This window comes from Roseinatronobacter domitianus (assembly GCF_023336755.1).
In the GTDB taxonomy this organism is placed as follows: Bacteria; Pseudomonadota; Alphaproteobacteria; order Rhodobacterales; family Rhodobacteraceae; genus Roseinatronobacter; species Roseinatronobacter domitianus.
Genome location: NZ_JALZWP010000010.1, coordinates 55816 through 110542, shown reverse-complemented (window position 1 = coordinate 110542; position 54727 = coordinate 55816). Strand labels below are relative to the sequence as shown.

Here is a 54727-nt window from a genome sequence, read left to right as displayed (position 1 = left end):
CAGCACGGGCCTGTTCCTTATGCCGTCCGAAGACGCAGTTGCGATGGATGAGCCGATGTTCGGCACACCCTATCAGGACCGATTGGGTGATTTCGACTTTTACGCCGAACGTCCGGTGCAGCTTGTGACGGTTTCGGTCGAAGCCGACCGCTTGCCGCAGCAGATTTTCTTCATCCCGGCCCTGCTATTGTTGGGCCTTGTCATCTTGCTGCAACGCCGCCGCCAAACCCAGCCAGCCTTCTAGTTGGCGGGATTTTACCAGTCTGGGCCGCAGTTTCGTTAGTTTCTATGGTGTTGCGGCCCGGTTTTGGCTATAGACATTGGAACAGCGCTACAAAGCGCGGCTTGCGGGGGTAACTTGGATGATCCGGTCGGAACTGATCCAGAAAATTGCGGAAGAAAACCCACACCTGTTTCAGCGTGATGTCGAACGTATAGTTGCCACCATCTTTGATGAGATCACCGAGGCGCTTGCGCGCGGTGAGCGGGTGGAGCTGCGCGGCTTTGGGGCATTTTCCGTCAAGAAGCGCGATGCCCGTGTCGGGCGCAATCCGCGCACCGGCGAAAGTGTCGAGGTGGCCGAAAAGGCTGTTCCATTTTTCAAGACCGGCAAGCTGCTGCGCGACCGGCTCAACGGTATCGAGGAGTGACCCTATCATGATGGCCTATCTGCGAATCGCTCTGTCGGCGGTGCTGGCGATCCTTCTGGCAACGATTGCGCTGGCGAACCGTGATTTCGTGTCTGTGCAATTATTTCCCGAAACCATCGGCAACCTGATCGGGTTCAATTTTGGCTTTGGGCTGCCGTTGTTCATCTTGCTGGGGCTGGCGATCGGGCTGGGCCTTATGCTGGGTCTGGTCTGGGAATGGCTGCGCGAACACAGTTACCGTGCAGAGGCCGCGCGCCTGCGCCGCCGTGTCGCCGCGCTCGAGAGCGATCTGGAAAAATTTGAAAAAGCCGCTCCCTCTGTCGCCCAGAAGGACGATGTTCTGGCGGTTCTGGAAGCGAAGTAGCCCGGCATGACCGCGCCCCGCGTCAAGTTCTGTGGGCTGACCTCTGCCGAGGATCTGGAGGCGGCCGCACAGGCCGGAGCCAGCTATGCGGGGTTTGTGTTTTTCCCCAAATCCCCGCGTAACCTGTCGCTTGACGCGGCCCGCGCGTTGGCATTGGTCGCGCCCGTGGGGTTGGCCAAGGTTGCGCTTGTTGTTGACCCGGATGACGCCGCGCTGGACGCGATCCTTGCGCAGGTGCCCATCGACATGATCCAGCTTCACGGCGCAGAGCCGCCCGACAGGGTCGCAGCCTTGCGCGCGCGCCACGGTTTGCCGGTGATGAAAGCGGTCGGGATTGCAAGCGCCGCAGACCTGCCCAAACTTGCAACATACGAAGCCGTGGCGGACCAGATTCTGGTTGACGCCAAGCCTGCCGCAGGTGCTGACCTGCCCGGCGGCAATGGATTGGCCTTTGAATGGCGCTTGATCGCCGGGCGCGACTGGGTGCGACCTTGGATGCTGGCAGGCGGCCTGACGCCCGACAATGTGGCAGACGCGATCCGCCTGACCGGCGCGCAACAGGTGGATGTCTCCTCTGGGGTAGAGGCCGCGCCGGGGGTCAAGGATGCGGCCCGAATGAAGGCTTTTGTGCAGGCGGCGCGTGGCTCAGCGGCCGCGTGACCATTCCTTGCCCGAAAAGGGCTGGCCCATGCGCACCAACAGGATAACGATGCCGTAAACCGCAAATCCCCAAGGGTCTGCCTTTGCAAGCGCAAGAATGTCCGGGCGGGCCTTGTCCTCGTTCTGCAACAGGTCCGGGAAGCGTTTGGCGATCTCGCGCGTGCCTTTGTCCTGACGTCGGCGCACGCGCACAAGCCGCCCCAATCCCTCGACCATCGGCCAAGTATAGCAGGCCGCGATCTGACTCCGCTCTGATGGGGCGAATTGCAGGCGCACGAATGTGTCATCGGCGATAATATCGGGAAACTTGGCCCAGCGTGCGCGCCCGGCGGCATTGACCGCGAACAGCCCGAATCCCGGCGCTTGGCTGCGATTGAACGGCACGTTTTGCCAGAATCGCGCATAGATGCGGGTCAGCCGACTTTCGGACCTTTCAATCAAAGGCGTGCCAGTCGCGTAGCGGGGCGCATCGGTGGCCAGCTCGGCCACCAATTGCCCCAGAAGCGGTCGACTGACCCGCACATCGGCATCGAGGTAGATGCGGTAACGGCCGATCGCCGCGACATCGCCCGCGTTCAGCGCCTTGACCTTCGATCCTTCCGCAAGGTCCAGCACTTTCAGCGTCCAGCCGCGTTCAGAGGTCGCCATCTGGTAGCGCCGGGCGACTTTGACCGTGTCATCGGTGCAGCCATTCGCCACCACGACCAGTTCCAGCGCATGACCGGGCACCGGGTCGCTGTCGAGCAATGCCGCCAGACATTGGCCGATATACGCGCCCTCGTTATTGGCGGGGATGATGACGGAAATGACAATACTCATGGCGCAACCTGTCTGGGGTCGAACCCGACCAGCGCATCCCAGCGCGGATTGTGGTCGGTCAGGTGCCGCAACACGCCGAAACTGCCCCAGCGGCCCGGCGCGCGAATATCGGTGAAATGCGCGAACATCCCGCCACCGCCGCGCACCCATCCATCCAGCAACATGGTATACAGATCACCCATCCCCTCGGAATAATTCACGTCGATGAACAGCGCGTTCAGCGCTTCGTCCTGCATATGCGGGCCAACCCCGACCAGATGCGTGCCAGCTTCATAGGCGACAAGCTCCAGCCCCCAGCGATCGGCCACCGCGCGATGATGGGGCAGGTCGGTGTTCAGAAAGGACGTGACCGTGTTGCGCGGGTCGCCGCTGATGCTGCCATCGCGCAATTCTGCGATCAGGCGGGGGCGCAGCATGTCATGCGCGCGGGTCTGGGCAAACGCCGTCAGGTCGTCACCGGACAGCCCTTGCGCGCGGCCTTCTTCCTCGGCCAGCGCAAGCGCGTCACGCAGCCAGCCACGAGTCATCTCGATTTTCTCGTCATTGCCCAGCAGGCCGCTGAAATAGCCGGTAATGGCATAGGCGTCGAACAATCTGGGCGGCGCGGGATTGGCGGGGTTTTCGGCCTGCCAGCTTGGCGCGGTCAACTGCTCTTCCAGCCCATGCCAGCCGGTTTGCGTGGCCAGCACCCGCACCAGCCGGTCGCGCTGCCCCTCAAACACGCGGTCGAAGATTTGAACCATCTGTGCGGCACGCATGGCGTTCCATTCCTGCCAGCGATTGCCGTCCCCCCAGCGCGCTTGCGCTTGCTCGCGGGCATGGGTGGCTTGCGGGAAGGACCAGTTCCATGTCTCGTTCGAGAATTCGATCCAGGCGCGCAAGCCGGGGTCCAGGTCTTCGTGGATCAGGCTTGCCATGCGCGCGATCATGTCGTCGCTGGCCAGATGTGGAATGGTGAACCACGGGTCTGTCGCGGTCTCGTTGGCCAGCCGGATCATCACCTCCAGCGGGACACCCGCGCCTGTGGTATAGGTATAGGCACCGGGCAGGGTGCGTTCGTCCCACTCGGCCCATGTGGTGTAATTGGTGTTCATCCATTCCATGAAGCGAAACAGCGCCATCCCCTCGACCCGTGCCAGCCAGTCGGGATTGAACATGTCGCCCGCCTCATGCGCGGTGACATGGCGCTGATGCACAACAGCGATATCGCGGATCGGATTGTCCGGGTCGATGTCTGAAACCTGCAATTCCACAAGGCCGGGGCCGGGCGAAAAACTGAACCAGATTTCATTCGGGCCAAGCCGCCGTGTGCCGCCCACGCGACCGGTAATCGTAACATCGGCCTGTCCGGACCATGTAACCCGGTAATTGCCCGCCACGCCGCCCGCATCCTCTGCCAGGTCGACCAGCATCAGGCTGGAGAAGGCGGTGGCCCCATTGGGCAGGCGGCGCGGCCAGCCTTGCGCATCCACCGCGCCCAAGCGGCGCAGATCGGCATATTCGAACCCGCCCCACTGGCCCGCGCGATGCGCGATCCAGGGCCGTGCATTATGCGCTACATTGATAAAGGGGCGCTGCGGCTGGTAATCGCGCAGTTCTGTCAGGTTCATGCCCAGCCAGCGTGGCGCGCCGGCGTCGCGCGGCGAAAGATACCCCTCGGCCCAAGCTGCAACCGGCATTAGAAGTGAACCAAGCAGGCCCAGCCAGCGCATCAGCTTTCCCCCGCCATTTGCGGAACCCCGGTTGAAGGCGTGCGGCGCACGACGTCCCAGGCCACTTGCTGCATAAGTGCGGCCACTTCGGGCGCAGGCGCTTCGGCGGCCGTGCCATCAGCGCGCTGCAAATGGTGCGGCAGGCCGCGCGGATCGGCATGGTAAAGCGTGGCGTAATGCACCAGCGCGATCAGGTAGGCCGCCTTGTCGCTGGGGTGAATGTCGTCGCGCGCGCCGGATTCGGTCAGCGTGAAAAGCGCATCGGTATCGGGCATGCCCGGCAATCCGCCGCGCGCCTGTAATTCGCGGGCAAATGCAGCCATGGCACGGCCTGCCGGGATAACATGGATCGTGCCCACGCCGGGATAGGCTTTGGCCTGTGCAAGGATCGTGCCTTCCCACAGGGCTTCGGCGTCATGCTCTATCCGGTCCAGCCAGTTCGCGGCATTCAGATGCTGGTGCCAGGTTTCATATTTGTAAACCCGTATCTCAGGTGCATGTTTTCTGGCAAGTTGCGTCCAGAGCGCAGTATAGCGCCCCGAATCATGCCAGCGGATGGCATCTTGCAGGTCGATCATCTCTGTCAGCACAAGCGCATTATAGCTGCCGCTTTCCAAGGCGTCCTTGGCGGGACGATGCGCGGGGGGATGGTTCATTGCATCGAAGCCCGGAATCGGTTCTTCCGGCTCCCAATGGGTGCGCAGGCTGGCCCCCCAGCCAAGCTGGCTGTTGTAGAACGCCCTCGCATCGCCCGCAGCTTGGGCCAGTTGCGTCACAAAGGCCGGAATATCGGGACCGATCAGGCTGTGGCCAAGGTAATAGATGCCCAGACCCGCTGCCGGTGCGGGCAGGGGTGTGTCGTAATGCGCCAGCCGCGCGCTGCGGTCCAACGGGGCCGGTGCACGCGTCATGTGCCACAGCGCCCCACCGGCAACGCATAGCAGGCCAGCCAGCAGGAACAGGCGTTTCAGGTCGAGTCTCATGCCGCCACTCTATCAGGTTCGACGTCAGATTGCCCAATGAATGCGGCAATTTTGCGGAAAGACCATTTCGCTGCGGTCATCTTACTGTGAACGACCGTGCCGGAACCTGTGGCGGACGGCGTGTCCCACGAAAATCACATTGCCGATGAGATAGCGCCGGAACATGCGGCGCGGTTCCAGTCCCAGCCGCCAGAGCCATTCCAGCCGCGCGCGGCGTAACCAGAGCGGGGCGCGTGTCACCCGGCCCGACAGGAAATCCAGCAGCGCGCCCACCCCCATCAGGAAGCGTGGGTGCAGATGCGCGGCGTTCTGGGCCAGCCAGATATCCTGATGCGGCACGCCGGTTGCCATCCAGACCATATCGGCGCCGCTGGCATTGATTGCATCGATGGTGGCGCGCGCATCGCGCAAGCCGTCATAGCCATCGCAGGTGCCAGCAATCTCCAGTCCGGGCGCAAGGTTCTGCAACCGGGTCGCGGCGCGCTCGGCCACGCCCGGCCTGCCGCCCAGCAAAAACAGCGACAATCCGCGCCAGGCCAATGCGCGTGCAAGGTCCGGCCCAAGGTCGGTGCCATTCAGATTATCCTGAAATTGCGCCCCGTGCATTCTGGCCGCCAGCTCCAGCCCCGCGCCATCGGGCAACAGCATGTCCGCGCTGTGCAGGGCGCGACGATAGGTGGGGTCGGTCATGGCCACGTTGACGCAATGGGCGTTCACAAAGGCCACCCGTGCGCGTGGTTGTGCCAGCAGCGCGTCAATGGCCTGCGTGCGGCTTGTAGACACAAGGTCCAGATCAAACAGGCGGATACTTGGTAAAACGGGCATGGGCAGGTTTGGTCCTGTGGCGGCAACAGCCTATAGCGGTAGCCAGCCAGCCCCTTGGGTTCAAGCAAGAACGCGCGGCGCGGCTTGAAACCGGGCAGGCCTGTGCGTCTTGGCGGCGCTTCAGAGAGCAGCGCAGGCGCCATCACGCGTTCCGCGTTGCCCGTCTGACACTGACCTGCGGCTTACCCGGCTTTGCCCATCCATGCCTGTCGCCGCGCGGTGATTGACCAACGCGATACGACGATCAGGCCGCTTCGGGCGTGACAAGCCTATGCGCACCGGGTTGGCATTGCTGCGGCAAATGCGGCCCCTCAAGTTGCAGCAACTGCTCCAAGCCGCTATTGCAATCGGTCAGGTCGGACAAATACAAGTCATCCAGCGCGCCATAGAACGCATCGACCGCGCGTTTCAGATGCTTGCCCATGCGGCAATGATCTTTCAGCGGACAGGTGTTAGTGTCCGAAAAACACTCGATCAGGGGCAGGTCAGCCTCAAAAGCGCGAAACACCTCGCCCACGCCGATCGAACGGGCCGCGCGGTTCAGGCTGAACCCACCATGCCGCCCGCGCTGCGTGGTGATGAACCCGTCCTGTGCCAGCTTGTTGATGACCTGCGCCAGATGGTTTTCCGACGCATTGATAACGCGCGCCACATCCTGCTTGCGCACCAGCCGATCAGTGTTGACGGCGCAGACCATCAGGGTGCGCAGGGCAAGGTTGGTTCTCGTCGTCAGACGCATGCTTACTCCTCTGGGGCAGGATCGCGCCCCCGGTTCTATTCATATTCCCTGCACATATCTTACCCGCCCCGCGCGCGCCGCGACCTTGATCGAAATCAAAGTTTGCACCTGGCGATTATGGCAATTTGTCGCAGAACCGATTCACCTTTACAGGCTTGATCGTGTAAATATATGAATGTATAGATGTATGGAATGTATCCATATGTATACCGATTCAATGAGGACGAGATGAACAGATTTGAACTGGGACAGTTAAGCCGTCGTGGATTTATCAGCCTTGCAGCAGGTGGCGCTGCGCTTGCGACCACCGGTGCCTCTGTAACGGCGCAAACCGTCAAAACATCGGCGCGGATCGTGATCTTGGGCGCGGGCGCGGGTGGGGCGGCGATTGCCAATCGTCTGGCCGACCGGTTGGATGGCGCGCAGATCACCATCATCGACGGCAGGGCGCAGCATTGGTATCAGCCCGGCTTCACGCTGATCGCAGCGGGCCTGAAGGGCGCGAATTACTCTGTCAGTCAGACAACCGACTGGTTGCCCCGTGGCATCAAATTCATCCCCGATTACGCCGCAGAGATCGACCCGGAGGCAAACCGCATCACAACGCTCGGCGGGGAACGGGTGGAGTATGATTATCTGATCGTCGCCACCGGCTTGACGCTGGATTGGGATGCGGTCGAAGGGTTCGACCTGTCACAGACCGGCCCCGACACCGGCATCACCGCGCATTATGCCGGGCCGGAAGAAGCCGCGAAAACCTGGGCCGCACTGGACAAGTTCACCGACCAAGGCGGCGTTGGCCTGTTTGGCCGCCCTGCGACAGAAATGAAATGCGCCGGCGCGCCCCTGAAGATCACCTTTCTGGCCGAAGATATTGCCAGCCGCAAAGGCAACCGCGACAAGGTCGAGCTGGTCTATAACTCTCAGGCGCAAAACCTGTTCGGCGTGCCCGTGGTGGACCACCGCGTGCGCCAGTTATTCGATGATCGCGACATCACCTATCGCTGGAGCCATGTGCTGAAAGCCGTCGATGCGGGGGCGAAAACCGCGACCTATGCCACCCCGGATGGCGATGTGACCACCGCGTTCGATTTCCTGAACGTCATCCCGCCGCAGCGCGCGCCGCAAGTTGTGCGCGACTCTGGCCTGTCATGGGCCGATAAATGGACGGATCAGGGCTGGATAGAGGTTGACCAGCAAACCCTGCGCCACCAGCGATATGCCAATGTCTTCGGTATTGGCGACATTAACGGTGTGCCAAAGGGCAAGACAGCCGCCAGCGTGAAATGGCACCAGCCGGTGGTCGAAGATCACCTTGTCAGCGAGATCGCGGGCCGCGAAGGCACCAAAACCTTCAACGGTTACACGTCTTGCCCGCTGATTACCCGCATTGGCCGCGCCATGCTGATCGAATTCGACTACAAAAACCACCTTGTCCCGTCCTTCCCCGGCGTCATCGCACCGCTGGAAGAGCTGTGGGTGTCGTGGCTGATGAAAGAAGTCGCGCTGAAAGCCACCTATAACGCCATGCTGCGCGGGCGCGCCTGAGACTGCCGGGGCAGGGGGCTGCCGCCCCCGTGCGGCTGTCGCCGCACTCCTCCGCGAGTATTTGAGGCAAGATGAAGCCTGCTAAAGGAGATTGAGACATGGAAGAAATGACGTTTGGCACCATTCTGGCGGTGTTTGAGGAAATGTTCGGGGCCGGTCTGTTCTGGGCCATGGTCGTGGTCGCTGCGGTGATCACCGTGGGTTACATCTATGTGCTGATCCGCGACCGCGAAATGTCGATGCGCAAGTTCCTGCTGGCGCAACTCTCCATGCCCATCGGGGGCATCGCGGCGGTGTGGTTCGTTTTGTGGATTACCCGCTCGGGGATGCAACACATGGGCGGACCAATTGACGCGCTGCTGCTGCTGGGGATTTTCGGCGCGGGTGCGGTCGGCTTCGCCATTCTTGTTTATGTTGCGCAATCGTTGGTGCGCGGCAAGCAAGTGGACAACTAGGAATATCACGGGCAGCGCGCGCCTCCCCGCAATGCTGCTCCCGTGGTTTTGGCCCGCGCTCCTCCCAGGCGCGGGCCGTTTTCGTCTTGGCAGGGGCGGGGCGCGGCGTTAGGGTCGCGTGCATGACCTGCTTGACCATCACCCTGTGCTGCTGCATTTGCCGCTGACGGCTTTGGCGGGTGGTTACTGGTATCTGATCCCTCCCGCCACGGCGCTGCGCCCGAGAGGATTAGATGACCGAGATTACGCTTCACAACACCCGCACCCGCCGGAAAGAGGCGTTCACGCCTTTGGACCCTGACAATGTGCGGATGTATGTCTGCGGCCCCACGGTCTATGACCGTGCGCATCTGGGCAATGCGCGGCCCGTGGTGGTGTTCGATGTTTTGTATCGGCTGTTACGCCATGTTTACGGCGCGGATCACGTCACCTATGTGCGCAATTTCACCGACGTCGATGACAAGATCAACGCGCGGGCGCGGGATATGCAGGCGAAGGGCGGGGGCGACCTGAACGCCATCATCCGCACGCTGACGGATGAGACGATCGACTGGTATCACGCCGATATGGACGCGTTGGGCGCGCTGCGGCCCAATATGGAGCCGCGCGCGACCGAGTATATCGGGCAGATGGTGGGTATGATCGAAGGGCTGGTGGCCAAGGGCCATGCCTATGCCGCAGAGGGGCATGTGCTGTTCGATGTGCGCTCTTATCCCGACTATGGCCGCCTGTCGGGCCGCTCGGTCGATGACATGATCGCGGGCGCGCGGGTGGAAGTGGCGCCCTACAAGCGCGACCCGTTGGATTTCGTGCTGTGGAAGCCCTCGGCGGCGGATGAGCCGGGGTGGGACGGGCCGGTCTGGGAAGGAAAAAGCATTGGACGGGGGCGTCCGGGGTGGCATATCGAATGCTCGGCCATGGCGGATGAGCTGTTGGGCGCGTCGTTTGATATTCACGGCGGGGGGATCGACCTGCAATTCCCGCACCACGAGAACGAGATCGCGCAATCCTGCTGCGCGCATCCGGACGGAGGCTTTGCGCGCTATTGGCTGCACAATGAAATGGTGCAGGTCGAGGGCAAGAAAATGTCCAAGAGCTTGGGCAATTTCTTTACGGTGCGGGATTTGTTGGAGCAGGGCTGGCCGGGCGAGGTGATCCGGTTTGTGATGCTATCGACGCATTACCGCAAGCCGATGGATTGGACGGAGGAGAAGGCGCGGGAGGCGGAGCGGGTGCTGCGCAAGTGGTATAAGCAAGCTGACCGGGCACTCGACAATGCCGAGCCTTACGTTGCGGTTGTTCAGGCTCTGTCAGATGATCTCAACACCTCTGCCGCGATCTACGAATTACACCAGCTTTCGCAGGCAGATGATGCTCCAACACTGCGCGCGAGTTTGCGTTTTCTTAGACTGATGAACGATAGCACACCAAATTGGGCACATGCTCCTTCTGTCGATCTGTCCAATCTCACTTCGAAACTGGCGACATTGCGCGACGATGCGTTGACAAAAAAGGATTTTTCACAAGTCGATACCATGAAATCCGCGCTGCTCAATGCGGGGGTCGAGGTCCGAATGTCGAAAGCAGGTGTCGAACTTGTTCCAGGCCCGGATTTCGACCCCTCCAAACTGGAGGGCCTCGAATGATCTTCGCAAACAATAGCGTAGCGCCCGGCCCGAGGGTGGGGGCGATTTCGCCCCCGCGTCGCGCCAAAGGCGCGCACCTTCGATGCGACGGGGCGGGTCGGGGGCGAAGCGGGTCGCAGGCGACCCGCAAACATAGATTTCTAGCGGTCGCGCGAGAGGGCGAAACGGGCTTTGGGGCTATATCCAAACCGCTCGACACAAAAGCGACACCCGCCCCGGGCTTGACCCGGGGCCTTGCGGCCAACTGCCAGGCCAACCCAAAGGCCCCGGGTCAAGCCCGGGGCGCGGTGGGCCCATGACCCGCGAGCGCCTATACCTCTACGATACCACCCTGCGCGACGGCCAGCAAACGCAGGGCGTGCAGTTTTCGACCGCTGAAAAGCACCAGATTGCCGCCATGGTCGACCAGCTTGGCATCGACTATATCGAAGGCGGCTGGCCCGGCGCGAACCCGACCGATTCCGAGTTCTTCGCAAGCCCGTCCCAGACCAAAGCCACCCTCACCGCCTTTGGCATGACCAAGCGCGCGGGGCGGTCTGCGGAGAATGACGACGTGCTGGCGGCTGTCCTGAATGCGGGCACGAAAGCGGTCTGCCTTGTCGGCAAGACGCATGACTACCATGTCACCCATGCGCTAGGCATTTCGCTGGAGGAGAACACGGACAATATCCGCGCCTCTGTCGCGCATTGCGTGGCGCAAAGCCGCGAGGCGCATTTCGATGCCGAGCATGTCTTCGACGGCTACAAGGCCAACCCCGATTACGCCTTGCAAGCCATCCACGCCGCCCATGACGCAGGCGCGCGCTGGATTGTGCTGTGCGATACCAATGGCGGCACGCTGCCCAGTGAAATCCGCGCGATTACCGAAGCGGTCATTGCCAGTGGCATCCCCGGCGACCGCTTGGGCATTCATTGCCATGACGATACCGGCCAGGCGGTGGCCTGCTCGCTGGCCGCCGTGGAAGCGGGCGCGCGCCAGATCCAGGGCACTCTGAACGGGCTGGGGGAGCGGTGCGGCAATGCGTCGCTGACCACGCTGATCCCGACCTTGGTGCTGAAACCCGCCTATGCCGACCGGTTCGAGACGGGCGTGACCCCGGACGCTGTGCGCGGTCTGTTGCGCATTTCGCGCAAGCTGGATGATATTCTGAACCGCGTGCCGCAGCGCAGCTTGCCTTATGTCGGCGCCTCCGCCTTCGCGCATAAGGCCGGGCTGCACGCCAGCGCCATCGCCAAGGACCCCAGCACCTATGAGCATATCGACCCGGCACAAGTCGGCAATGCGCGCATTGTGCCCATGTCGAACCAGGCCGGGCAGTCGAACCTGCGCATGGTGCTGGCCGATATGGGGGTGGCCGTGGCGCGCGATGATACGCGCCTTCCAGCCATTCTGGACGATATCAAGACGCGCGAGGATGCGGGCTATGCCTATGACAGCGCGCAGGCGAGTTTCGAGTTGCTGGCGCGCCGTGCTTTGGGGCAGGTGCCGGTGTTTTTCGAGGTCAAGCGCTACCGCGTGACCGTCGAGCGGCGCAAGAACAAGTATGACCAGATGGTGTCCTTGTCTGAAGCCGTGGTGGTCTTGAAGATCGGGGATGAGAAAAAGCTGTCCGTGTCGGAATCGATGGATGCCGAAGGCCATGATCGGGGGCCGGTCAACGCGCTGGCGAAAGCTCTGGCCAAGGATCTGGGGCCGTATCAGGGCGCGATCGACGATATGAAGCTGGTGGATTTCAAGGTCCGCATCACACAAGGGGGGACAGAGGCCGTGACCCGTGTCATCATCGATTCCGAGGATGGGCAGGGGCGGCGCTGGTCCACCGTGGGCGTGTCGCCCAATATCGTCGATGCCAGCTTCGAGGCGCTTCTCGACGCCGTTACCTGGAAACTCTTGCGCGATGGAGTGCGCCCATGTCCGACCTGACCGAGGACGAAGCTTTCCTGACGCTTTATGCCGATCTGGCACGCGAAGGGCCGGGGGCCTCTGCCGATCTGGGCTGGGCGCTGTCAGTGGCGGGAACGCCCGCCACAGCGCGCATTTGCGATGCGGGCTGCGGGTCGGGGGCCGATACGCTGACGCTGGCCAAGGATCGCCCGCAGGCATGGATAGATGCCGTGGACAAGATCGCGCAATTCGTGGAGGCCGCGCAAAAGCGGGTCGCCCCTTTCGGTGACCGCGTGCAGGTGCGCCAAGGCGATATGGCTGCGCTTAATGGGCCGTATGACCTGATCTGGTGCGCGGGCGCGATCTATTTCATCGGGATCAGCCAAGCGCTCAAGGCGTGGCGCCCTGCCTTGGCCACGGGCGGGCGCGTGGCGTTTTCGGAACCGTGCATGTTGCCGCGCCCGTCGCAAGCCGCGCGCGCGTTCTGGTCGGCGGAATACCCGCAGATCACCGATATGGCGGGCATCCGCGACCGGGTCGCCCAGGCAGGCTACCGGGTTCTGGGCGAGAATATGCAAATTGGCGCAGCTTGGGAAAACTATTATATGCCAATGGAGCGGCGCATCGCCAGCTTGCGCCCCAGTGCCAGCCCGGCGCTTGCTGCCGCTCTGGACACCGCAGAGGCAGAGATCGCCCGCTGGCGCGCGGCGCCGTCAGAGATCGCTTATGCCTTGATGGTCGTCGCTCCCGAATGACGGATGCGCTGGAAGATAAGGTTGCAGCGTCCGACCCGGACCGCTTTGCGGCAAGCCTGACCGCATCGCCACAAGAGCGCAGAAAGCTGTGGGTGCTTTACGCCTTCAACCTGGAAATTGCCCGCGCGCCTTATCTGACGCAAGAACCGATGATTGCGCAGATGCGGCTGCAATTCTGGACCGATGTTCTGGATGATATTTCGACAGGCAAGCCGCCGCGCGCGCATGAGGTGGCCGACCCTTTGGCCGCCCTTTGGCGCGACCATGCTTTGCCGGTAGAGTTGGGCCATCAGATGATTGCCGCGCGCCATTGGCACATTGACCGCGCGCCATTTGCTGACATCAACGCATGGCTGGCCCATATCGACCAGAGCGCGGGCAACTTGATGTGGCTGGCCGCGCGCGTGCTTGGCGCGCAGGACAGCGCCGAAGCTGCCACCCGTGCCATGGGGCGCGCCAGCGGTATCGCGCAATGGCTGCAAGCCGTGCCAGCCTTGCAGGCGGCAAATCGCGCGCCGATTCCCACCGGCACTGATACGACCCAGATGGCGCGCGCCGGGCAAGAGGCGCTGGCCCAAGCCCGCAGCGCGCGCCGAACGGTTCCCAAAACCGCCGCGCCCGCGCTTCTGGCGGGGTTTCAGGCCGGGCCGATCTTGCAACAGGCCGTCCAAGACCCTGCGCGCGTCGCAAAAGGCGCGCTTGGCACGTCAGAGTTTCGTCGCCGGGGCACGCTGCTGTTGCGCGGGCTATCACAGCGCTGGTAGTGCCGTCCAGTTCGCCTTGCCAAGCCCCATGCCTGCCAGTAGTGTGCGCGCCAAATCCGGCCCCGTTTGGGGCCTTACTTTCATGCCCGCGCGACGGGCCGTAACCAGACAGGAGCTTTCATGTTCGTCACACCCGCTTATGCGCAAGATGCCGGGGCCGCCGGTGGCCTGATTTCGATCATCCCATTCGTCCTGATCTTCGTCATCATGTATTTCCTGCTGATCCGTCCGCAGCAAAAGAAGGTCAAGGAACATGCCGCAATGGTCGAGGCGCTGCGCCGCGGCGATCAGGTTGTCACGCAAGGCGGCATTGTCGGCAAGATTTCCAAGGTCAAGGAAGATGGCGAGGTCGAGGTCGAGATCGCCGAGGGCGTGCGCGTGCGGGTGCTGAAACAGACCATCGCCACGGTAATGTCAAAAACCGAACCGGCGGCCAAAGAATAATCGCCGCACCCTCTTGCGCGGCGTCGCGCGCGTGCCTTGATACATGTAAACCCCTGACAGGACACCTGACCTATGCTGCATATTCCGATGTGGAAACGCATCCTCATCTGGGGCACATGCGCTTTGGCGCTGCTGATCGCTGTGCCCAACCTGTTCTACGCACAGGTCGAGCGGCATAATGATGCCGTGACTGCGCAAGAGCGGGGCGAGGCGTTTTCGGAAGAGGATCTTGCGGCTTGGCCCGGTTTCCTGCCGTCCTTTTTGATCAATCTGGGCCTTGATCTGCGCGGCGGGGCGCATCTGCTGGCAGAGGTGAACGTGTCCGATGTCTATGCCGACCGCATAGACGCGCTTTGGCCCACGGTGCGCGACCGCTTGCGCGACGAGCGCGACATTGTCGGGGCTGTGCGGCGCGTGGATTCTCAGGATTCGGGGGAATTGCGCGTGCGACTTGGCAACCCCGAGGTGATTGACCAAGCGGCGGGTTTTCTGCGTGAACTGGCGCAGCCGACACAAAGTCTGACCGGCTTTGGCGTTGGCAATGATCTGGAAGTGCGCACCGAGGGCGAGGAACTTGTTGTCGCGCTTTCCGCCGCAGAGCGGCAGGCCACCGATGAGCGCACCATGCGCACCTCGCTGGAGATTATTCGCCGCCGTGTCGATGAGGCCGGAACGCGCGAACCCACCATTCAGCGGCAGGGCGAAGATCGCATCCTGATTCAAGTGCCCGGCATCGGGTCCGCCGAAGAGTTGAAATCGCTGATCGGGACCACCGCGCGGCTGACCTTTCATCCGGTTGTGGGTGTAACATCCGATCCGACTGAAGTGCCCGGCCCGCGCAACGCGCTCTATCCGTCACTGGACAGTCCCGGCACGTTCTACGAGGTGGAACAAACCCCCGTTGTGACCGGCGACCAACTGGTCGATGCCAGCGCCGCGATGGACCAGAACAACCGCCCGGCGGTGAACTTCCGCTTCAACGCGCAGGGCGGGCGCGCCTTTGGTCTTTATACCGCAGAGAATATCGGCAGCCCCTTTGCCATCGTGCTGGACGGAGAGGTCGTGTCGGCCCCGACCATCCAAAGCCATATTCCGGGCGGTTCCGGCATTATCACCGGACGTTTCACCGTTGAAGAGACCACGCAGCTTGCAGTTCTGCTACGGTCCGGCGCGCTGCCCGCCGAGATGGATTTTCTGGAGGAACGCACGGTCGGTCCAGAACTGGGGCAAGACAGTATTGACGCGGGCCGTATTGCCGCGATTGTCGCCATGGGTGCTGTGCTGGTGTTCATGATCGCAAGCTACGGCATATTCGGCGTGATCGCCAATATCGCGCTGCTGCTGAACGTGGCGATGATCTTTGCACTATTGTCGCTGATCGGGGCCACGCTGACGCTGCCGGGGATTGCCGGGATCGTGTTGACCATCGGGATGGCGGTAGATGCGACGGTGCTGATTTTCGAGCGGATACGCGAAGAAATGCGCACGGCCAAAGGGCCGGCGCGCGCGATTGAGCTTGGCTATGAAAAGGCGCTTTCGGCCATTCTGGACGCCAATATCACCACCTTCCTGACCGCGCTTATTCTGTTTGCGATGGGGTCCGGCCCGGTGCGCGGCTTTGCCGTCACGCTGGGGCTTGGGATCATCACCTCGGTCTTTACCGCGCTGTTGGTTACGCGGCTTATGATGGTGCTCTACTATGAGCGCCGTCGCCCCAAAACTCTTGCGATATAAGGAAAGCCCATGCGCCTGAAACTTGTTCCGCAAGACACAACACTTGATTTTTTCCGCTTCTGGCGATACACGTTCGGCGCCTCGGTGCTGGCAATGGTGCTGTCCATTGTGGCGTTTTTCGTCATGGGGCTGAATTTCGGGATCGACTTCAAGGGCGGCACCTCTATCCGAACAGAAGCGGTGCAGCCGGTCGATATCGGTGCCTATCGCGGCGCGGTAGAGCCTTTGGGCTTTGGGGACGTGGCTATTACGGAAGTGTTCGACCCATCCTTTGGGCCAGAACAGAACGTGGCAATGATCCGCATTGAGACGCAGGCAGGCCAAGAAGCAAAGACGCCGGAACAACTGGCCTCGATCCGCACGGCGCTGCAACAGGTCGATCCGTCTTTGGTGTTCGCCTCGGTCGATTCCGTGGGGCCGAAAGTCTCTGGTGAATTGGTGCAATCGGCGGTTATTTCCGTGCTGCTCGCGCTTGGAGCGGTGCTGTTTTATGTCTGGTTGCGGTTCGAATGGCAGTTTTCCGTAGGGGCCGTTGCGGCGTTGGTGCATGATGTGGTGCTTACCATCGGCCTATTCGCGGTGCTGCAGATCCGCTTCGATCTGGCGATTATCGCGGCAATCCTGACCATCGTGGGGTATTCGCTGAACGACACTGTGGTCGTGTTCGACCGGGTGCGCGAAAACCTGATAAAATTCAAGAAACGCCCGCTGCGCGAGGTGTTGAACATGTCGATCAACGAAACGCTGTCCCGCACGGTGATGACCTCTGTCACCACTTTGCTGGCATTGATCGCGCTGTTCGTGCTGGGCGGCGACGTGATCCGGGGGTTCGTGTTTGCCATGATCTGGGGGGTTATCGTGGGGACGTATTCTTCGGTCTTCGTGGCATCGGTCGTGCTGTATCGCTTTGACGTCAAGCGCGACTGGTCGAAAGCGTCCGGCGACACGGCAGGCACACAATTCGGAGTTAAGGAGAACTAGGGCATGCAGCTTTCCGAGATCGAGTTCGGCAACGCGAAACCGATTGAGGGCTACGGTCCCGATTTCTACCGTCTGGGCGGCCAGACCCATCCCGCGCCTGTGCTGATCTATGGTGACGAAGTTCACGCATGGGGCGGATATGAGGACAGCGCCGCGCTGCTGGCGCTTGCAGGCCGGGTCGATGTGCTGCTGGTGGGCACCGGTCCACATATCGCGCATTTGCCGAAAGCTTTGCGCGCTGAACTGGACGCGGCGGGCATTGGCGCAGAGGTGATGGACAGCCCCGCCGCGTGCCGCACCTATAACGTGCTTTTGTCGGAACAGCGGCGGGTGGCGGTGGCGCTTTTGCCCGCCACTTAGAGTGTGTCGCGTTCATCCGTATTCACGCGGCATGCTCTAACCGTTTGTGGTCGCATGCCTTTTTGCGCAAAACCGGACACCACTTTTGCGCGACAGGCTCTAGTGGCGCGGTGGCCGACTGCGGTAAACCGGCAGGCACCACCCGAACAGCAGCGACCCGGCGCGCAGTGCAAATGTGCTTAGGCCGCAGACAAGCAGCGCAAGGCTGGAAGACAGGCCCAGTGCCACCCCTGTGAGGGCAACCACTGCGCCGATCAAGGCGGCGGTTGCGTAAAGCTCGCCCTTTTTCAGGATCAGCGGCAATTCGTTGCAGACCACATCGCGCATCAATCCGCCGAACGTGCCTGTGGCCACGCCCATAATCGCGACCACAACCCATGGCGCGTTCATTGACAGCGCCAGCCCGACGCCTGCGGGCACCGCAACGGCCAGCGCCAGCGCATCCAGCCATTCCAAGGCCCGCAGCCGCGATTCCAGCAGATGCGCGGTGAAGAACACCAAAACCGCCGCTGCTGTTGCAGAAAGAATCATCAACGGTTCGGCGACCCAGAACACGGTGTCCCGCCCCATGACAACATCGCGCAACGTGCCGCCCCCCACGGCTGTCAGGCAGGCCAGAAAGACAAAACCCACAATATCCAATTGCGCCCGGCTTGCCGCCAAAGCGCCGGTCAGGCCAAAGATAAACACCGCGGTCAGGTCCAGGCCTTGCAAAAAGGTCATGGCTTGCCGGGCTTGAATGGGGCCATACCGGCGCGCGCCAATTCATCCGCGCGCTCGTTTTCCGGGTGGCCCGCATGGCCTTTGACCCACTCCCATGTCACCGTATGGCGCGCTTGTGCCGCATCCAGCCGCTGCCACAATTCGACATTCTTGACGGGTTTCTTATCGGCGGTGCGCCAGCCATTGCGCTTCCAGCCATGAATCCACTGGCTGACGCCGTTCTTCACATAGGCGCTGTCGGTGACGATGGTAATCTCGGCCGAGCGTTCCAGCGTTTCCAGCGCCGAAATCGCGGCCATCAGCTCCATCCGGTTGTTGGTCGTGTCGCGTTCGCCGCCCTGCAATTCGCGCTGCTTCAGGATCGCGCCGTCGCGCTCGGCGCGCATCAGCACACCCCAGCCGCCGGGTCCGGGATTGCCGCTGCACGCGCCATCGGTATAGGCGACAAGGCGGGTCATGCGGTCAGTCCGACATAGCCGGGCAGCGCCGCCACACGGTCCAGCCATGCCCGCAAAGCCGGGAAGGGGGCCAGATCGTAGCCGCCGCGTGTGCCGGCACTGTGGGTGTAGGCATACAGGCAGATATCCGCGATCGAAGGACCGCTTCCCACCAGCCAGTCACGGTTTGCCAGATGCTTTTCCATGACCTGCAACAAAGCATTGCCTTGGCGCAGCAGCTCCTCCAGCCGCTCAGGCGTTGCCTGCGCTGCGCGGTGCGGATAGGTTCGCAAGGCCGCGCGAACGGCAATGACGCCTTCGTGCTGGTTCTGCTCCCAGAACATCCATGACAGGGTCTGTGCCTGTTCCAGAGGCGTGGTGGGCCAATAGGCGGTTTCTTGCGCCAGATACCACAGGATCGCGTTCGATTCGGGCAGTGCTGTGCCATCGTCCAGCACCAGCACAGGCGCTTTGCCGAAAGGCAGCGCGGCTTTGGCTTTTTCCAGCGCCACGTCACCGTATTCCACATCCACGCAGTCGGCGCTTTGACCCGTCAAGCCCAGCAAAAGGCGCACCTTGTAGCTGTTGCCGCTGGAGGGCATGTTATACAGGATCATGGCGCACCTTTCGACGATGTAATCCGCGCAGAGCTACCCCAGCCAAAGCCCTCCTGCAAGGCACAGCGCCACCCCAGATGTCAGCATCAGCCGCAGTTTCATCCACCAGCGCGGGGTCAGACCCCAGAGTGTGAATTGCTGGTCGATCACCAAAAGCACCACAAAGCCCGTCAAAAGCGCCGCCAGTGCTTGCGTCGCGCCTCCGCCGACAAAAAAGAACGCCCAAAGCGCCGGGGCGACGGACAGGGCATAGCCGGTCCATGCCTGTTCCGCGCCGCGTGCGGCAAAGCCCCAGAGCACACCCGACATAAAGCACAAGATGACTGTTCCATAGGCGATCAGCACATATTGCCCAGCGAAGCGTGGGCCGATAGCGCGGATCGTGGCCTCTGCCAAGCCCGGCGACAGGATCGTGGCCAGGCCGTAGACAAAGGGCAACAGGCCCGCAAGGCCAAGTGTAAGGGCCGCGCGCGGGATCATGGGCGGGCTTTGAGCGTGGAATGACAGGTCGACATGCTGGCCTCTGGCTAAGTTATGCCCAAAGATGGCGTTTTGCCGGGGGCAGGGCAAGGGTGTGCGGCTGGAAATCTGGGCCGTGCCGCGCAGGTCTTTGCAAAAGCCCCAATGCGCGGCTTTTAGCCCAATATCGCGAAGATACTCGTGGTGGACGAACCAGCCCGTGGACCTTATAGGGGTCTGCAAGCGATAGATAACGGCCTTACCCTTGCGCCTGTTTGAACGAATTTGGTCGTTCTGGGGCCACTGCTGAGGGTATCGGCCGACCTGCCAGCGCAGCCCCCGATGAGAAGCCCGCCCTATGACTGATATAGCACTGAAAACACGGGCTTTGCACGCGTCTCGTCTGTCTGTGGCGCCGATGATGGATTGGACGGATCGACATTGTCGGTTTTTCCACCGTCAGATGAGCGCGCAGGCGTTGCTTTATACAGAGATGGTCACGGCACCCGCGCTGGTGCGTGGGGGCGCATTGCACCTGTTGGGGCATGACCCGCAAGAGCACCCTGTGGCCTTGCAGCTTGGCGGGTCCGATCCTGCCGAACTGGCGCAGGCCACACGGCTTGGCTGGGAGGCAGGGTATACCGAAGTGAACCTGAATTGCGGCTGCCCCTCGGACCGGGTGCAATCGGGCAGTTTTGGCGCGGTGTTGATGGAACGCCCGGCGCATGTGGCCGAAATTTGTGCTGCCATGAGTGCCGCAAGCCCGGCCGAGGTTACGGTGAAATGTCGCATTGGCGTGGATGACCAGACCCCGGAGGAGGTTTTGCCGCGCTTTCTGAGCGCCATTCGCGCGGTCGGCGTGCGGCGGGTCACGATCCATGCGCGCAAAGCGTGGTTGCAGGGGCTAAGCCCCAAGGAAAACCGCGATATTCCGCCGCTGGATTATGCGCTGGTTGCAGCCATGAAAGCGGAATTCCCGGATTTGCACATCTCGGTTAATGGCGGGGTGGATGACCTTGACGCGGCTTCGGGGTTTCTGGACATGGGGCTGGACGGGGTTATGGTTGGTCGCGCCGCCTACCATCGGCCTTGGGATATTCTTGGCCGCGCCGACAGTCGCATTTTCGGCCAGCCCGATCCGGCCCAAAACCGCGCAGAGGTCGTCGCGCGGATGCAGCCCTATATAGAACGGCAGATGGGCCAAGGTCTGCGCCTGGCACAGATCACCCGGCATATGCTGGGGCTGTTCGCAGGCCAGCCCGGCGCGCGCCAATGGCGGCGGGTTCTGTCGGAAAACGCGCATAAGCCAGGCGCGGGGCCAGAGTTGCTGGACATCGCGCTGGCGGCGGTGTCTCAGACCGCCTAACGCCGCAGGCGGGAGAGCAACGCGGCATTTATGTAGCCATCCGGGGGCAGCCCGTTGGCGCGTTGCCACGCCTGCACCGCCGCAATGGTGGCAGGCCCGTGCCGCCCGTCTATACCGGCCGTGTCATGGCCTTGCGCCGTCAGGATGCGTTGCAGTTCGGTCCGCTCTGCCAGTGTCAGCGCCCGGTCTTGGCGTGGCCATGCCCCGCGCAAAGGTCCAAAGCCGCGCAAGCGGTCGGACAAATGCCCAAGTGCCAGCACATAGGCATCGGAAATATTGTATTCCTTCAGCACGTCATAATTGCCCGTGGCCAGAAAGGCCGGGCCGCGCGCCCCGCCGGGCAGGATAAGCCGTAACGGCGCCCGGGGCAGGGTGCCTTGCACCGGTGTCACGCCCAGAGCGCCCCAATCGCTGCGCTGCTGCCCGGTGACGCCAAGGTCAAAGCCTTGCGGCAACGCCACCTCTACGGCCCAAGGCTGGCCACGGGTCCAGCCCCGCCGCGCTAGGTAATTGGCGGCACTTGCCAGCGCATCAGATGGGTCATCGGCCCAGACATCGGCCACGCCATTGCCGGCAAAGGGCACCGCATAGGTCAGGTAGCTGGACGGCATGAACTGCGTATGCCCAAATGCCCCGGCCCAAGACCCGGTAAACCGCGCGGGCGTGACCTTGCCCATTTGCACCATGCGCAGGGCGGCGATCAATTCGCCCTCGAAAAACGCGGCGCGGCGCCCGTCTTTGGCCAGTGTCGCCAATGTCGCCAGAATGGGAGAGCGCCCCCGGTTGGCCCCGTAGGATGTTTCGATCCCCCAGATCGCGGTGACAATTTCGGGCGGCACGCCGAAGCGCGATTCTATGCGGGCCAGCGTATTGGCGTGCCGCGCCATTGCCGCGCGCCCGGCGCTGATCCGCTGCGCGGTCACGGCGCTGTCCATGTAGTCCCAAACCCGCGCACCAAATTCCGACTGACGACGGTCCAGCGCCAGCGTGTCGGGCAAAATGCGCAGATAGGGGCGTGTGGTGGCCAGCGTGGCGGGCGTAATGCCCTCTGCCTGTGCTCGCGCTTCAAAGCCCGCGCGCCATGTGGCGAAGCTGCCGCTGCTCGGCGCCTCTGGCCGCGCCTGCGGACGCAGCGAGCGCTCGACATTGGCCGTCACACAGCCGGGCAACAGGGCCAGCACAAGAACAGCAATAAACGCGCGCATCACACCTCCGAACCTGCGGGCTAGATTAGCGGTATATCGCGCATTGACCAAGGATCGCTTAACAATCCGGCGATAATTCGCTAATCTGTTTCGAAACATAAAACACAGAGCAGCCGAATGATCCTGTCCCGCCGTGTCTTTTTCGCTGGTGTCGCCAGCCTGTCCTTGTCCGCCTGCATGGGGGGCGGGATTCGCGCCACCACGCCGCGCCCGACGCAGACCATGCGTCCGCAGCCAAACCCCGATTTTGACGCATGGGTGAACGCCTATGCAGGCCGCGCGCGCAGTGCCGGGATTGCCCCGCAAGTGGTGGATCGCGCGCTTTCAGGGGCAGGGTTTTTACCCGATGTCATTGCGCGGGACAGGCGGCAAACCGAATTCACCCGAACGCTGGAAGATTACCTTGCCATCGCGGCCTCGGATGAGCGGATCACGGCAGGGCGCGCGGCGCTGGCACGTCATGGCGGGACCCTGCGCGCGATCGAGGGGCGCTACGGCGTCCCCACCGAAGTGCTGACCGCCATCTGGGGGCTGGAATCACGCTACGGCACCGAGAAAGGCGACATTCCGGCCATTTCCGCGCTCGCCACCTTGGCCTTTGACGGGCGGCGCGGAGAGTTCTTTGAAAGCCAGCTCACGGCCGCTTTGCGCATTCTGGAACGTGGCGACACGAGCTATACCAACCTGCGCGGCTCATGGGCGGGGGCAATGGGGCATACCCAGTTTATCCCGACCACCTATCAGGCTTATGCGGTGGATTTTACCGGCAACGGGCGGCGCGACATCTGGGCCGATGACCCAACTGACGCGCTGGCAAGTGCCGCCAATTACCTGTCGCGCATGGGCTGGCAAACGGGTGTGCCTTGGGGGCAAGAGGTGCGCCTGCCGGACGGATTCAACACCGGGCTGGCCGGGCGCGGGTCCACCCGCAGCGATTGGGCCGGGCTTGGGGTGCGCGCGGTCAGCGGCAGCCTGACCGGGGCATCCGCCTCGCTTATTCTGCCCGATGGGCCGCGCGGCCCGGCGTTTCTGGTCACGCGCAATTTCGGCGTTATTCTTCGCTATAACAACTCAGAGCTTTACGGCCTCGGCATTGGCCACCTGTCCGACCGCCTGCGCGGCGGCGGCCCAATTCAGGGCAATTTCCAGCCAGATGCCAATGGTTTGCGGCTGGGCGACCGTAAGGAACTGCAAGAACGCCTGACCCGCGCGGGGTTTGACACCCAAGGCACTGACGGCGTGATCGGCCCCAATTCGCAAGCCGCGATCCGCGCGTATCAAAGCACGCGGGGTTTGCCGGTCACGGGCCAGCCCTCGCGCACGCTTTTGGAAAGGTTACGGCGCGGGGCCTAGATTTGCTTTTGCCACCAGCCGCGCCCGGTGCGGAGGTCCACATAGATCACGATCACAGCGCCGACGTTCTGCGCCAGAGCCAGATCTGGCCGTGCAATCAGTGATTTGCCCGTGGTTCCGACAGCGTCTTGCCATGTTATGCGGTAGCGCGCGCGCCCGTTCACCCGAAGCGGTAGTTTGCGAATGTCGGTCACGCGGGCCTCGCGCACATCGCCATGCAGCAACGCGCGCCGGGCAGAGGCCACGCGCCCCCAGCCCCATGCCGTGCCACCAAGCGCCACAAGCAACGCAACAGCGCCCGCAAGCCCGAAAAACACCACCCCGAACATGCCGCGTTTCGGGTCAAGCGTGTTTCGCTCGGGCTGGTTCCAGATATAGGTCACGGGTAAAAAACTCCCGACCTCCGTGCCCATATATAGCCCGCGCCCGACCGATTGCCGCGTGGTGACACTGTCGGAATAGCCTTCGGGGCGAAAGCTGTGGGTCAGGTAATAGGTCAGGGTCTCATCCCCGTCCGAATTGCGCGACCGCGAGATGTTGCGCGCGATCACCTCGGTCTGGCCCAGCACGCCGTCACGTTGCAGCGCGCGATACGCGGCAAGGCTGGAGAGCGCAACCGCGACAAAGACCACCCCGAACACCAAAGGCAAGGCCAGCCAGCCAAGACCAAGCCGCCAGATCAGCCGGGGGTAGGAAAGGGGTTTGCGCTCTATCATGTCCGCAATCTTGCCCATTGCGGCGCAAATGCCAAGCGGGGCTTTCCCTTGACCGCCGCCGGCGCTAAACACGCAGCCAAACCGGAAGAGGTGTGTGCAATGGGCATGGAAAAAACATTCGACGCGACAGCCGCAGAAGCGCGGATCACCGCCAAATGGCTGGACGCGAACGCATTTGCCGCGGGCGCGAACAAGTCCCGCGACGAGAGCTTCTGCATCATGCTGCCGCCGCCCAATGTGACCGGCGCGTTGCATGTGGGCCACGCGTTCAACCATACGCTTATGGATATCCTGACCCGCTGGCACCGGATGCGTGGCTTTGACACGCTTTGGCAACCGGGGCAGGACCATGCCGGGATTGCAACGCAACTTCAGGTAGAAAAGAAGCTGCTGGCCGAAGAAGGCAAGCGCCGCGCCGATCTAGGGCGCGAGGCGTTCCTGGCCCGCGTCTGGGAATGGAAGCAGCAATACGGCACCACGATCATCGACCAGATGAAGCGGCTGGGCAATTCCTGCGACTGGGACCGTAACGCGTTTACCATGTCCGGCGCGCCGGGTGCGCCTGAGGGCAATGACGGCAATTTCCATGATGCCGTCATCAAGGTCTTTGTCGAGATGTATAACAAGGGCCTGATCTATCGCGGCAAGCGGCTGGTCAACTGGGACCCGCATTTCGAGACGGCGATTTCCGATCTGGAAGTCGAGAATATCGAGACCGACGGCCATATGTGGCACTTCAAATACCCGCTCGCGGGTGGGGCGACCTATCGGTATGTCGAGAAGGACGAAGACGGAAATGTCATCGTCGATGAAGAGCGCGATTACATTTCCATTGCCACAACCCGGCCCGAAACCATGCTGGGCGATGGGGCGGTTGCGGTTCATCCATCGGATGAACGATATGCGCCAATTGTCGGGAAGCTATGTGAAATTCCGGTTGGCCCGAAAGAGCATCGCCGCCTGATCCCGATCATAACCGACAACTACCCGGACCCCGATTTCGGATCGGGCGCGGTCAAGATCACCGGCGCGCATGACGCGAATGACTACGGCGTGGCCAAGCGCAACGATATCCCGATGTATCGCCTGATGGACATGCGCGCGCAGATGCGCAGCGATGGCGCGCCTTATGCCGAGGCAGCCGCGATTGCGGGCGCGGTGGCGCGGGGCGAGCGCGCATTGTCCGAGGCAGAGGCGGATGCGCTGAACCTTGTCCCCGACCATCTGCGCGGCTTGGACAGGTATGAGGCACGCAAGGCTGTCGTCGACGAGATCACATCCGAGGGGCTGGCCATGATGACCACGCCTGACGACCCGCGCCTTGGGGCGGCCGCCGCGAAACCCGCCCCGGCCGAAGAGCCGGGGCCTCTGGGGGCTGACCAAGAGGTCCCGGATCAGGTCCGGGACGCGCTGGTGCCTTTGGTGGAGGCGAAGAAGATCATGCAACCCTTTGGGGATCGGTCGAAAGTCGTGATCGAGCCAATGCTGACCGACCAATGGTTTGTTGACGCGCAAGAGGTCGTCAAACCTGCTTTGGACGCGGTGCGCACGGGTCGCACCAAGATCGTGCCGGAATCGGGCGAGAAGACTTATTTCCATTGGCTGGAGAATATCGAGCCTTGGTGTATCTCGCGTCAGCTTTGGTGGGGGCATCAGATTCCGGTGTGGTATGATGACGAGGGCAGCATGTATTGCGCTCCGTCAGAGGCCGAGGCGCAGGCCATGGCACCGGGCAAGGCGTTGACCCGCGACCCCGACGTTCTCGACACGTGGTTCTCCTCCGGCCTTTGGCCCATCGGCACGCTGGGCTGGCCGGACCAGACAGAAGAACTTGCCAAATATTTCCCCACATCCGTCCTCGTCACCGGGCAGGACATCCTGTTCTTCTGGGTCGCGCGTATGATGATGATGCAACTTGCGGTTGTCGATGATATCCCCTTCCGCGATGTCTATCTGCACGGGCTTGTCCGCGACGCCAAGGGCAAGAAAATGTCCAAGACGCTGGGCAACGTGGTCGACCCGCTGGAGATTATCGACGAATACGGCGCCGATGCGCTGCGATTCACCAATGCGTCCATGGCGAGCCTTGGCGGTGTCCTGAAGCTGGATACGCAGCGCATTGCAGGCTATCGCAATTTCACCACCAAGCTGTGGAATGCCTGCCGCTTTGCAGAGATGAACAGCGTTTGGGAAGGGCACGAAACCCAAGCCGCTGCCCCGGACGCGCAGGCGACCGTCAACCGCTGGATCATCAGTGAAACCGCGAAAGTGCGCGAAACGGTGGATGCGGCGCTGACCGATTATCGCTTCAACGATGCCGCCAGCGCGCTTTATGGCTTCGTTTGGGGCAAGGTCTGCGATTGGTATGTCGAATTCGCCAAACCGTTATTCGATGGCGACGATGCCGCCGAAACCCGCGCAACGATGGCCTGGGTGCTGGATCAATGCATGGTCTTGCTGCACCCGTTCATGCCCTTCATCACCGAAGAGCTGTGGGGGCTGACTGGCGCGCGCGCGAAACTTTGCGTCCATGCCGATTGGCCGGAATATGGTGCCGATCTGGTTGATGAGAGCGCCTTGCGCGAGATGAACTGGGTGATCGCGCTGATTGAGAGCATCCGTTCGGCGCGTGCGCAGTTGCGTGTGCCGGTTGGGCTGAAGCTGAACATGGTCCAGCTTGATCTGGACGATGCTGGCCGTGCCGCGCTGTCGCGCAATATGGCGCTGGTGACGAAGCTGGCGCGGATCGCGTCGCTAGAGGAAGTGACGGAGCTACCCAAAGGGTCGATTACCGTGGCGGTCGAGGGCGGCAGCTTTGGCCTGCCGCTGGAAGGGGTGATCGACATCGCCACAGAGCGCGCGCGGCTGGAGAAAACGCTGGCCAAGGCTGAAAAAGAACGCGCGGGCATTGAAGGGCGGTTGAAGAACCCGAAATTCGTCGCCTCGGCCCCGGAAGAGGTGGTGACGGAAGCGCGCGAGAATTCGGCCCTGTTGGCAGATGAGATCGCGCGCCTGACGGAAGCTGTCGGGCGATTGCGCGAAATCGGTTAAGGTTTCGCCCCGGCTTTTTTATCGCTCGCGGGGCGGAAATCGACACAGAAGGCGGCCATGTCGGGCGCGGCGAGCAGGGTTTGCGTGCAATGGCAATAAGCCTGCGCGCCGCCCGGTTCGCAATGGTCACAGTCTGAACAGGTGCCGAATGTGGGCGCGCCGCGTTGGGCCGAAAGATCGGTCACGGCCTTGCGCACGGCGCGGGCCAAGCTGGTTTGTTCGTCTTCGGGCAGGGCCGCGAGGACATTGCGCAGGGTGCCCAGCGGATCACTTTTGAGCATGGCGCGGCCAGAGTCCGTCACCTCCATCACCGTGCTGCGGCGGTCATGGGCATGGGACTGGCGTGTCAGCAGACCCATATCGACCAGGGCTTTCACCGTTTGCGATGCCGTGCCCCGCGTGGTCGCGTGGAATTCGGAAAACGCAGAAGGCGTGCGCGAAAACGCATTGGCCCGCGCGAAATAGCGCAAAGCCGTCCATTGGGCCGCTGTCAGCGGGCTGTTGGCCGCGCTTTGCGCAAGCCGGGCCAGATGCACCAGAAGGTCGGCCAGATCGTTTGGAAGCGTTTGTGTCATGGCAAGGACGTAATCCGGCCTTGCCGCGTTGACAAGATGCGCTCGAAACTGATAGCGATACGAAACAATATCGAAACGCTACCAAATGGAGCTTTGCTCATGACCGCCGCGAAATTCGCCCGCGACCCGCATACCAGCCGGTTTATCCGCACCGCCATGGCCACCGATATGCTGGATGCAGAGACCGAACATGCGTTGGCGCTGGCATGGCGCGACAATCGGGATGAACGCGCGCTGCACCAGCTTATAACCGCCTATACGCGCCTGGCTGTGTCGGTTGCGGGGCGCTTCCGGCGCTACGGCTTTCCGCTGGATGACCTGATTCAGCAAGGCAATCTGGGCCTGATGCGCGCCGCCGAGAAATATGACCCCGATAACGGGGCGCGATTCTCGACCTATGCGGCCTGGTGGATCCGGGCGTCGATGCAGGAATATGTGATGCGCAACTGGTCGGTGGTACGCACCGCGACCAATGCTGCACAGAAAAAGCTGTTCTTCCATTTGCGCCGCACGCTGTCCAAAATGGATGATGGCGAGGTCCGGCACGAAGCGATCTCGGCCTCTGTCGCGCGCGCGCTGGATGTGCCGGAAGAACAGGTGCAGATCATGTTGGGGCGCATGGCCGGGCATGACCTGTCGCTGAACACGCCCCAATCGGGAGAGGAAGACGGGCGCGACTGGATGGATGCCATCGCCGATGACACTGCCCCGACAGAGGAACGCGTGCTGGAGGATCTGGAAGAGCGCCGCCGCCGCAAGTTGCTGTATGGCGCGGTGAACACGTTGCCAGAGCGCGAACAGCGCATCATCGTAGAGCGGCATCTGAGTGAAAGCCCGCGCACGCTGGCCGAAATTGGCGCCGAAATGGGGATTTCCAAAGAACGGGTTCGCCAGCTTGAAGAGCGCGCACTGGAACGCGTGACGCGCCATGTGCGCAAGAGCGGTGCGCCCGAAACGCTTTCAGCTTGACCTTTGTGGCGCGGCGCGGGACGTCTGACGCCTGACCCGGAGGTTCGTCTTTGACCCGCAATGCCTGGATCGGCTGTGCCGTTTCCGTCTTCTTGGCCGTGGTGGTTTTCGTTTTGCTGCTGTGGCCCATGCCGGATGGCAAGCCGTTACCCGTGCCATATCTCGACAAGGCTGTTCACGCCGGTCTGTTCTGTGCGGTTGCTTTGCCCGCCATGCTGGGCATGCCGCGCCGCTGGCATTGGGTGATCTTGCTGGTCGTGTTTGGCTATAGTGGCGTCACCGAACTGGTGCAGCCTTATTTCGGGCGCGGTGCAGAGTGGAGCGATCTGGCGGCGAATGCCGCAGGCGCGGGGATTGCGCTTATGGCAGTCCGGTTTTGGCGTTCAGATACGCCCAAGATCAAATAGCGCCAGCGGACCCAGATAGATGACAGAGGCGCGGACGTTCAGGGGCAAGGACAGCGTTGTGCCATGGCTCATGCCCTGCGCCATCATCATCACCATTTGGGCCTGATTGGGCGGCAACAGCCCTGTTTGCTGCATCTGCGCAAGCAGGGGCTGCCAGTTGGTCACGGTCAGGGGCAGCGTGCCGTTTAACTGCCCGTCTGCGCCGCGCTCCAGCGTGCCGCTGATCTCTGCTTGGGTTGTGCCCATGTCTATGCGCGCCCGCGCCGCGGTGATCCGCTGCAAGCTGGGCCGCGTGGTCAGGCGCGGTGGTGTGGTAAAGTGTAACTGTGCGCGCACTGAGGCGCTTAAAATTTCCAGCCCGCCGAAATTCAACCCGTCCATGTCCAGCGTTACGGCGCGCATTAGCGGGTCATCGGTGGGTGAAAGCGACAGCGCAACCGAGTCCAACCGCCCCGAGAGGGGGCCGCGCAGGGTTAGGTCATGCCCCTGAAGCGTGGCGGTGCGTAACACCAACCCCGGTGTGACGCTGGCCGCAACGGGCATATCCGGCCCGTCCATGCGCCATGTTGCGCCCGGCCTTGTCAATGTGTGGCCCCCCGACAGCGTGCCGCTGGCATGGAACGGCCAATAGCTGGGCAGGGACAGATGCGCGGCATCGGCGGACCAGCCCTGCGCGGGCAGGGCGGGGCGATCCAGCGCCAGATCGAATCGCAGCGGAAAACCTGCGACCGCGAGTGATTGCACCTCTGCGCCCCGCGCTTGCAGGTGGTCTGGTGCCATGCGCAACAATTGCGCCACCCCGAACCAACCGGCGCAGAGCACGCCGCCCACTATGACCAGCCCCAGAAACCCGCGCATTTTGCATCCTTTTGACCTTGCCGCGAATCCTGTCTACACCGCGACCCCAGACAGGAGCCAGACCATGCCCGATACGTTATGGATTTTCGGTTACGGATCGCTGATCTGGAACCCCGGTTTCGCGCATGGCGCGATGCGAATTGCGCGATTGGACGGGTATGAGCGGTCCTTCTGCATGCGCTCGATCCATCATCGCGGCACGGTAGAGGCACCGGGCCTTGTGCTGGCGCTGGATGAAGGGTCGGGCGGCTGCGAAGGCGTCGCGTTCGAGGTGGATGGGCGCATTGCCGAGGAAACGCTGGAATACCTGCGCGCGCGTGAATTGATTTCTGCGGCCTATCTGGAGCGCGAAGTGCCTGTGCGTTTGCAAGATGGGCCAATGGTGCAGGCCGTGACCTATGTCATCGACCGGGACCATGGGCAGTATTGCGGCGGGCTGCCGCTGGAAGAACAGGCGCAGATCATTGCCCGCGCCGTGGGCGGACGCGGGCCCAATAGCGAGTATTTGGTCAACACAGCCCGGCACCTGGCCGAACTGGGCCTGCGCGATCCGGATCTGGATTGGCTTTCGGCGCGGGTGGGGGCGTTGGCTGGGGTTTCGGTCCAGCCCGGTTAAAAACCCGCGTTCGGGCACTGCCCTTACGGTCTTTGGTCTGTCAGTGCCTTATGCAGGCCGCGACCGGATGATCTTGGCGAAGCGGTCGAAAATATCGGAATTGGCCGCGATCACCTCGCCCCGGTCGAATATCTTTTCGCCCTCGCGGATGGGGCCGGTAAAGCCACCGGCCTCGCGCACCAGCAGCAACCCTGCGGCAATGTCCCAAGGCTGCAATTCGCGCTCCCAGAACCCATCATAGCGACCGGCAGCGACATAGGCGAGGTCCAACGACGCAGCGCCCCAACGGCGCACCCCGGCACAAGCGGGCATCAACTGCGCCAAATCGTGCAGCATGGCGGGCAGCGTGCGTTTCGCACCAAAGGGCACGCCGGTCGCAAAGACACATTCCGACATGGTGTTGCGGTTCGACACACGCAGACGGGTGCCGTTCATGAAGGTGCCCATGCCTTTTTCCGCGATATACAGCTCATCCTTGGCCGGGTCGAACACCACCGCAGACACGATCTCGCCCTTGAACTCCAGCGCGATGGACACGGCCCAATGCGGCATCCCGTGCAGGAAATTGGTGGTGCCATCCAGCGGGTCCACGATCCAGCGACGGGTGGGGTCTTTGCCCTCAACCGGGTCCGATTCCTCGCCCAGCCACCCGTAATTGGGGCGCGCTTCGGTCAGGGTTTCGCGGATCGCAGCCTCGGCGGCGATATCGGCGCGCGACACGAAATCGCCTGCCGATTTGGACGATACTTGCAGGTTCTCGACTTCGCGGAAATCCTTGACCAGCATCCGTCCGGCCTTGCGCGCGGCTTGAATCATAACGTTGAGATTGGCGCTGCCTTGCATGTCGTCTGCTCCGGTAGAAGGGTCAGCGGGCGCTTTATACCCCTTGCGCGGGGAAGGAAAGCCTTATGCCAAGGGCACCACGCAATCACAGATGCGCAACCGCACGCGCTGCCCTACTTCGATGGTGGCCCCCGCGCCGGATATTACCTGTAGGCACCGCTCGCCTTCCTGCACCCAGTAAAGCTGGTCATGCCCCCGGAACTCGCGCCCGACAACAGAGGCCGGGCCGTCCGGGTCCGCTTCCAGCATGATCTGTTCGGGCCGGACCGACAGCGTAACCGCGCCATTTGCCGCGCGCGACAGCGGCAGTTTGCCAAATTCGGTCGCAACTTCCATGCCATCGGCATTGCCGTTCAGAATGTTCGACCGCCCGATAAACGAGGCAACGAAGGCCGACACCGGGTAGCGGTAAATCTCGTCCGGAGTGCCGATTTGAACGATGCGACCCGCTTCCATCACGGCGATCCGGTCGGCAACGGCCATCGCTTCTTCCTGGTCATGGGTTACGATAATCCCCGCCGCGCCAGAGGCTTTCAGCAATTTGCGCACCTCCTGGCGGGTGTCGACACGCATGGCGGCATCCAGATTGGAAAACGGCTCATCCATCAGCACCAGCGGCGGCGCCATGGCCAGCGTGCGCGCCAGCGCCACGCGCTGTTGCTGCCCGCCCGACAATTCATGCGGACGGCGCTGCGCCAGCCCCTCCAGCCCGACCAAGCGCAGCATGTCTTCGGCGCGCGCTGTTGCATCGGCGCGTTTCATCTTGCGCAGCCCGAATTTGACGTTGTCCAGCACCGTCAGATGCGGAAAAAGCGCATAATCCTGAAACACGAAACCAATGCCGCGCGCTTCCGGGGCGGCATGGGTAATGTCCTGCCCGCGCAGAATAATGCGGCCCGCATCGGGCACTTCGAACCCGCCAATCATGCGTAGCGTGGTGGTCTTGCCACAGCCAGAGGGGCCAAGCAGCGCCAGCATCTCGCCCACGCCCAGATCAAAGCTTGCGCGTTCTACCGCCGGGGTGTCGCCAGCGGCAAAGCTTTTGCGTAACCGATCCACCGTCAGCAGCACGTTTTTCGGGGCCGGGCGATAGCCGAGCGGCGTGGCATCCGCCGGCATCTTGAAGCTGAGCGATTTTGGCAATGTGTTCATGGCGCGAACTCCTTGCTGGGTGAAACCCAAGCGCCTTTGTCGGATATGCCGATTGCGCCCCCGCGTCAACTGTCAGAGCGCCCCGGAAAAGGGCATTGCCCGGCTTGGGCTGCGCGGCCATACTGCGCCCAAACCTTAGCACAGGGGCAACATGATCCATCCGCATAACTCTGCCACGCCGCTGGACATTGCCGTGTTCCACAGCGTCAACCGGCCCGCAACCGAACGCCGTGCCGCGTCTTTGATCGCGCGCCGATCTATCAAGGGCGCATATCAGGCGGCATGGCTGCTGAACGCGATTGCGTGTATGGACCTGACCACATTGGCGGGCGATGACACGCCGGACCGGGTGCGCCGCTTGTGTGCCAAGGCGCGCCGTCCTTTGGCCGACCATATCGTGGCCGGGCTGGGACTGGCGGATATGCCGCGCACTGGGGCGGTCTGCGTTTACCCGACCATGGTGGCGACGGCGGTTGCAGCACTGAACGGCACCGGCATTCCCGTAGCTTCCGTCGCAACAGGTTTTCCGGCAGGGCTTATGCCCCTCGATCTGCGGTTGGCCGAAATCCGCTACGCTGTGGGGCAGGGCGCGCAGGAAATCGACATCGTTATCACCCGCGCGCATGTGCTGGGCGGGCATTGGTCGGCGCTCTACGACGAAATTGCCGCGATGAAAGACGCCTGCGGTCCGGCCCATATGAAAGCCATTCTCGCAACGGGTGATCTTGCAACGCTGTCAAATGTCTACGCGGCCTCGCGCATTGCCATGCAGGCGGGGGCAGATTTCATCAAGACCTCGACCGGCAAGGAAGGGGTGAACGCCACGCTGCCCGTGGGCCTGACCATGTGCCGCGCGATCCGCGACCACCACGCGGCCACCGGCCATATCGTCGGTTTCAAACCCGCGGGGGGCATGAAAACCGCCAAGGATGCGCTGAACTGGCAAATGCTGATGCGCGAAGAACTGGGCCGCGACTGGTTGCGCCCCGGCCTGTTCCGGTTGGGCGCGTCGTCCATGCTGGCCGATATAGAGCGCCAGTTGGAGCATCATGTCACCGGCCGCTATGCCGCCAGCCACCGCCATGCGCTGGCCTAAGAAGGTAGAATAACTGTGATACCGGAGATTCTGGAAACGATGGTCTATGGTCCCGCCCCCGAAAGCACCGCCGCCGCCCGTAACTGGCTGGCGCGCAAGCCGTTTGGCCTGTTCATTGGCGGGGCGTTTACCATGCCGGGCGATGTGTTCGACGTGCGTGACCCGGCGCAGGATACAACTTTGGCACAGGTCACGCAGGCCACAGCCGCCGATGTGGATGCCGCAGTCAACGCCGCCCGCACCGCCCAAGCTGATTGGCAGGCCAACCCCGCCTTGCGCGCGCGCGTGCTTTATGCGCTGGCGCGTCAGGTGCAAAAGCGGGAACGGCTGTTCGCGGTGTTGGAATCGCTCGACAATGGCAAACCCATTCGGGAAACGCGCGACATAGATATCCCTTTGGTCGCGCGGCATTTTTACCACCATGCGGGCTGGGCGACACTTCTGGCCGAGGAATTCCCCGGCGCGCGCGCGCATGGGGTTTGTGGCCAGATCATCCCGTGGAATTTTCCGCTTCTGATGCTGGCATGGAAGGTCGCGCCCGCGCTTGCGGCGGGGAATACGGTCGTGCTGAAACCGGCAGAAGATACACCGCTGACGGCGCTTTTGTTTGCCGAAATCTGTCTGGAAGCAGGCGTGCCCCCCGGTGTGGTGAACATTGTGACCGGCGACGGGACGACGGGCGCAGCACTTGTTGCACATGACGGGATTGATAAAATCGCCTTTACCGGCTCGACCGAAGTGGGGCAGATCATCCGCCGTGCGACGGCCGGGTCAGGCAAGGCGTTGACGCTGGAGCTTGGCGGCAAATCGCCTTTCATCGTGATGGGGGATGCCGATCTGGATGCCGCGGTTGAAGGCGTGGTGGATGCCGTCTGGTTCAATCAAGGAGAGGTGTGCTGCGCGGGCACCCGTATTCTGGTGGCCGAAAGCGTGGCAGAGACCTTTCGCAACCGCCTGATTTCACGTCTGAAATCATTGCGCGTGGGCGACCCGCTGGACAAATCCACCGATATAGGCGCGATCATCAACCCAAGCCAATTGGCCCGCATCCGCGATCTGGTCGCCCAAGGCGTCGCCGCCGGTGCGGTGGCGCATGAGGGCACGGCACCCGAGGGTTGCTTCTGCGCGCCAATTCTGTTGGATCAGGTGTCGCCCGCAAACCCTTGTGTTTCCGAGGAAATTTTCGGTCCAGTGGTGACGCTGCAAACCTTCCGCACCCCGCCTGAAGCGATAGAACTGGCCAATGCCACCCGCTACGGGCTGGCCGCAAGCATCTGGTCCGAAAACCTGACCGTTGCCATGGATTTGGCCGCGCAAGTTAAGGCCGGTGTGGTCTGGATAAACGCCACCAACATGTTTGACGCCAACGCCCCCTTTGGCGGCATGCGCGCGTCGGGCTTTGGCCGCGAGGGCGCGCGCGAAGGGATGGCGGCGTATTTGCGCAAAGGCGACCCTGCGCAGGGTGCCGCGCCCGGCGCGATTGATCCTTTGCCCGCGAACGGCACGCCGGACGGGCTGGACCGCACGCATAAGCTATTCATAGGCGGCGCGCAAAAGCGCGCGGATGGCGGCGCAAGCTGGTCGGTCATGACGGATGGCACGCGCCTTGGCCATGCGCCGCTTGGCAACCGAAAGGACATCCGCAACGCGGTCGAAGCTGCGCACAAGGCCAGCGGCTGGACCAAGATGAGCGGGCATCAACGCGCGCAGGTGCTGTATTTTCTGGCCGAAACGCTGGACCATCATCGCGACGGGCTGGCGGCCTTGGTGCCTATGGCCGAGATTGACGCCAGCATTGCCCGGACGATGTATTACGCCGCTTGGGCCGACAAGCTGTCGGGCGCTGTGCACAACACCCAAAGCGCGCATGTGACCCTGGCCATGCGCGAGGCGTTCGGCGTTGTGGGGCTGGTCTGCGGCGAAGAAGCCCCGCTCTTGGGCGCGCTGTCGCTGATCCTGCCCGCCATCGCCATGGGCAACCGGGCGGTGGTTGTGCCGTCGCAAAACAATCCCTTGGCGGCGCTGGAACTTGGCCCAATGCTGGGCGCATCGGACGTGCCGGCGGGCGTGGTCAACATTGTGTCGGGGCCGGTAGCGGAGCTTGCGAAAACGCTGGCCAGCCATAACGATGTGGCCGCACTGGCCTGCGCACAACCCGGCGTCGCCCAGATGATCGAGCATGAGAGCGCAAGCAACCTGAAACCGGTCTGGCACGCGCCAGAGGGGCAGGGGCGCGACTGGTTGGAGGCCATGGTGCAGATCAAGACGATCTGGGTGCCTTACGGCGCATAACCCCACAAAGCGGACGGGGTGCGCGCAAGGCACGCACCCTTAGCTGTTCAGAACCGCGCCGACAGAAATTCGCGGAATGCCGCCTGCGCGCCTGCATTTGCCTCTGCGTCCCAGTCGCCCGATGTGGGCACGGTGAAGGAATGCCGCGCGCCGCCGAAGATGCGGGCTTCATGTGCAACGCCTGCGGTTTGCAATTCATCCATGAGTGCCGCCAGATCGGCCATGCCAGAGACCGGGTCGGCAGAGCCGTGCAGCACCATGACCGGCGCGGGGGTGGCGCTGTAATCTTGGCCCTCCGGTGTGCCAAGCCCGCCATGGAAGCTCACGAAACCTGCCATGTCCAGCCCCGCGCGCGCGGCTTCCAGCGCCGCCGCGCCGCCAAAGCAATAGCCCGCGATCACCATGTCGCCCGCGCCCTCCAACCCGGCGGCGGCATCTGCCCCGGCCTGCATCCGCGCGCGAAACTCTGTGCGGTCGCCATAAAGCGCGCCGGTTTCGCGGCGGTAGTCGTCGAACCCGTCCAGCACCGCGTCGGTCCCGAACAGATCAAGCGCCACGGCCAGATAACCATCTGCCGCCAGCGCATCGGCTTGGGCGCGTTCATGGTCGGTCAACCCGTCCCAGTCATGCACCAGCAGAACGGTGCCGCGCGGGGTGCCTTCGGGTGTGGCGACATAGCCTTCGAAGCTGCGCTCGCCATGGGTGTAGGAGAGTGGGTCTGCAAATGCTGCGCCACCCATAAGGGCAAGCATCGCGGGGGCGAGTTTGACTGCGTATGTCATGATTTTTCCCTTCCCTGTTGTAACATGGAAAGATAGCGCGGCGAACCGTGGAGTCATCCCGCCAGAGCATATGGGGTATTCAAGCGCCAGACACGCCCATAACGCCCGCGCCACGCTCAATGCGCCGCGCAGGCTTTGGTATTGTCCCCTCCGGCTGCTGCAAAGCAAGGCCCGCAACAGTTGGCGGGGGATCGCTTAACGCTTGCGGTCGCGCCGTGTGCTCATAGGCTGGAAGGCCACACCGACATGCGCTTCGCAATAGGGTTTCCCAGGCTTCACCGGCAGCCCGCAGAACCAGAATTCCGGGGTGGCCGGATCGCCGATGGGCCATTTGCAGGTCCGCTCGGTCAGTTCCAGAAGCGACAGCTTCATCGCCGTCTTCTCGACCTCGCGCACCGTGGCCAAGGCCTCCGGGTCGATCTCATTGGCCGAAGGCTGCGGCGGCAGCGGCTGCCCTGCCGGAATGATCGGCTTTGGGGTATAGATGGGCTCCGGTGCCTCTTCCTCTTCCGGCTCGGGCGCCGCCGGAGGCGCTGCCTCTTGAACCGGGGCAGGCTTTGGCTTGGCGCGCTCGGCCTTGACCTGAGCCAGATCGACCACCGGGGCCGCAGGCTCGGAGTGCTTGGGCGCGACAGGTTCGGCCGGGGCCGGTTCTGGCGCGGCTTCAGGCCCGTTGCGGTTTGACAGGCCCAGCCGGTGCACCTTGCCGATCACGGCATTGCGTGTCACACCGCCCAGCTCCTTGGCGATGGTAGAGGCCGAGTGCCCCTCATTCCACATTTTCTTTAGCAGCTCGACCCGCTCATCGGTCCATGACATGGCAGACCCCTTGGAATTGCGTTGTCCCAAGATTAGGGACGGAGGGGTGAAATACAAGCCGCAGGGCTTAATTACAATCCGGGAACGACACGCGATTCGGCAAGTCGGACGAATAAGGGGATGAAAATGGACATGGCAGGGTTCCGCGACATGGGTGCGCGGCGGTTTGGGCGGGTCAACTGGCTGGGGCTGGGGGCGCTGGCCAAACGCGAGATCATGCGTTTTCTGGTTGTCTGGACCCAGACACTGGCCGCCCCATTGGTCACGGCGGGGCTGTTTCTGGCCGTGTTCACGCTGGCGATTGGTCCAATGCGGGGCGAGGTGATGGGCGTGTCCTTTGTCACCTTCCTTGCGCCCGGCATTCTGATGATGACGGTCATTCAGAACGCATTTGCCAATACATCATCGTCCATCGTCATCTCGAAAGTGCAGGGCAATATTGTCGATACGCTGATGCCGCCCCTGTCGGGGGGCGAGTTGGTGCTGGGGTACATGGCCGGTGGTGTGGTGCGTGGGCTTATGGTGGGTGTGGTGATCCTTGCCGCCGAAGCGCTGGTGCTGGGGCAAGGCGTGGCCCATCCGCTCTGGCTGCTGGTGTTCGTCACGCTGGGCGCGGCGCTGCTATCGGCCATCGGCATTGCGGCAGGCATCCTGTCGAACAAGTTCGACCAGATCGCGGCGATCACCAATTTCATCGTGGTGCCACTGTCCTTCTTGTCGGGCACGTTCTATTCCATATCGGCCTTGCCACCTTTCATGGCGGCGCTTAGCCAGATCAACCCGGTCTTTTACCTGATTGACGGGGCACGCTTTGGTATGATCGGACAATCCGATGCCGCTCCATGGCTGGGGCTGGCGGTGGTGCTGGCCGCGCTGCTGGCATGCTCGGCACTGTGCTGGCACTGGCTGCGCACGGGCTACCGGCTGAAACCATGATCGCGCTTGCACGCGCGCGGCGGAGTGTTACGCTATCGGAAAAAGGTCGCAGCAGATGAAACCGTTTATCCTGATCGCAGCTTGTCTTTGCCTTGGCCTGCCCGCCAAGGCGAGCGACCCGCAATGGCCCGATTGCCGCACCTGCCATCAGGTGCAAGCCCCTGATGGGACGGTGCTGGCGCGGGGCGGTCGGGCCGGGCCGAACCTGTATGGCGTGGCCGGGCGTCCGCTGGCAGGTGATGCCGGATTCAGGCTATATTCCGACGGGTTATTGGCGGCGGCCCAAACCGGCGCGCGCTGGACAGAGGGTAATTTCAATGCCTATCTGGCCGGGCCGGATCAGTTTGTGCAAAACCTGACCGGCAACGCCGCATTCGAAAGCGGGATGCATGTGGCACTGCGGGGCGATGGCTCGGCGCTGTATCAGTGGTTGCAAGACCTGTCGAAATGACGAAAGGGGCAGGCGCTTGACCTGCCCCCTGTTCCTATCATTGCCCCAACGCGATCCCTTCGCGGCGCGGATCTGCACCACCGCGCAAGCCGTCACCAATCGCAATGGCTTGTAGGCCCGATGTCATCGCCGTGACGCGGGTTTGGTAGCCCAATTCCTGCAAAGGCGCTTCCAGATCTGCGGCCCAGGTGTCTTGCTCCAGCGCGTAAGTGCCAAAGCTGTTGACCAGATGCGGCATCGACACCGCGTCCTGCACATCCATCCCCCAATCCAGATGCGCAATGATCGCTTGCGCGGTATAGCCGATAATCGTGGCTCCGCCGGGGCTGCCGATGGCCAGAACCGGCGCGCCGTCCTGCAACACGATCGTGGGCGACATGCTGGAGCGCGGGCGCTTGCCCGGCTCCACCCGGTTGGCGATGGGGTAGCCATTCGCATGGGTGCGGAAAGAGAAATCCGTCAACTCGTTGTTCAGCAGGAATCCGCGCGTGAACAGGCGAGAGCCGAAACCGCTTTCAATGGTGGTGGTCATGGACAGCACATTGCCATCGCGATCGACAATGCTGATATGCGAGGTCGCGGGACGTTCCACCCCCGTATCATTCCCCCACAGAATGGCATGGTCCCAAGCCGGGTCGCCGGGTGCGACTTCGGGCAAGGCATCTTCCCCGCGCAACAGCTCGGCGCGGCCTGCAAGATAAGCGCGGTCGGTCAGGCCCTTGACCGGCACCGGCACGAAATCGCTATCGGCCAGGTAGCGGCCCCGGTCAGCGAAGGCAAGGCGCGTCGCGTCCGCCATCAGGCGGCGCGTTTCCGGCGCTTGGGGGTCCATCGCGGACATGTCGAAATTCTCCAACATGCCAAGGATTTGCGACACGGCCACCGCACCTGACGAGGGCGGCCCCATGCCGCAGACATCGCGGGCGCGGTAGGTATAGCAGACCGCCGGACGCTCGATCACGCGGTAGCGCGCCATGTCTTCCAGCGACAACAGGCCGGGCAGGGTGTCGGTGCGGGTGGCTGCGACAATATCGGCGGCAATGTCGCCGGTGTAGAAAACCTGCGCGCCATGGGCTGCGATCTGGCGCAGCGTGTCGGCATACTCTGCGTTCACCAATGTATCACCCGCCGCAAGGGGCGCGCCGCCGGGCAGGAAATAGGCCGCCGTTTCCGGGAAGGCGGCAAGCGTTTCCGCCGCACCCGCGACCGAATCGGCCATGCGCGGCGACACGGTGAAACCCGCTTGGGCCAGCGCTATCGCATCCGTGAACAGACCAGCCCAGTTGGCCCGGCCCCAGCGGCGATGCGCGTCCTCCATCAGGCGCGGCGTGCCCGGTGTGCCGACCGACTGGCCAGAGACAACGGCGGTGCGAAAATCCAGCGGTTCGCCGCTATCATCCTGAAAATAGCGCGGGTCAGCGGCCAAAGGGGCTGTTTCGCGCCCGTCCAGTGTTGTGATGTCGCCGGTGGCCGCATCATACCACACAAGGAATGCGCCGCCACCAAGGCCAGAGGATTGCGGCTCTACCAGTCCCAGCACGGCTTGCACCGCGACCATGGCATCCGCCGCCGTGCCGCCTGCGTTCAAAACCTTGGCGCCCGCTTGAACTGCCATTGGGTGTGCTGCGGCCACCATCCAGTCTTGCGCTATCACGCTTTCACCCGCCGATTTCGCAGCAAGGGCTGCCCGGCCAGCCTCTGACAGGCCGGGGAAAGCTGCCGCCACATCGGTCGCAATTTCGGGTGCGACCGTGTCCGACGCCTGTTGCGCAAAAGCCGGTGCGGCAAGCAGGACCGCCGCAAGCGTCGGGGTCAGGAAATGTCGTGTCATGTCTGTGCTCCCTTCTGGGCGCAGGGCGCGCCCGCAACCCACGGTAGCGCGCGACCCGATGACATGTCACCAGTTAACTATATCTGCAGGGAAGGGTGAGAGACTGGACAGCGACCCGAACGGAAAATGCTGCGGCTGCTTCCTTCCGGACCTGACCGGGTTGGCAAGGCGTTCGCCCGCGCCAGCCTCTCACGCGCTGATCTAGTCGCTCCGCTGGTCCGATGCAACCCCGCGCGCTCGCGTGGAAACCGTTTTCCCTTGGCGGTTTTCCCCGCTAAAACCACCATCATGACAAAACGCGGCTATCATCATGGTAATCTGAAACAGGCCCTGGTCGAGGCCGCACTGACCCTGATCGCAGATCGCGGGCCGCACGGCTTTACCATGGCCGAGGCCGCGAAGCTGGCAGATGTCTCCGCAGCCGCCCCTTACCGCCATTTCACGGGGCGCGAGGATTTGATTACCGAACTGGCGCGGCAAGGATTTATTCTGTTCGCGGACCTTCTGGAATACGCCTATAAGGATGGTCAGCCTTCGCCGCTTGCCGCTTTTGAGGCCGTCGGGCGCGCCTATCTGGCCTTTGCGCGCGCGCATCCCGGACATTATGTGGCGATGTTCGAATCGGGTATATCGCCGCGCGCCACATCCGAGCTTGCCGCTGCATCAGCGCGCGCGAATGGCGTTCTGTTGCGCGCCGCGGCTGACCTGTCGGCGCGTATCCCCGAAGCTCAGCGCCCCCCCCCAGAAATGTTCGCGGCGCATATCTCTGCAATGAGCCACGGGATCGTGGAACTTCATGCACGTGGCGCGCCGGGTGCTCGCGCGCCGTTTTCGCCAGAGGATTTGTTGGAATCCGGCATCGGTATCTACCTGCGAGGTCTGGGTCTGTTGACGCAGGACGACCCGCCTGACCCATAGCGCGCAGACGGTCAAACCCAAGCGCGCCATGTCCCGGGCTTGACCCGGGACCTCTGGGGTGGCTTGGCCAAAAGGCCCCAGGTCAAGCCCGGGGCAGGGACCGATTGTCATCAAGCAGCCTGTGCCGGCATTTTCTGGCTTGCTTGGGGATAAAACCAGCCTGAACGCCGAAGATTTCCAGTGGCGCAAATCGCCATGGTCTTGCTGGCGCCGAATCTTGGGAAATGGTGCAGCTGGAGAGAGAAACATTGAACTCTCTGCTGGATACCCTCGAAGAGTGGGAAACCGCTGTAAGGGCCTGTAATTCCGACCTTAGCACCGTAACCCAAGATTCGGCGCCAGCACTCAGCATTGGGCTGGAAAAGTCCGGTCGCTTTTGAACGGGAGGTTGCTCAAACGAGCACTTGGAGCGGCACAAATACGCGACAGGTCCACTGCCCATCGCCACGAGCGCGAAAAGAGACCCGCCAGTGGCTCAAGTTCGCGTGCTGCGCATATGCATCGCAGAGCGCCACTAGATTTTTGTAAGGCTCGTTTTCCATGCGCTTGATAAGACTACATATCTTACAAGATCTAGACATCTACGCCTTACCGCAACGAGTCAGATGAATTTATCTTATTCTCGGTGTAGCCTTCCGTATGATGTCGGATAACACTTCGAAATATAACGATTTCGCTTCGAATATCCACGAACCAATTGAACCTGCACTCTTGCGGAAGGGGGTCTCGGCACGCCGCGCGTCTCTGGATGTGGTCGGTCACGATGGGTTGATACGTGACATTCGAGCGGGCCGAATTCCCGGCTTGGACAAGATCGATGCCCTATTCTCTTACCTCGATCTGCAAATGAGCCTGGGCGTGCCGCGAGCATCGACGCAGGCCCCGACCGCCTTGATTGACGGCACCGAATTCGACACGATCCGTCGCTTCGATGTATCTGCGGCGGTAGGGGACGGCAGGATCAACCCGGAGGGCGACCCGGTCGATCACCTGGCATTCTCCAGGCGCTGGCTCGCCAGTCAGGGCATCAGCCCCGGCGACAGCTTCCTGATCCACCGTGCGCGGTGACAGCATGGATCCCGCCATCTACCACGGCGACCTGGTCATGATCGACCAGCGCAAAACCCATATCCGATCCGGCAAGATTTACGCCTTTATCGACGGCGACGCGCTGCGCATCAAACGGATCGAGGTCATCCCCGAAACTGCCCTGATCCTGCGCTCCGACAACCCAAAACACGCGCCCGATCACCGCGTCGGTGAAGGCATGAACCACGTCAGCCAGAACATCCTTGGACGAGTCGTCTGGTCGGGGCATAATTGGGGATCGGAAACTGAAAGAACTATTATGCGAAACCTGTTTCTGGGCCTGCCCGTGTTGTTTGTGTGTTCGATGGCAAACGCACAGAATTTCGAATCTATGCAACGGGCGACCGAACTTGGAACAGTCATTGCCGCAGAGGATCTGTGCGGCCTGACCTTTGATCAAAGCGCAGTGTCGGACTAGATCGATGAGAATACGGACCCCTCGGACATGAGCTTTCCGGGCACGTTGCAGATGATGGTGGACGGATCTACCTTCCAAAATTCGGGCATGTCGGGTAGCGCGCTCACGGCACATTGCCGGTCGGTCGAGCGCACGGCCCGCCACTTTGGCTTCATCGAATAAGGTTTTGGCCCTCCGAAAAACAGTTCCATGTTGGATGCGCGCCCCATTGCGGGCGCGCTGTTCTTTTCTGCCATGTTCTCAATACCTTGCGCGAACATGGAACCGAAGTTCCAGGTTCCAATGGCTCCGGACTGCGACCTAGTTTTTGAAATCCCCTTTAAAACAAGACTTCAACGGCTCCTTTAAGACACAGCCCGTCCACTTTTGGGGTCTTCTGGTATGTGCAGATATCTCTGTCAACGCACAACTATCCACAGCAAAATCGCGTTCTGGGCAGAAAAGCCTTTACAGAAACTTGCTTTGCGGACACCATATATAGTAAGCGCGCGAAGTTGCGTTGGAATAATTAGCGGTTAACACAGCGCCTTGTGTATTTGATGCAGGCGCGCGTAGAAGTATGAGGCGGATATGTCGGCAGGCGAGCTTTATCTTTCCAACGACGACATCCACCCGATCGATATGGTCGAGACGCTGGCCACTCATCATGACTGGGATTTCGACCGTTTGGCCGAAGATCAGATTGCAATGGTGATCGAGGGCCAATGGCGCCGCTATAGCCTGTCGCTGGCACTTGCGCCAAGCGGCGATGTTCTGCGGCTGATCTGCACCTTCGAAATGGACCCGCCCGAAGCTGCCATGCCCGCGCTTTATGAAACCCTAAGCCGCGCCAATGACATGGTCTGGTCTGGGTCCTTCAGCTTTTGGGAGGCGCAGCGCCTTATGGTCTGGCGCTACGGTCTGCTATTGTCGGATGAACAACCCGCCGGAATTGACCAGATTGACCGGATGTTGCGCAGCGCGATCACGGCGGCAGAACGGTTCTACCCGGCATTTCAGCTTGTGGCATGGGCCGGGCACAGCCCGAAGGCCGCGTTGGATCTGGCCTTGGCGGATGCCGTCGGGCGCGCCTGACATCAGACGCAACGGGCTGACCATGACCTCTTGAACCTTGGCTGGTGCAAGCGCATGATGCGGCCAAGGCAAACCGGGGTTGGGTCATGGATGACATAAACGCACGCGGCATTGTGCTGTTGGGCTGTGGCAAGATGGGGTCGGCCATGCTGGCAGGCTGGCTGGCGCAAGGGGTGGAACCCGGCGCGGTTTATGTCATTGACCCGAACCCCTCTGACTGGTTGCGCGGCACCGGTGTGCAGATCAATGCGGGCATTCCCCCGGCCCCTGCGGTCGCGTTGCTGGCCGTGAAACCGCAAATGATGGGAGCAGCGCTGCCCCAGCTTGCAGCCTTGGGCGAGGGGGAGACCCTGTTCATCTCCATTGCGGCGGGAACCACGCTGGCACGGTTGGCAGACGCCTTGGGCGCGCAATGCCCCATTATCCGCGCCATGCCCAACACGCCCGCCGCTGTCGGTGCCGGAATTTCCGCCATTATCGGGAATGACCAGGCCAGCGCACAGCATCTGGGACAGGCCAAGCAGCTTTTATCGGCTATCGGGCAGGTCGTCGCCTTGCAATCCGAGGACCAGATGGATGCCGTCACCGGCCTGTCGGGGTCTGGACCGGCTTATATTTTTCACCTGATCGAAGCCATGGCGCAAGCTGGCGTCGCGCAAGGGCTGGCGCCCGATCTGGCGATGCAACTGGCCCGCGCCACCGTTATCGGAGCCGCGAAGCTGGCCGAAGACAGCCCCGAAAGCGCCGCCACCCTGCGCGAAAATGTCACCAGCCCGAACGGCACCACTGCCGCAGCGCTGGCGGTTCTCATGGATGACACCAACGGCTTGCCGCCGCTGATGGCGCGCGCGATCAAGGCCGCCGCCGACCGTTCGCAAGAGTTGGCGCAATGACCCTCAGTTTCGATGATTTCCAAAAGGTCGATATCCGCGTGGGCCGCGTGACCCATGCCGAACCCTTCCCCGAAGCGCGCAAACCCGCGATCAAGCTCTGGGTCGATTTCGGGGCAGAGATTGGCGTCAAGAAATCCTCGGCGCAGATTACCGCGCATTACGCGCCCGAAGCCCTTATCGGGCGGCAGGTCATGGCTGTGGTCAATTTTCCACCCCGGCAGATCGGCCCCTTCATGTCCGAAGTGCTTGTGCTGGGCGCATCCGACGATGCCGGGCAAATCTCACTTATCGCGCCGGACCATTCTGTGCCGCTGGGCGCGCGGATGCATTAGGGACAGATCATGGCTGAACTCTACATCACCCGCCCGTTGCCCGACCGTGTCCTGACCCGCGCGCGCGAGCGATTCAACGTGACCTTGCGCGACCAGACAACCCCCTTGAAAAAGGGCGAAATGCGCGCGGCACTGGTGCTGTATGACGTCGTATTGCCGACCTTGGGCGACATGTTCACAGCCGAAGTGTTCGACGGGATGGATGGTGCGCGCTGTAAATTGCTGGCCAATTTCGGGGTCGGGTATAACCATATCGACGTGGCCGCCGCCAAGGCCATGGGCATTGCCGTGACCAATACGCCGGGTGCCGTGACAGAAGCGACCGCCGACATTGCCCTTATGCTGATGCTGATGAGCGCGCGGCGCGCGGGCGAAGGCGAGCGCATGGTGCGCGCGGGAAAATGGCAAGGCTGGCACCCGACACAAATGCTGGGCCTGCATCTGGGCGGAAAGACCTGCGGTATTGTCGGTATGGGGCGCATTGGGCAAGCGATTGCCCGGCGCGCGCATTTCGGGCTGGGGATGGACGTCATCTATCACAACCGCTCGGCCAAGGCGCTGGACATGCCAGCGCGGCAGGTGGGCAGCCTGCACGAGTTGATGGGCGCGTCCGACATCGTGGTGCTGGCCGTTCCGGGTGGCGCAGAAACGCGCCACCTGATCGGGGCCGATGCGCTTTCGGCCATGCAACCCCACGCCCATCTGGTCAATATTGCGCGGGGCGATGTGGTGGACGAAAACGCGCTGATCGCGGCCTTGCAAGCCGGGCAGATCGCAGGCGCAGGGCTGGATGTCTATGAGCATGAGCCAAAGGTTCCCGACGCGCTGCGCGCCATGGAAAATATCGTGCTGCTGCCGCATCTGGGCACGGCGGCCTTGGACGTCCGCGAGGGGATGGGGCTGATGGCAGTCGACAACGCCATCGCCCATCTGGACGGGCTGCCGCTGCTGAACCCGGTCTGACATGATCCGGCAGGCCGAAATCGCCGTGATCGGCGCGGGGGTTGTGGGGCTGGTCTGTGCTTTACGGCTGCATCAAGCCGGGCATGAGGTGGTTCTTGTTGCACCAGAAGATGAAGAAACTGGCGCAAGCTATGGAAATGCCGGGGTTATCGCGGATTACGCCGTCATGCCTGTCGGCACGCCCGATGTGCTGCGGAACCTGCCGCGCCTGCTGTTGGACCGCGACAGCCCGTTGGCCATTCGTCACGCCGCGATGGTCACGCTTGCCCCGTGGCTGATCCGCTTTGCCCGCGAGTGTCTGCCCGGTCGCGCCCACGCAAATGCACAGGCGATTGCAGCCCTTCTGGCCCCGTCCGCGCAGATGTGGCGCGCCCTCGCGGACGAGATTGACGCCCGCGCGCAGCTTAAAGCGCATGGCTCTATTTACCTTTATGAGACGCCGAAACAGGCGGAGAATCTTGCGCCCTATCGCAACTTGGGCGTGAGTGTTGAAAGCCTGAGTGATGCCGAATTGGGCCAGTTGGAACCCGCGTTGCGCGGCCATGCGGGCGGTGCGTTCTTTCCCAACACACTCACGATCAATGACCCTGCCACGCTTTTGCGCGCCCTGCGCGTGGCTGTGGCGGATATCCCGCGTATCACGGCTGGGGTAGAGCGGTTGGCGCGCGACCCCAGCGGGATTACCCTTTCCGGTCCCGGTCTGACCCTACGCGCGGCGCGCGTTGTGCTGGCGGCTGGCGCGTGGTCGAAACGGCTTGCCGCCATGGCAGGCGACCGGGTGCCTTTGGATACGGAACGCGGCTATCATCTGGAATATGACTTGCCCGAAAACCCACTCACGCGCCAGACCAGCCCGATCGCGCGCGGGTTTTTCTTTTGCCCTATGCAAGGGCGGCTGCGCGTGGCGGGCACGGTGGAACTTGGGGGGCTAAGCGCCCCGCCTGCACCGCATCGTTGGGCCATGATGGACCGCGGCGCGCGGGCCATTTTGCCCGACCTGCCCGAACCATCCCGCCGCTGGATGGGGTTTCGCCCGTCGATCCCGGACTCTAAGCCCGTGATTGGCCCTTCGCGCGGTGGGGCCGATGTGATCCACGCCTATGGCCACGGTCATCTGGGCCTGACACTGGCCCCTGTGACCGCGCAAATGGTGGTCGATATGGTAGCAGGGCGCGCGCCGATGCTGGACCCAGCCCCTTACCGCGTGGACCGCTTCTGAAGCGCCACGCGCCCAAGCGTTGTCGCGAGGAACAGTCCCGCTGCCACGACCACGATGGACGGGCCAGAGGGCGTATCTTGCAACAGCGACAGTTGCAGCCCGCCCCAGACCGACAGCGCGCCAAGCGCGATTGCGCCCACCGCCATCGCCTCTGGCGTGCGCGCCACATTCCGCGCGGCTGCGGCAGGGATGATAAGCATGGCAGCAATCAGCAAAGCGCCCACAATTTTCAGCGACACGGCCACGACAATCGCCAGCGCCACGGTCAGCACCAGCCGTTCGCGCGCCGGATTTATGCCAGCCGCATGGGCAAGGTCTTCGGACAGGGTAGCGGTCAGCAGCGCGCGCCAGCGCCATGCCAGCAGTGCCAGAACCGCGCCAGCGCCAAGTGCTATCACGGCCAGATCAGCGCGCGTGACCGCAAGAATGTCACCGAATAAATATGAGGTCAGGTCCACCCGAACACCGGGCAGATAGGACACTGCGACCAAACCGCAGGCCAGCGCCGAATGCGCCAGAACGCCCAGCGTGGTATCCATTGCCCAGCCACGGCCCGCCAAGGCCGCGACCGTCATCGCCATGGCCAGCGCGACCAGGATAATGCCGACATACAGGTTCAGAGCAAAACCAAGCGCCAGCGCCACACCCAGAATGGCGGCATGGGCGGTTGCGTCTCCGAAATAGGCCATGCGCCGCCAGACGACAAAACAACCCAAGGGACCAGCCGCCAGCGCGACCATCAGCCCCGCAATAAGGGCGCGCATCAGGAAATCATCCAGCATGGGCGTGATCCTCGTGTTCGTGGTCATGTTCATGCTGATACAACGCCAGCGCGCCGCCGGTGCCATACCCGAACAGCGCGCGATATTCCGGCGCCGCGCGCACCACATGCGGCGCACCGGAACAGCAGATATGCCCGTTCAGACAGATCACGCGGTCCGATGCGCTCATCACCACATGCAGATCATGACTGACCGACAGCACGGCGCAGCCCAACTCGCGGCGGACATCTTCGATCAGCCGGTAAAAGGCGGCGGTGCCGGGTTGGTCCAGCCCCGCCGTGGCTTCATCCAGGATCAGGATGTCGGGATGCGACAGCAGCGCGCGTGCCAAAAGCACCCGTTGAAATTGCCCCCCCGACAGCGTGGTCATGTCTTGCCCGGCCACATCGGGCACGCCGACACGGGCCAGCACTTCGCCAATCCGCGCGTTGCTTTGGCGGTCGGGCAGCGACAGGAACCGCGCGACGGGCAAAGGCATGGTCGGGTCGATATGCAGCTTTTGCGGCACATAACCAATGCGCAGACCTGGCTGCCGCGTCACGCGCCCCTTCGACGGCGCGACCACCCCCAAAAGTGCGCGCAACAATGTGCTTTTGCCAGAGCCATTGGGGCCGACGATGGTCACAATCTCTCCCGGCGCGACGCTCAGGTCGATATGATGCAGAACTTCGCGCCCGCCAAGGCGCACGGCAAGATGTTCAGTTGCAATCAGGCTCATGCGTTTGCCCCTTGGCAGGCGCGGCATTGGCCCACGGCCTCTATCGTGGCGCGATCCATACTGAAACCGGCGCTATCTGCGGCTTGGGTCAGCGCCGCGGTCACGGCCCCGGCCGGTGCTTCGGTCACGCTATCGCAGCCGGTGCAGATCAGAAACGCCGCCGCGTGATCGTCGCTTGGGTGCGCGCAGGCGGTAAAGGCGTTCAGCCGCCGGATACGATGGGCGAAGCCATGCTCGACCAGCCAGTTCAATGCCCGGTAAGCCACCGGCGGCTGGGTGCCGTAGCCCTCGGCGGCCAGTTTTTCCAGCACGTCATACGCCCCAAGCGCGCCATGGGCCGCGATCAACAACTCCAGCGTGCGCAACCGCACCGGGGTCAGGCGCAGCCCCATGCGCGTGGCGCGGGCCTCGGCTTGGGACAGGATCGTGCGTGCGCCCTGTTGGCCAGAATGATCCGGACAACAAAACGCGCCGTGGATGTGTTCGCTCATGCGTCGGGCCTTGACTGTTATGATATAACGTATGATAGGGTGTGTAACTTTGTAACACAAGGAGACAGAGATGCGCTACTCCATCGCTTTGGCCGCCGCAATGCTTGGCACCCCGCTTGCCGCCCATGAACTCCGCGTTGTGACCGATATTCCGGTGGCGCATTCGCTGGTATCGATGGTGCTGGGCGATCACGGCACCGCTGACCTGATGCTGGACCGGGGCGCAAACGCACATTCCTACCAGTTACGCCCAAGCCAGGCGCAGGCTTTGTCACAAGCGGATGTGGTGGTGTGGATCGGCGAAGAGATGACGCCATGGATGGGCCGCGCAATTTCGGGCCTTGGCGGCGACGCGCATTCGGTGGCTTTGTTGGAGGTGGACGGCGTTTTGCTGCGTGAGTTTGGGCAGGCCAAAGATGCGAAGGCGCATGATGAGCACGCGCATGAAGACGACCATGGGCACGCGCATGAAGACGACCATGGGCACGAGCACGATCATCACGGCGATGACGCGCATACGGGCGAGCACGGCCATGACGCGCACTCGCATGACGATCATGGGCATGAACACGCCTCTCACGACCACGGGCACGACGACCACGGGCACGACGATCATGGCCATGACCATGGAGACGACCATGCCCATTCCGGGCTTGACCCGCATGCGTGGCTCGACACACGAATCGCTATCAATTGGGTAGACGCCATCGCCACCGAACTGGCCGAACATATGCCCGACCATGCCGCAGATTTCGCGGCGAATGCAGATAGCGCCAAGGCCGAAATCGCAGCACTCACCGCCGAGATCGACACCCTCCTCGCCCCGGCCCGCGACATGGCCTTTGTCACGTTCCACGATGCTTACGGCTATTTCGTCAACCAGTTCGACCTGATGCAGGCCGGGTCCATCGCGCTGGGGGATGCCGCCAGCCCCGGTGCGCAACGTCTGGCCGCCTTGCGCGCCGACATGCAGGCCGATGCCGCCGTCTGCATCTTCCCCGAAGCGGCGCATGACCCCGCGCTGGTCACAACCATGATAGACGGCACCGGCGTGCGCCTTGGCGCCACGCTTGACCCCGCCGGCAGCCTGCTGGAACCGGGTGCCGGGCTTTACGGCACGCTGATGCGCAATATGGCGCAAGCGATTGCCGACTGCGCGCAGGGCTAGACGAAACAGCGCCCAAAGGTTAGGTCTGGGACAAATAGTCCCGGACCTGAAAGCGCCCTGACATGACCGCATTGACCCTGTATCTGGCCGCCCCGCGCGGGTTTTGCGCGGGCGTGGACCGCGCGATCAAAATCGTCGAGATGGCGTTGGAAAAATGGGGCGCACCGGTTTATGTGCGGCATGAAATCGTGCATAACAAATTCGTCGTCGACAGCCTGCGCGACAAGGGCGCGGTCTTTGTCGAGGAGTTGGACGACTGCCCCGATGACCGCCCGGTGATCTTTTCCGCCCATGGCGTGCCGAAATCGGTGCCTGAAGCGGCCCAAGCGCGGCAGATGCTATTTGTCGATGCCACCTGCCCGCTGGTCAGCAAGGTGCATATAGAAGCCGAGCGCCACAATGAAAACGGGTTGCAAATGGTCATGATCGGTCATGCGGGCCACCCCGAAACCGTGGGCACGATGGGGCAACTGCCCGATGGCGAAGTGCTGCTGGTGGAAACCGCCGACGATGTGGCGGGGCTAAAGGTGCGCGACCCGTCAAAACTGGCCTATATCACCCAGACCACGCTCTCTGTTGATGATACGGCGGATGTGGTCGCTGCGCTCAAGGCGCGCTTTCCCACGATCGTCGGCCCGCATAAGGAAGACATCTGCTACGCCACCACCAACCGTCAGGAAGCGGTCAAGGCCATCGCGCCGCTGATCGACGCGCTGCTGGTCATCGGCGCGCCGAATTCCTCGAACTCGCAGCGGCTGGTCGAAGTGGGCCGCGCCAAAGGGTGTGCCTATGCGCAACTGGTGCAGCGCGCCGCCGATATCGACTGGCGCGCGTTGGATGGCGTGCGGTCAGTGGGCATCACCGCCGGGGCATCGGCCCCCGAAGTGCTGATAAACGAGGTGATCGACGCCTTCCACGCCCGTTATGACGTGACAGTGGAACTGGTGGAAACCGCGAAAGAACGGGTGGAGTTCAAGGTGCCTAGGGTTTTGCGGGAGGTGGGGTGAAGATATAGTCTTTCATTCTGACGCTAGCATTTTTCCGCTCACACTGGCGCATCAGTATCTGAGGCAGATGCCAGCGCGCGATCCTCGGTGCTTCGGACGTCGCCACCATAAATCGGCCACACTGAAACGCCTTGCGCCAAGCTCCGGCCATCCGCTGCGCTCTTGATGCGCAGGCGGTGCGCCACAGCTGCGCCCCATTTTCCTGGTCGTGCAGTTTATTCGGCCAAGGCCCCAGTATCAGATTTTTCCAACAAAACTCTTGAACATGGCCGCACACTCCCCAAATATGTTAATGTAAATAACATTTACAACGCAGCTAGACACACTCTGGAAAGGGAACAACATGACAACACTCGCAGCTCCGTCAAACTGGTTTCGCCGCGCCGAACAGTGGCTTGACGGCTATGGAAAACCGGCTTGGATCGCCACGATGGTCCTTGGTTTCATCCTGTTCTGGCCAATCGGCCTTGCACTTCTTGCTTATATGATCTGGGGAAAGCACATGTTCAAATCATCTTACCGCACGTCCCGTGCCATCGGTTTCGCGGGCCAGTCGTCTGGCAACAGCGCCTTCGACGCTTACAAGGCCGACACGCTGCGCCGACTAGAAGACGAACAAGCCGCCTTCGATGCCTTCCTGACCCGCCTGCGAGAGGCCAAAGACAAGGCGGAGTTCGATCAATTCATGGCCGACAATCGCAAGCGCCACGAGAGTGAGGGTCAGGCCGCACCGTCGCTTGACTGACAGCCTTGCCGGATCTGCTGCAAAACCGCCCCCATCGGGGCGGTTTTCGTGTTGTGGTCACTCTGCCGCAAAACACAATATTTTGGGTGTCAAACCGCGAATGGTGGTTGGCAGGGGCGGGATGCCACCGTAAGATTGCGCCGCACCTAAGGAGCAAGGCAAAGCATCATGGCCCGGTCCCAATTTGGGGTAAAAACACAGTTTTCGCGGCCCGTGCGCCAGATAGTGATGATGCTGCTCGTTATCGGTCTGGTCGCTGCCGCGTCCTATGTCGCTTACCCGCGCGTTTCTGGCATTTTCCTTGCCAATGTCTGGTTGAACGGCGTGATCTTTTGCGTGTTCGTGATTGGTGTGCTGGCCACGTTCTGGCAGGTCATCCAGCTTAACCGCTCTATCGTCTGGATCGAAGGTTTCGCCGCAGAGCGCGCCGGACATGAGGCGACAGTGCCGCCCGGATTGCTGATGCCGCTGGCGGCCTTGCTGCGTGGGCGGGGCAGGGGGGCGCAGATTGGCTCGGCCTCGGCGCAATCCATCCTCGACTCTGTCGCGACACGGCTGGATGAGTTGCGCGACATCACCCGATATATCATCAACCTATTGATTTTCCTTGGTTTGTTGGGAACGTTTTACGGGCTGGCGACGACGGTTCCGGCCGTGGTCGAAACCATCCGCTCGCTTGCGCCAGAGGAAAACCAGACCGGGATCGATGTCTTCTCGAACCTTATGTCGGGTTTGGAAGCGCAATTGGGCGGAATGGGCACGGCGTTTTCGTCGTCCTTGCTGGGGCTGGCGGGATCGCTGGTCGTGGGCCTGCTGGAGCTGTTCGCAGGTCATGGGCAAAACCGCTTTTACCGCCAGTTGGAAGAGTGGCTATCCTCGATCACCCGGCTGGGCTTTGCCGGGGGCGATGTCGAACAGGGGCAAGAGCTGGGCGCGGTTGTCCAGGTGCTCGACTCGATGGCCGAGCAGATGGAAGCGATGCGCCGCCAGCAGATGCAGGCCGATACCGAGCGCGCGCAACTGGATCAGGCGCTTGGGCTGCTGGTAGAGGCGATCGACCGGCTGGCCGGCAGCAACATGGGCGCAGGCGACCCGGCAATGGAGCGGATTGCAACTGCTCAGGAACAAATTCTGGGCTATTATCAGCGCGATGAAGGGCAGGGCGGGCCGCATTCGGATGCTGAAATTCGCTTGCGGCTGCGCAATATCGACGGCCAGCTTTTGCGCATTTCGGAAGAATTGTCGGCCGGACGGCTGGAAACGACCGCCGATCTGCGCTCTGACCTGTCCACCCTGACACTGGCCGTGCGGCAATTGTCGCGCGCAGGCTTTGGAACGGCGCGCAAGGACGGGGCGTAACCATGGGCTTGTCGCGCAGGGGCACCCAACGCGATGTCAGCGGCGCGATCTGGCCAGGCTTTGTCGATGCGATGACGGCGCTCTTGCTGGTGCTTATGTTCGTGCTGTCCATTTTCATGATCGTGCAATTCGTGTTGCGCGACACGATCAGCACGCAGGACACGCAGTTGCAGGGGCTCAGCGCGGAAGTGGCAGAACTGGCCAACGCCCTTGGGTTGTCGCGCGACCGGGTTGGCGCGCTGGAAGGGCAGGTGGCCGGGTTGCAGGACGACCTTAGCGGGGCAGAGGCGCAGATCGCAGCGCAGCTTGCCACGATTTCCGGCCTGTCCCGCGATCTTGCAGCGCGCGACCAGTCGCTTGCAGATGCCCGTGCGCAGATCACGAATTTTGAAGCGCAAGTCGCCAGTCTGATCGCGGAACGAGACACGGCCCTTGCCGAAGGCGCGACGCTTAGCGCAGATCTGGCCGATCTGGAAGCGGCGCAAAGAGTGCTGATCGACGAGCAAGAGGCGCTGCAACTGGCGCTTGCCAATATGCGCGACGAACTGGACGCAGAAACAGAGGCGGCGCGACTGGCGGCCGCCCGCGCGGATGCGGTCGAGGCGGCATTGGCAGACGCGCAGGCAGAGGCGGCGGCGCAAGAGGTGTCCCTGGCGCAACTGGCCGCGCAATT

Annotated in this window: 59 protein-coding genes and 1 other RNA gene (2 of these 60 running past the window's edge); 37 read left to right on the top strand and 23 right to left on the bottom strand. The window is 62.5% G+C overall.

Going from position 1 to position 54727, the window contains the following annotated elements; genetic code table 11:
• From M3N55_RS11390 to M3N55_RS11375, 4 genes are all read left to right on the top strand, one after another.
• Positions 1-244: the final stretch of a TRAP transporter permease gene (locus M3N55_RS11390; RefSeq protein WP_249059020.1), read on the top strand. Its footprint begins 2396 nt before the window's first position; 244 of the gene's 2640 nt are visible here — the last part of the coding sequence; its start codon lies off the left edge, out of view; its stop codon occupies positions 242-244.
• Between the two features lie 76 nt (positions 245-320).
• Entirely contained in the window at positions 321-650 is a 330-nt protein-coding gene (ihfB, locus tag M3N55_RS11385) for an integration host factor subunit beta (protein WP_283163952.1), read from the top strand.
• 7 nt (positions 651-657) lie between these two features.
• Complete coding sequence (locus M3N55_RS11380) at positions 658-1014, top strand: lipopolysaccharide assembly protein LapA domain-containing protein (protein ID WP_249059007.1); 357 nt, start codon at positions 658-660, stop codon at positions 1012-1014.
• A 6-nt stretch (positions 1015-1020) separates the two neighbouring features.
• On the top strand, positions 1021-1674 hold the full coding sequence (locus tag M3N55_RS11375) for a phosphoribosylanthranilate isomerase (protein WP_249059005.1): 654 nt from the start codon (positions 1021-1023) through the stop codon (positions 1672-1674).
• Here the strand turns inward: M3N55_RS11375 and M3N55_RS11370 are convergent.
• The 5 genes from M3N55_RS11370 to M3N55_RS11350 form a co-directional block, all read right to left on the bottom strand.
• The gene (locus M3N55_RS11370) at positions 1660-2493 is read right to left on the bottom strand and encodes a glycosyltransferase family 2 protein (RefSeq protein WP_249059001.1); all 834 of its coding nucleotides are present in this window, start codon (positions 2491-2493) and stop codon (positions 1660-1662) included. The two genes, M3N55_RS11375 and M3N55_RS11370, sit on opposite strands and share 15 nt — an antisense overlap.
• Positions 2490-4205, bottom strand: coding sequence for a hypothetical protein (locus tag M3N55_RS11365; protein ID WP_249059000.1), 1716 nt, complete (start codon positions 4203-4205; stop codon positions 2490-2492). The genes M3N55_RS11370 and M3N55_RS11365 overlap by 4 nt, the downstream gene beginning before the upstream one ends.
• Positions 4205-5188, bottom strand: coding sequence for a hypothetical protein (locus tag M3N55_RS11360; RefSeq protein ID WP_249058999.1), 984 nt, complete (start codon positions 5186-5188; stop codon positions 4205-4207). The genes M3N55_RS11365 and M3N55_RS11360 overlap by 1 nt, the downstream gene beginning before the upstream one ends.
• A gap of 81 nt (positions 5189-5269) precedes the next feature.
• A complete protein-coding gene (locus M3N55_RS11355) occupies positions 5270-6013 on the bottom strand; it encodes a WecB/TagA/CpsF family glycosyltransferase (protein WP_249058997.1) in 744 nt (247 codons plus the stop codon).
• Between the two features lie 244 nt (positions 6014-6257).
• A complete protein-coding gene (locus tag M3N55_RS11350) occupies positions 6258-6752 on the bottom strand; it encodes an RrF2 family transcriptional regulator (RefSeq protein WP_249058996.1) in 495 nt (164 codons plus the stop codon).
• A gap of 228 nt (positions 6753-6980) precedes the next feature.
• On the opposite strand from M3N55_RS11350, the gene M3N55_RS11345 reads away from it, so the two are divergent.
• The 10 genes from M3N55_RS11345 (at position 6981) to M3N55_RS11300 (ending at position 17324) form a co-directional block, all read left to right on the top strand.
• Positions 6981-8300 carry an NAD(P)/FAD-dependent oxidoreductase gene (locus tag M3N55_RS11345; protein ID WP_249058994.1) on the top strand — a complete coding sequence of 440 codons (1320 nt, stop codon included), beginning with the start codon at positions 6981-6983 and terminating at the stop codon, positions 8298-8300.
• A 98-nt stretch (positions 8301-8398) separates the two neighbouring features.
• Complete coding sequence (locus M3N55_RS11340) at positions 8399-8755, top strand: DUF5368 domain-containing protein (RefSeq protein WP_249058993.1); 357 nt, start codon at positions 8399-8401, stop codon at positions 8753-8755.
• A gap of 233 nt (positions 8756-8988) precedes the next feature.
• The gene (cysS, locus tag M3N55_RS11335; RefSeq protein ID WP_249058991.1) at positions 8989-10401 is read left to right on the top strand and encodes a cysteine--tRNA ligase; all 1413 of its coding nucleotides are present in this window, start codon (positions 8989-8991) and stop codon (positions 10399-10401) included.
• A gap of 295 nt (positions 10402-10696) precedes the next feature.
• Entirely contained in the window at positions 10697-12325 is a 1629-nt protein-coding gene (gene cimA / locus M3N55_RS11330) for a citramalate synthase (protein WP_249058989.1), read from the top strand.
• The gene (locus M3N55_RS11325; protein WP_249058986.1) at positions 12313-13041 is read left to right on the top strand and encodes a class I SAM-dependent methyltransferase; all 729 of its coding nucleotides are present in this window, start codon (positions 12313-12315) and stop codon (positions 13039-13041) included. Before cimA ends, M3N55_RS11325 begins: the two co-directional genes overlap by 13 nt.
• Positions 13038-13805: a squalene/phytoene synthase family protein gene (locus M3N55_RS11320; RefSeq protein ID WP_249058983.1), complete on the top strand. Its 768-nt coding sequence runs from the start codon at positions 13038-13040 to the stop codon at positions 13803-13805. The genes M3N55_RS11325 and M3N55_RS11320 overlap by 4 nt, the downstream gene beginning before the upstream one ends.
• Before the next feature lie 120 nt (positions 13806-13925).
• Positions 13926-14249, top strand: a complete 324-nt coding sequence (gene yajC, locus M3N55_RS11315; RefSeq protein WP_249058982.1) for a preprotein translocase subunit YajC — start codon at positions 13926-13928, stop codon at positions 14247-14249.
• A 72-nt stretch (positions 14250-14321) separates the two neighbouring features.
• Positions 14322-15983: a protein translocase subunit SecD gene (secD, locus tag M3N55_RS11310; RefSeq protein WP_249058981.1), complete on the top strand. Its 1662-nt coding sequence runs from the start codon at positions 14322-14324 to the stop codon at positions 15981-15983.
• 9 nt (positions 15984-15992) lie between these two features.
• On the top strand, positions 15993-16964 hold the full coding sequence (gene secF / locus M3N55_RS11305) for a protein translocase subunit SecF (protein WP_249058979.1): 972 nt from the start codon (positions 15993-15995) through the stop codon (positions 16962-16964).
• A 3-nt stretch (positions 16965-16967) separates the two neighbouring features.
• The gene (locus M3N55_RS11300; protein ID WP_249058977.1) at positions 16968-17324 is read left to right on the top strand and encodes an Mth938-like domain-containing protein; all 357 of its coding nucleotides are present in this window, start codon (positions 16968-16970) and stop codon (positions 17322-17324) included.
• Positions 17325-17423: 99 nt separating this feature from the next.
• Here M3N55_RS11300 and M3N55_RS11295 read toward each other — a convergent pair whose 3' ends face one another.
• Genes M3N55_RS11295 through M3N55_RS11280 form a run of 4 tightly spaced genes read right to left on the bottom strand, consistent with a single transcriptional unit; the run spans position 17424 to position 19803 of the window.
• Positions 17424-18047: a trimeric intracellular cation channel family protein gene (locus M3N55_RS11295; protein WP_249058974.1), complete on the bottom strand. Its 624-nt coding sequence runs from the start codon at positions 18045-18047 to the stop codon at positions 17424-17426.
• A complete protein-coding gene (rnhA, locus tag M3N55_RS11290) occupies positions 18044-18505 on the bottom strand; it encodes a ribonuclease HI (RefSeq protein WP_249058971.1) in 462 nt (153 codons plus the stop codon). Before rnhA ends, M3N55_RS11295 begins: the two co-directional genes overlap by 4 nt.
• On the bottom strand, positions 18502-19101 hold the full coding sequence (locus M3N55_RS11285; protein ID WP_249058969.1) for a glutathione S-transferase family protein: 600 nt from the start codon (positions 19099-19101) through the stop codon (positions 18502-18504). The genes rnhA and M3N55_RS11285 overlap by 4 nt, the downstream gene beginning before the upstream one ends.
• A gap of 33 nt (positions 19102-19134) precedes the next feature.
• Positions 19135-19803, bottom strand: a complete 669-nt coding sequence (locus tag M3N55_RS11280; protein WP_346429269.1) for a DUF3429 domain-containing protein — start codon at positions 19801-19803, stop codon at positions 19135-19137.
• Positions 19804-19918: 115 nt separating this feature from the next.
• Between M3N55_RS11280 and dusA the strand changes: the two genes are divergently transcribed.
• Positions 19919-20926, top strand: coding sequence for a tRNA dihydrouridine(20/20a) synthase DusA (gene dusA / locus M3N55_RS11275; protein WP_249058968.1), 1008 nt, complete (start codon positions 19919-19921; stop codon positions 20924-20926).
• On the opposite strand, the gene M3N55_RS11270 is transcribed toward dusA, so the two are convergent.
• Positions 20923-22131: a lytic murein transglycosylase gene (locus M3N55_RS11270; protein ID WP_249058966.1), complete on the bottom strand. Its 1209-nt coding sequence runs from the start codon at positions 22129-22131 to the stop codon at positions 20923-20925. The two genes, dusA and M3N55_RS11270, sit on opposite strands and share 4 nt — an antisense overlap.
• Positions 22132-22248: 117 nt before the next feature.
• On the opposite strand from M3N55_RS11270, the gene M3N55_RS11265 reads away from it, so the two are divergent.
• Positions 22249-23484 (top strand): lytic murein transglycosylase, encoded by a 1236-nt coding sequence (locus tag M3N55_RS11265; protein WP_428982642.1) that lies wholly within the window; start codon positions 22249-22251, stop codon positions 23482-23484.
• Here the strand turns inward: M3N55_RS11265 and M3N55_RS11260 are convergent.
• Positions 23481-24200, bottom strand: a complete 720-nt coding sequence (locus tag M3N55_RS11260) for a DUF3592 domain-containing protein (RefSeq protein WP_249058963.1) — start codon at positions 24198-24200, stop codon at positions 23481-23483. The genes M3N55_RS11265 and M3N55_RS11260 overlap by 4 nt on opposite strands.
• A gap of 99 nt (positions 24201-24299) precedes the next feature.
• Here M3N55_RS11260 and M3N55_RS11255 point away from each other — a divergent pair, with 99 nt between their 5' ends.
• The gene (locus tag M3N55_RS11255; RefSeq protein ID WP_249058960.1) at positions 24300-27251 is read left to right on the top strand and encodes a valine--tRNA ligase; all 2952 of its coding nucleotides are present in this window, start codon (positions 24300-24302) and stop codon (positions 27249-27251) included.
• On the opposite strand, the gene M3N55_RS11250 is transcribed toward M3N55_RS11255, so the two are convergent.
• Positions 27248-27826: a MarR family winged helix-turn-helix transcriptional regulator gene (locus tag M3N55_RS11250; protein WP_249058949.1), complete on the bottom strand. Its 579-nt coding sequence runs from the start codon at positions 27824-27826 to the stop codon at positions 27248-27250. The genes M3N55_RS11255 and M3N55_RS11250 overlap by 4 nt on opposite strands.
• A 99-nt stretch (positions 27827-27925) precedes the next feature.
• On the opposite strand from M3N55_RS11250, the gene M3N55_RS11245 reads away from it, so the two are divergent.
• Both M3N55_RS11245 and M3N55_RS11240 read left to right on the top strand, forming a co-directional pair.
• Positions 27926-28795: an RNA polymerase factor sigma-32 gene (locus M3N55_RS11245; RefSeq protein ID WP_249058947.1), complete on the top strand. Its 870-nt coding sequence runs from the start codon at positions 27926-27928 to the stop codon at positions 28793-28795.
• A 50-nt stretch (positions 28796-28845) separates the two neighbouring features.
• Positions 28846-29202, top strand: coding sequence for a VanZ family protein (locus M3N55_RS11240; protein WP_249058939.1), 357 nt, complete (start codon positions 28846-28848; stop codon positions 29200-29202).
• Here M3N55_RS11240 and M3N55_RS11235 read toward each other — a convergent pair.
• Positions 29179-30060, bottom strand: coding sequence for a DUF2125 domain-containing protein (locus M3N55_RS11235; RefSeq protein ID WP_249058938.1), 882 nt, complete (start codon positions 30058-30060; stop codon positions 29179-29181). The genes M3N55_RS11240 and M3N55_RS11235 overlap by 24 nt on opposite strands.
• A gap of 64 nt (positions 30061-30124) precedes the next feature.
• On the opposite strand from M3N55_RS11235, the gene M3N55_RS11230 reads away from it, so the two are divergent.
• The gene (locus M3N55_RS11230) at positions 30125-30676 is read left to right on the top strand and encodes a gamma-glutamylcyclotransferase (protein WP_249058936.1); all 552 of its coding nucleotides are present in this window, start codon (positions 30125-30127) and stop codon (positions 30674-30676) included.
• A 48-nt stretch (positions 30677-30724) separates the two neighbouring features.
• Here the strand turns inward: M3N55_RS11230 and M3N55_RS11225 are convergent, their stop codons facing one another.
• Both M3N55_RS11225 and M3N55_RS11220 read right to left on the bottom strand, forming a co-directional pair.
• Positions 30725-31519: an inositol monophosphatase family protein gene (locus M3N55_RS11225; RefSeq protein ID WP_249058935.1), complete on the bottom strand. Its 795-nt coding sequence runs from the start codon at positions 31517-31519 to the stop codon at positions 30725-30727.
• Positions 31520-31582: 63 nt separating this feature from the next.
• A complete protein-coding gene (locus tag M3N55_RS11220) occupies positions 31583-32671 on the bottom strand; it encodes an ABC transporter ATP-binding protein (protein ID WP_249058933.1) in 1089 nt (362 codons plus the stop codon).
• A gap of 151 nt (positions 32672-32822) precedes the next feature.
• On the opposite strand from M3N55_RS11220, the gene deoC reads away from it, so the two are divergent.
• Both deoC and M3N55_RS11210 read left to right on the top strand, forming a co-directional pair.
• The gene (gene deoC, locus M3N55_RS11215; protein WP_249058931.1) at positions 32823-33767 is read left to right on the top strand and encodes a deoxyribose-phosphate aldolase; all 945 of its coding nucleotides are present in this window, start codon (positions 32823-32825) and stop codon (positions 33765-33767) included.
• A 39-nt stretch (positions 33768-33806) separates the two neighbouring features.
• Entirely contained in the window at positions 33807-36059 is a 2253-nt protein-coding gene (locus M3N55_RS11210) for an aldehyde dehydrogenase family protein (protein WP_283163953.1), read from the top strand.
• Between the two features lie 47 nt (positions 36060-36106).
• Here M3N55_RS11210 and M3N55_RS11205 read toward each other — a convergent pair whose 3' ends face one another.
• Both M3N55_RS11205 and M3N55_RS11200 read right to left on the bottom strand, forming a co-directional pair.
• A complete protein-coding gene (locus M3N55_RS11205) occupies positions 36107-36841 on the bottom strand; it encodes a dienelactone hydrolase family protein (protein ID WP_249058928.1) in 735 nt (244 codons plus the stop codon).
• A 195-nt stretch (positions 36842-37036) separates the two neighbouring features.
• A complete protein-coding gene (locus M3N55_RS11200) occupies positions 37037-37660 on the bottom strand; it encodes a GcrA family cell cycle regulator (protein WP_249058925.1) in 624 nt (207 codons plus the stop codon).
• 132 nt (positions 37661-37792) lie between these two features.
• Here M3N55_RS11200 and M3N55_RS11195 point away from each other — a divergent pair, with 132 nt between their 5' ends.
• Both M3N55_RS11195 and M3N55_RS11190 read left to right on the top strand, forming a co-directional pair.
• A complete protein-coding gene (locus M3N55_RS11195) occupies positions 37793-38596 on the top strand; it encodes an ABC transporter permease (RefSeq protein WP_428982644.1) in 804 nt (267 codons plus the stop codon).
• 55 nt (positions 38597-38651) lie between these two features.
• Positions 38652-39047, top strand: a complete 396-nt coding sequence (locus M3N55_RS11190) for a c-type cytochrome (RefSeq protein ID WP_249058911.1) — start codon at positions 38652-38654, stop codon at positions 39045-39047.
• Positions 39048-39084: 37 nt separating this feature from the next.
• Here M3N55_RS11190 and ggt read toward each other — a convergent pair whose 3' ends face one another.
• Positions 39085-40878, bottom strand: a complete 1794-nt coding sequence (ggt, locus tag M3N55_RS11185) for a gamma-glutamyltransferase (protein WP_249058908.1) — start codon at positions 40876-40878, stop codon at positions 39085-39087.
• A gap of 94 nt (positions 40879-40972) precedes the next feature.
• Positions 40973-41069: signal recognition particle sRNA small type (gene ffs / locus M3N55_RS11180), an RNA gene on the bottom strand.
• A gap of 97 nt (positions 41070-41166) precedes the next feature.
• Here ffs and M3N55_RS11175 point away from each other — a divergent pair.
• The 3 genes from M3N55_RS11175 to M3N55_RS11165 all read left to right on the top strand — a co-directional run bounded on the left by M3N55_RS11175 (position 41167) and on the right by M3N55_RS11165 (position 43303).
• Complete coding sequence (locus M3N55_RS11175; protein ID WP_249058907.1) at positions 41167-41796, top strand: TetR/AcrR family transcriptional regulator; 630 nt, start codon at positions 41167-41169, stop codon at positions 41794-41796.
• Between the two features lie 804 nt (positions 41797-42600).
• Positions 42601-42864, top strand: coding sequence for a hypothetical protein (locus M3N55_RS11170; RefSeq protein WP_249058905.1), 264 nt, complete (start codon positions 42601-42603; stop codon positions 42862-42864).
• Between the two features lie 4 nt (positions 42865-42868).
• On the top strand, positions 42869-43303 hold the full coding sequence (locus tag M3N55_RS11165; protein ID WP_249058903.1) for a S24 family peptidase: 435 nt from the start codon (positions 42869-42871) through the stop codon (positions 43301-43303).
• Here M3N55_RS11165 and M3N55_RS11160 read toward each other — a convergent pair.
• The gene (locus tag M3N55_RS11160; RefSeq protein WP_249058901.1) at positions 43300-43539 is read right to left on the bottom strand and encodes a hypothetical protein; all 240 of its coding nucleotides are present in this window, start codon (positions 43537-43539) and stop codon (positions 43300-43302) included. The two genes, M3N55_RS11165 and M3N55_RS11160, sit on opposite strands and share 4 nt — an antisense overlap.
• Before the next feature lie 334 nt (positions 43540-43873).
• Here M3N55_RS11160 and M3N55_RS11155 point away from each other — a divergent pair, with 334 nt between their 5' ends.
• The 5 genes from M3N55_RS11155 to M3N55_RS11135 all read left to right on the top strand — a co-directional run bounded on the left by M3N55_RS11155 (position 43874) and on the right by M3N55_RS11135 (position 47784).
• On the top strand, positions 43874-44377 hold the full coding sequence (locus M3N55_RS11155; protein ID WP_249058898.1) for a type III secretion system chaperone family protein: 504 nt from the start codon (positions 43874-43876) through the stop codon (positions 44375-44377).
• A gap of 86 nt (positions 44378-44463) precedes the next feature.
• Complete coding sequence (gene proC, locus M3N55_RS11150) at positions 44464-45270, top strand: pyrroline-5-carboxylate reductase (protein WP_249058895.1); 807 nt, start codon at positions 44464-44466, stop codon at positions 45268-45270.
• Positions 45267-45602 (top strand): tRNA-binding protein, encoded by a 336-nt coding sequence (locus M3N55_RS11145; RefSeq protein ID WP_249058893.1) that lies wholly within the window; start codon positions 45267-45269, stop codon positions 45600-45602. Before proC ends, M3N55_RS11145 begins: the two co-directional genes overlap by 4 nt.
• Before the next feature lie 9 nt (positions 45603-45611).
• The gene (locus M3N55_RS11140) at positions 45612-46565 is read left to right on the top strand and encodes a 2-hydroxyacid dehydrogenase (protein WP_249058890.1); all 954 of its coding nucleotides are present in this window, start codon (positions 45612-45614) and stop codon (positions 46563-46565) included.
• A gap of 1 nt (position 46566) precedes the next feature.
• Positions 46567-47784 (top strand): NAD(P)/FAD-dependent oxidoreductase, encoded by a 1218-nt coding sequence (locus M3N55_RS11135; RefSeq protein WP_249058888.1) that lies wholly within the window; start codon positions 46567-46569, stop codon positions 47782-47784.
• Here M3N55_RS11135 and M3N55_RS11130 read toward each other — a convergent pair.
• From M3N55_RS11130 to M3N55_RS11120, 3 genes are read right to left on the bottom strand one after another with little or no spacing between them, the layout of a single operon-like run.
• Entirely contained in the window at positions 47763-48566 is an 804-nt protein-coding gene (locus M3N55_RS11130) for a metal ABC transporter permease (protein WP_249059055.1), read from the bottom strand. The genes M3N55_RS11135 and M3N55_RS11130 overlap by 22 nt on opposite strands.
• Positions 48556-49284, bottom strand: a complete 729-nt coding sequence (locus M3N55_RS11125; RefSeq protein ID WP_249058885.1) for an ATP-binding cassette domain-containing protein — start codon at positions 49282-49284, stop codon at positions 48556-48558. Before M3N55_RS11125 ends, M3N55_RS11130 begins: the two co-directional genes overlap by 11 nt.
• Positions 49281-49775, bottom strand: a complete 495-nt coding sequence (locus M3N55_RS11120; RefSeq protein ID WP_249058882.1) for a transcriptional repressor — start codon at positions 49773-49775, stop codon at positions 49281-49283. The genes M3N55_RS11125 and M3N55_RS11120 overlap by 4 nt, the downstream gene beginning before the upstream one ends.
• 70 nt (positions 49776-49845) lie before the next feature.
• Here M3N55_RS11120 and M3N55_RS11115 point away from each other — a divergent pair, with 70 nt between their 5' ends.
• The 5 genes from M3N55_RS11115 to M3N55_RS11095 form a co-directional block, all read left to right on the top strand.
• Positions 49846-50943, top strand: coding sequence for a zinc ABC transporter substrate-binding protein (locus M3N55_RS11115; RefSeq protein WP_249058880.1), 1098 nt, complete (start codon positions 49846-49848; stop codon positions 50941-50943).
• Between the two features lie 62 nt (positions 50944-51005).
• Positions 51006-51950, top strand: a complete 945-nt coding sequence (ispH, locus tag M3N55_RS11110) for a 4-hydroxy-3-methylbut-2-enyl diphosphate reductase (RefSeq protein WP_249058878.1) — start codon at positions 51006-51008, stop codon at positions 51948-51950.
• A gap of 343 nt (positions 51951-52293) precedes the next feature.
• Positions 52294-52695 (top strand): DUF2852 domain-containing protein, encoded by a 402-nt coding sequence (locus M3N55_RS11105; protein WP_249058874.1) that lies wholly within the window; start codon positions 52294-52296, stop codon positions 52693-52695.
• A 168-nt stretch (positions 52696-52863) separates the two neighbouring features.
• Positions 52864-54054 carry a biopolymer transporter ExbB gene (locus tag M3N55_RS11100; protein WP_249058870.1) on the top strand — a complete coding sequence of 397 codons (1191 nt, stop codon included), beginning with the start codon at positions 52864-52866 and terminating at the stop codon, positions 54052-54054.
• A gap of 2 nt (positions 54055-54056) precedes the next feature.
• Positions 54057-54727, top strand: the start of a protein-coding gene (locus tag M3N55_RS11095; protein ID WP_249058868.1) for a peptidoglycan -binding protein. 1417 nt of this gene lie beyond the right edge of the window; only the first 671 of its 2088 coding nucleotides appear in the window; it begins with the start codon at positions 54057-54059; its stop codon lies off the right edge, out of view.

Excerpts from the sequence above, each read along its gene's own strand:
- M3N55_RS11380 (WP_249059007.1), top strand. The coding sequence starts at position 658 with ATGATGGCCTATCTGCGAATCGCTCTGTCGGCGGTGCTGGCGATCCTT.
- M3N55_RS11375 (WP_249059005.1), top strand. The coding sequence starts at position 1,021 with ATGACCGCGCCCCGCGTCAAGTTCTGTGGGCTGACCTCTGCCGAGGAT.
- M3N55_RS11370 (WP_249059001.1), bottom strand. The coding sequence starts at position 2,493 with ATGAGTATTGTCATTTCCGTCATCATCCCCGCCAATAACGAGGGCGCG.
- M3N55_RS11365 (WP_249059000.1), bottom strand. The coding sequence starts at position 4,205 with ATGCGCTGGCTGGGCCTGCTTGGTTCACTTCTAATGCCGGTTGCAGCT.
- M3N55_RS11360 (WP_249058999.1), bottom strand. The coding sequence starts at position 5,188 with ATGAGACTCGACCTGAAACGCCTGTTCCTGCTGGCTGGCCTGCTATGC.
- M3N55_RS11355 (WP_249058997.1), bottom strand. The coding sequence starts at position 6,013 with ATGCCCGTTTTACCAAGTATCCGCCTGTTTGATCTGGACCTTGTGTCT.
- M3N55_RS11350 (WP_249058996.1), bottom strand. The coding sequence starts at position 6,752 with ATGCGTCTGACGACGAGAACCAACCTTGCCCTGCGCACCCTGATGGTC.
- M3N55_RS11345 (WP_249058994.1), top strand. The coding sequence starts at position 6,981 with ATGAACAGATTTGAACTGGGACAGTTAAGCCGTCGTGGATTTATCAGC.
- M3N55_RS11340 (WP_249058993.1), top strand. The coding sequence starts at position 8,399 with ATGGAAGAAATGACGTTTGGCACCATTCTGGCGGTGTTTGAGGAAATG.
- cysS (WP_249058991.1), top strand. The coding sequence starts at position 8,989 with ATGACCGAGATTACGCTTCACAACACCCGCACCCGCCGGAAAGAGGCG.
- cimA (WP_249058989.1), top strand. The coding sequence starts at position 10,697 with ATGACCCGCGAGCGCCTATACCTCTACGATACCACCCTGCGCGACGGC.
- M3N55_RS11325 (WP_249058986.1), top strand. The coding sequence starts at position 12,313 with ATGTCCGACCTGACCGAGGACGAAGCTTTCCTGACGCTTTATGCCGAT.
- M3N55_RS11320 (WP_249058983.1), top strand. The coding sequence starts at position 13,038 with ATGACGGATGCGCTGGAAGATAAGGTTGCAGCGTCCGACCCGGACCGC.
- yajC (WP_249058982.1), top strand. The coding sequence starts at position 13,926 with ATGTTCGTCACACCCGCTTATGCGCAAGATGCCGGGGCCGCCGGTGGC.
- secD (WP_249058981.1), top strand. The coding sequence starts at position 14,322 with ATGCTGCATATTCCGATGTGGAAACGCATCCTCATCTGGGGCACATGC.
- secF (WP_249058979.1), top strand. The coding sequence starts at position 15,993 with ATGCGCCTGAAACTTGTTCCGCAAGACACAACACTTGATTTTTTCCGC.
- M3N55_RS11300 (WP_249058977.1), top strand. The coding sequence starts at position 16,968 with ATGCAGCTTTCCGAGATCGAGTTCGGCAACGCGAAACCGATTGAGGGC.
- M3N55_RS11295 (WP_249058974.1), bottom strand. The coding sequence starts at position 18,047 with ATGACCTTTTTGCAAGGCCTGGACCTGACCGCGGTGTTTATCTTTGGC.
- rnhA (WP_249058971.1), bottom strand. The coding sequence starts at position 18,505 with ATGACCCGCCTTGTCGCCTATACCGATGGCGCGTGCAGCGGCAATCCC.
- M3N55_RS11285 (WP_249058969.1), bottom strand. The coding sequence starts at position 19,101 with ATGATCCTGTATAACATGCCCTCCAGCGGCAACAGCTACAAGGTGCGC.
- dusA (WP_249058968.1), top strand. The coding sequence starts at position 19,919 with ATGACTGATATAGCACTGAAAACACGGGCTTTGCACGCGTCTCGTCTG.
- M3N55_RS11270 (WP_249058966.1), bottom strand. The coding sequence starts at position 22,131 with ATGCGCGCGTTTATTGCTGTTCTTGTGCTGGCCCTGTTGCCCGGCTGT.
- M3N55_RS11265 (WP_428982642.1), top strand. The coding sequence starts at position 22,249 with ATGATCCTGTCCCGCCGTGTCTTTTTCGCTGGTGTCGCCAGCCTGTCC.
- M3N55_RS11260 (WP_249058963.1), bottom strand. The coding sequence starts at position 24,200 with ATGATAGAGCGCAAACCCCTTTCCTACCCCCGGCTGATCTGGCGGCTT.
- M3N55_RS11255 (WP_249058960.1), top strand. The coding sequence starts at position 24,300 with ATGGGCATGGAAAAAACATTCGACGCGACAGCCGCAGAAGCGCGGATC.
- M3N55_RS11250 (WP_249058949.1), bottom strand. The coding sequence starts at position 27,826 with ATGACACAAACGCTTCCAAACGATCTGGCCGACCTTCTGGTGCATCTG.
- M3N55_RS11245 (WP_249058947.1), top strand. The coding sequence starts at position 27,926 with ATGACCGCCGCGAAATTCGCCCGCGACCCGCATACCAGCCGGTTTATC.
- M3N55_RS11235 (WP_249058938.1), bottom strand. The coding sequence starts at position 30,060 with ATGCGCGGGTTTCTGGGGCTGGTCATAGTGGGCGGCGTGCTCTGCGCC.
- M3N55_RS11230 (WP_249058936.1), top strand. The coding sequence starts at position 30,125 with ATGCCCGATACGTTATGGATTTTCGGTTACGGATCGCTGATCTGGAAC.
- M3N55_RS11225 (WP_249058935.1), bottom strand. The coding sequence starts at position 31,519 with ATGCAAGGCAGCGCCAATCTCAACGTTATGATTCAAGCCGCGCGCAAG.
- M3N55_RS11220 (WP_249058933.1), bottom strand. The coding sequence starts at position 32,671 with ATGAACACATTGCCAAAATCGCTCAGCTTCAAGATGCCGGCGGATGCC.
- deoC (WP_249058931.1), top strand. The coding sequence starts at position 32,823 with ATGATCCATCCGCATAACTCTGCCACGCCGCTGGACATTGCCGTGTTC.
- M3N55_RS11210 (WP_283163953.1), top strand. The coding sequence starts at position 33,807 with ATGGTCTATGGTCCCGCCCCCGAAAGCACCGCCGCCGCCCGTAACTGG.
- M3N55_RS11205 (WP_249058928.1), bottom strand. The coding sequence starts at position 36,841 with ATGACATACGCAGTCAAACTCGCCCCCGCGATGCTTGCCCTTATGGGT.
- M3N55_RS11200 (WP_249058925.1), bottom strand. The coding sequence starts at position 37,660 with ATGTCATGGACCGATGAGCGGGTCGAGCTGCTAAAGAAAATGTGGAAT.
- M3N55_RS11195 (WP_428982644.1), top strand. The coding sequence starts at position 37,793 with ATGGCAGGGTTCCGCGACATGGGTGCGCGGCGGTTTGGGCGGGTCAAC.
- M3N55_RS11190 (WP_249058911.1), top strand. The coding sequence starts at position 38,652 with ATGAAACCGTTTATCCTGATCGCAGCTTGTCTTTGCCTTGGCCTGCCC.
- ggt (WP_249058908.1), bottom strand. The coding sequence starts at position 40,878 with ATGACACGACATTTCCTGACCCCGACGCTTGCGGCGGTCCTGCTTGCC.
- M3N55_RS11175 (WP_249058907.1), top strand. The coding sequence starts at position 41,167 with ATGACAAAACGCGGCTATCATCATGGTAATCTGAAACAGGCCCTGGTC.
- M3N55_RS11165 (WP_249058903.1), top strand. The coding sequence starts at position 42,869 with ATGGATCCCGCCATCTACCACGGCGACCTGGTCATGATCGACCAGCGC.
- M3N55_RS11160 (WP_249058901.1), bottom strand. The coding sequence starts at position 43,539 with ATGGCAGAAAAGAACAGCGCGCCCGCAATGGGGCGCGCATCCAACATG.
- M3N55_RS11155 (WP_249058898.1), top strand. The coding sequence starts at position 43,874 with ATGTCGGCAGGCGAGCTTTATCTTTCCAACGACGACATCCACCCGATC.
- proC (WP_249058895.1), top strand. The coding sequence starts at position 44,464 with ATGGATGACATAAACGCACGCGGCATTGTGCTGTTGGGCTGTGGCAAG.
- M3N55_RS11145 (WP_249058893.1), top strand. The coding sequence starts at position 45,267 with ATGACCCTCAGTTTCGATGATTTCCAAAAGGTCGATATCCGCGTGGGC.
- M3N55_RS11140 (WP_249058890.1), top strand. The coding sequence starts at position 45,612 with ATGGCTGAACTCTACATCACCCGCCCGTTGCCCGACCGTGTCCTGACC.
- M3N55_RS11135 (WP_249058888.1), top strand. The coding sequence starts at position 46,567 with ATGATCCGGCAGGCCGAAATCGCCGTGATCGGCGCGGGGGTTGTGGGG.
- M3N55_RS11130 (WP_249059055.1), bottom strand. The coding sequence starts at position 48,566 with ATGCTGGATGATTTCCTGATGCGCGCCCTTATTGCGGGGCTGATGGTC.
- M3N55_RS11125 (WP_249058885.1), bottom strand. The coding sequence starts at position 49,284 with ATGAGCCTGATTGCAACTGAACATCTTGCCGTGCGCCTTGGCGGGCGC.
- M3N55_RS11120 (WP_249058882.1), bottom strand. The coding sequence starts at position 49,775 with ATGAGCGAACACATCCACGGCGCGTTTTGTTGTCCGGATCATTCTGGC.
- M3N55_RS11115 (WP_249058880.1), top strand. The coding sequence starts at position 49,846 with ATGCGCTACTCCATCGCTTTGGCCGCCGCAATGCTTGGCACCCCGCTT.
- ispH (WP_249058878.1), top strand. The coding sequence starts at position 51,006 with ATGACCGCATTGACCCTGTATCTGGCCGCCCCGCGCGGGTTTTGCGCG.
- M3N55_RS11105 (WP_249058874.1), top strand. The coding sequence starts at position 52,294 with ATGACAACACTCGCAGCTCCGTCAAACTGGTTTCGCCGCGCCGAACAG.
- M3N55_RS11100 (WP_249058870.1), top strand. The coding sequence starts at position 52,864 with ATGGCCCGGTCCCAATTTGGGGTAAAAACACAGTTTTCGCGGCCCGTG.